At 61.3% G+C, this 55,180-nt stretch carries 58 protein-coding genes, 1 tRNA gene and 3 pseudogenes (2 of these 62 cut by a window edge); 39 read left to right on the forward strand and 23 right to left on the reverse strand.

From position 1 onward, the window contains the following. From ACFJIU_RS30150 to phoB, 7 genes and pseudogenes are all read left to right on the forward strand, one after another. Positions 1-3,507 (forward strand): annotated as a pseudogene (locus ACFJIU_RS30150) (response regulator); it begins 208 nt to the left of the window's first position. A 275-nt stretch (positions 3,508-3,782) separates the two neighbouring features. Next, the gene (locus ACFJIU_RS30155; protein ID WP_379066252.1) at positions 3,783-4,820 is read left to right on the forward strand and encodes a substrate-binding domain-containing protein; all 1,038 of its coding nucleotides are present in this window, start codon (positions 3,783-3,785) and stop codon (positions 4,818-4,820) included. Positions 4,821-4,916: 96 nt separating this feature from the next. Continuing rightward, on the forward strand, positions 4,917-6,374 hold the full coding sequence (gene pstC / locus ACFJIU_RS30160) for a phosphate ABC transporter permease subunit PstC (protein ID WP_379066254.1): 1,458 nt from the start codon (positions 4,917-4,919) through the stop codon (positions 6,372-6,374). Continuing rightward, positions 6,371-7,687 carry a phosphate ABC transporter permease PstA gene (pstA, locus tag ACFJIU_RS30165; protein WP_379066256.1) on the forward strand — a complete coding sequence of 439 codons (1,317 nt, stop codon included), beginning with the start codon at positions 6,371-6,373 and terminating at the stop codon, positions 7,685-7,687. The genes pstC and pstA overlap by 4 nt, the downstream gene beginning before the upstream one ends. A gap of 14 nt (positions 7,688-7,701) precedes the next feature. Beyond that, on the forward strand, positions 7,702-8,526 hold the full coding sequence (gene pstB / locus ACFJIU_RS30170) for a phosphate ABC transporter ATP-binding protein PstB (RefSeq protein WP_379066258.1): 825 nt from the start codon (positions 7,702-7,704) through the stop codon (positions 8,524-8,526). 37 nt (positions 8,527-8,563) lie between these two features. Further along, positions 8,564-9,271, forward strand: a complete 708-nt coding sequence (phoU, locus tag ACFJIU_RS30175; RefSeq protein WP_379066260.1) for a phosphate signaling complex protein PhoU — start codon at positions 8,564-8,566, stop codon at positions 9,269-9,271. Between the two features lie 19 nt (positions 9,272-9,290). After that, positions 9,291-9,980: a phosphate regulon transcriptional regulator PhoB gene (phoB, locus tag ACFJIU_RS30180; RefSeq protein ID WP_054313665.1), complete on the forward strand. Its 690-nt coding sequence runs from the start codon at positions 9,291-9,293 to the stop codon at positions 9,978-9,980. 45 nt (positions 9,981-10,025) lie between these two features. Here the strand turns inward: phoB and ACFJIU_RS30185 are convergent, their stop codons facing one another. Continuing rightward, positions 10,026-11,267, reverse strand: a complete 1,242-nt coding sequence (locus ACFJIU_RS30185; protein ID WP_379066262.1) for an ROK family protein — start codon at positions 11,265-11,267, stop codon at positions 10,026-10,028. A 340-nt stretch (positions 11,268-11,607) separates the two neighbouring features. Here ACFJIU_RS30185 and xylF point away from each other — a divergent pair, with 340 nt between their 5' ends. The 4 genes from xylF to ACFJIU_RS30205 all read left to right on the forward strand — a co-directional run bounded on the left by xylF (position 11,608) and on the right by ACFJIU_RS30205 (position 16,768). Then, the gene (xylF, locus tag ACFJIU_RS30190; RefSeq protein ID WP_379066264.1) at positions 11,608-12,648 is read left to right on the forward strand and encodes a D-xylose ABC transporter substrate-binding protein; all 1,041 of its coding nucleotides are present in this window, start codon (positions 11,608-11,610) and stop codon (positions 12,646-12,648) included. Positions 12,649-12,786: 138 nt separating this feature from the next. Continuing rightward, positions 12,787-14,103, forward strand: coding sequence for a sugar ABC transporter permease (locus ACFJIU_RS30195; RefSeq protein ID WP_379066266.1), 1,317 nt, complete (start codon positions 12,787-12,789; stop codon positions 14,101-14,103). A 101-nt stretch (positions 14,104-14,204) separates the two neighbouring features. Beyond that, positions 14,205-14,993 carry an ATP-binding cassette domain-containing protein gene (locus ACFJIU_RS30200; RefSeq protein ID WP_379066268.1) on the forward strand — a complete coding sequence of 263 codons (789 nt, stop codon included), beginning with the start codon at positions 14,205-14,207 and terminating at the stop codon, positions 14,991-14,993. A 149-nt stretch (positions 14,994-15,142) separates the two neighbouring features. Next, positions 15,143-16,768 (forward strand): CHASE domain-containing protein, encoded by a 1,626-nt coding sequence (locus ACFJIU_RS30205; RefSeq protein WP_379066270.1) that lies wholly within the window; start codon positions 15,143-15,145, stop codon positions 16,766-16,768. A gap of 78 nt (positions 16,769-16,846) precedes the next feature. Here the strand turns inward: ACFJIU_RS30205 and ACFJIU_RS30210 are convergent, their stop codons facing one another. From ACFJIU_RS30210 to ACFJIU_RS30230, 5 genes are all read right to left on the reverse strand, one after another. Further along, the gene (locus ACFJIU_RS30210; protein ID WP_101935546.1) at positions 16,847-17,095 is read right to left on the reverse strand and encodes a YMGG-like glycine zipper-containing protein; all 249 of its coding nucleotides are present in this window, start codon (positions 17,093-17,095) and stop codon (positions 16,847-16,849) included. Between the two features lie 153 nt (positions 17,096-17,248). Beyond that, on the reverse strand, positions 17,249-17,419 hold the full coding sequence (locus ACFJIU_RS30215) for a hypothetical protein (RefSeq protein ID WP_379066272.1): 171 nt from the start codon (positions 17,417-17,419) through the stop codon (positions 17,249-17,251). A gap of 100 nt (positions 17,420-17,519) precedes the next feature. Beyond that, a complete protein-coding gene (locus ACFJIU_RS30220) occupies positions 17,520-18,581 on the reverse strand; it encodes a sensor histidine kinase (RefSeq protein ID WP_379066274.1) in 1,062 nt (353 codons plus the stop codon). A gap of 40 nt (positions 18,582-18,621) precedes the next feature. After that, a complete protein-coding gene (locus ACFJIU_RS30225) occupies positions 18,622-18,786 on the reverse strand; it encodes a DUF1328 domain-containing protein (protein WP_024922700.1) in 165 nt (54 codons plus the stop codon). Positions 18,787-18,876: 90 nt separating this feature from the next. Continuing rightward, positions 18,877-19,671 (reverse strand): response regulator, encoded by a 795-nt coding sequence (locus ACFJIU_RS30230; protein WP_379066276.1) that lies wholly within the window; start codon positions 19,669-19,671, stop codon positions 18,877-18,879. Positions 19,672-19,880: 209 nt separating this feature from the next. On the opposite strand from ACFJIU_RS30230, the gene ACFJIU_RS30235 reads away from it, so the two are divergent. The 11 genes and pseudogenes from ACFJIU_RS30235 (at position 19,881) to ACFJIU_RS30285 (ending at position 27,342) form a co-directional block, all read left to right on the forward strand. Next, positions 19,881-20,072, forward strand: coding sequence for a NepR family anti-sigma factor (locus tag ACFJIU_RS30235; RefSeq protein WP_379066278.1), 192 nt, complete (start codon positions 19,881-19,883; stop codon positions 20,070-20,072). A 3-nt stretch (positions 20,073-20,075) separates the two neighbouring features. Then, entirely contained in the window at positions 20,076-20,624 is a 549-nt protein-coding gene (locus ACFJIU_RS30240; RefSeq protein WP_129412939.1) for an RNA polymerase sigma factor, read from the forward strand. A 132-nt stretch (positions 20,625-20,756) separates the two neighbouring features. Then, positions 20,757-21,083: a YqjD family protein gene (locus ACFJIU_RS30245; RefSeq protein WP_379066281.1), complete on the forward strand. Its 327-nt coding sequence runs from the start codon at positions 20,757-20,759 to the stop codon at positions 21,081-21,083. 13 nt (positions 21,084-21,096) lie between these two features. After that, complete coding sequence (locus ACFJIU_RS30250; RefSeq protein ID WP_379066283.1) at positions 21,097-21,585, forward strand: hypothetical protein; 489 nt, start codon at positions 21,097-21,099, stop codon at positions 21,583-21,585. Between the two features lie 149 nt (positions 21,586-21,734). Further along, positions 21,735-22,667 carry a VOC family protein gene (locus tag ACFJIU_RS30255; protein ID WP_379066285.1) on the forward strand — a complete coding sequence of 311 codons (933 nt, stop codon included), beginning with the start codon at positions 21,735-21,737 and terminating at the stop codon, positions 22,665-22,667. Between the two features lie 61 nt (positions 22,668-22,728). Further along, the gene (locus tag ACFJIU_RS30260; protein ID WP_379066287.1) at positions 22,729-23,352 is read left to right on the forward strand and encodes an alpha/beta hydrolase; all 624 of its coding nucleotides are present in this window, start codon (positions 22,729-22,731) and stop codon (positions 23,350-23,352) included. 2 nt (positions 23,353-23,354) lie between these two features. Next, complete coding sequence (locus ACFJIU_RS30265) at positions 23,355-23,654, forward strand: GNAT family N-acetyltransferase (RefSeq protein WP_379066290.1); 300 nt, start codon at positions 23,355-23,357, stop codon at positions 23,652-23,654. 100 nt (positions 23,655-23,754) lie between these two features. Continuing rightward, positions 23,755-24,291, forward strand: a complete 537-nt coding sequence (locus ACFJIU_RS30270; RefSeq protein WP_379066292.1) for a sigma-70 family RNA polymerase sigma factor — start codon at positions 23,755-23,757, stop codon at positions 24,289-24,291. Position 24,292: 1 nt separating this feature from the next. Beyond that, on the forward strand, positions 24,293-24,931 hold the full coding sequence (locus tag ACFJIU_RS30275; RefSeq protein ID WP_379066293.1) for an NrsF family protein: 639 nt from the start codon (positions 24,293-24,295) through the stop codon (positions 24,929-24,931). A 952-nt stretch (positions 24,932-25,883) separates the two neighbouring features. Then, positions 25,884-26,249, forward strand: a pseudogene (locus ACFJIU_RS30280) (PAS domain-containing protein); the annotation flags it as partial. A 175-nt stretch (positions 26,250-26,424) separates the two neighbouring features. Continuing rightward, complete coding sequence (locus ACFJIU_RS30285) at positions 26,425-27,342, forward strand: diguanylate cyclase domain-containing protein (RefSeq protein ID WP_379066295.1); 918 nt, start codon at positions 26,425-26,427, stop codon at positions 27,340-27,342. Between the two features lie 121 nt (positions 27,343-27,463). Here ACFJIU_RS30285 and ACFJIU_RS30290 read toward each other — a convergent pair whose 3' ends face one another. The 7 genes and pseudogenes from ACFJIU_RS30290 to ACFJIU_RS30320 all read right to left on the reverse strand — a co-directional run bounded on the left by ACFJIU_RS30290 (position 27,464) and on the right by ACFJIU_RS30320 (position 32,914). After that, positions 27,464-28,345 carry a 3-hydroxybutyryl-CoA dehydrogenase gene (locus tag ACFJIU_RS30290; RefSeq protein WP_054313649.1) on the reverse strand — a complete coding sequence of 294 codons (882 nt, stop codon included), beginning with the start codon at positions 28,343-28,345 and terminating at the stop codon, positions 27,464-27,466. A gap of 111 nt (positions 28,346-28,456) precedes the next feature. Then, positions 28,457-29,387 (reverse strand): annotated as a pseudogene (locus tag ACFJIU_RS30295) (electron transfer flavoprotein subunit alpha/FixB family protein). A gap of 24 nt (positions 29,388-29,411) precedes the next feature. Next, positions 29,412-30,161, reverse strand: a complete 750-nt coding sequence (locus ACFJIU_RS30300; protein ID WP_379066297.1) for an electron transfer flavoprotein subunit beta/FixA family protein — start codon at positions 30,159-30,161, stop codon at positions 29,412-29,414. Positions 30,162-30,406: 245 nt separating this feature from the next. Next, on the reverse strand, positions 30,407-31,186 hold the full coding sequence (locus ACFJIU_RS30305; RefSeq protein WP_379066299.1) for a rhomboid family intramembrane serine protease: 780 nt from the start codon (positions 31,184-31,186) through the stop codon (positions 30,407-30,409). Between the two features lie 36 nt (positions 31,187-31,222). Further along, positions 31,223-31,804 carry a cob(I)yrinic acid a,c-diamide adenosyltransferase gene (locus ACFJIU_RS30310; RefSeq protein WP_379066301.1) on the reverse strand — a complete coding sequence of 194 codons (582 nt, stop codon included), beginning with the start codon at positions 31,802-31,804 and terminating at the stop codon, positions 31,223-31,225. Between the two features lie 34 nt (positions 31,805-31,838). Beyond that, positions 31,839-32,030, reverse strand: a complete 192-nt coding sequence (locus ACFJIU_RS30315) for a twin transmembrane helix small protein (protein WP_129412950.1) — start codon at positions 32,028-32,030, stop codon at positions 31,839-31,841. A 17-nt stretch (positions 32,031-32,047) separates the two neighbouring features. After that, on the reverse strand, positions 32,048-32,914 hold the full coding sequence (locus tag ACFJIU_RS30320; RefSeq protein WP_379066303.1) for an SDR family oxidoreductase: 867 nt from the start codon (positions 32,912-32,914) through the stop codon (positions 32,048-32,050). Positions 32,915-32,970: 56 nt separating this feature from the next. On the opposite strand from ACFJIU_RS30320, the gene ACFJIU_RS30325 reads away from it, so the two are divergent. Beyond that, positions 32,971-33,822, forward strand: coding sequence for a YihY/virulence factor BrkB family protein (locus tag ACFJIU_RS30325; protein ID WP_379066305.1), 852 nt, complete (start codon positions 32,971-32,973; stop codon positions 33,820-33,822). Here the strand turns inward: ACFJIU_RS30325 and ACFJIU_RS30330 are convergent. Next, complete coding sequence (locus ACFJIU_RS30330; RefSeq protein ID WP_379066307.1) at positions 33,792-34,679, reverse strand: DMT family transporter; 888 nt, start codon at positions 34,677-34,679, stop codon at positions 33,792-33,794. The two genes, ACFJIU_RS30325 and ACFJIU_RS30330, sit on opposite strands and share 31 nt — an antisense overlap. A 119-nt stretch (positions 34,680-34,798) precedes the next feature. Then, positions 34,799-35,674 (reverse strand): tRNA glutamyl-Q(34) synthetase GluQRS, encoded by an 876-nt coding sequence (gluQRS, locus tag ACFJIU_RS30335; RefSeq protein ID WP_379066309.1) that lies wholly within the window; start codon positions 35,672-35,674, stop codon positions 34,799-34,801. A 72-nt stretch (positions 35,675-35,746) separates the two neighbouring features. Here gluQRS and ACFJIU_RS30340 point away from each other — a divergent pair, with 72 nt between their 5' ends. Then, on the forward strand, positions 35,747-36,388 hold the full coding sequence (locus ACFJIU_RS30340; protein ID WP_379066311.1) for a DNA-3-methyladenine glycosylase family protein: 642 nt from the start codon (positions 35,747-35,749) through the stop codon (positions 36,386-36,388). Between the two features lie 128 nt (positions 36,389-36,516). Continuing rightward, positions 36,517-37,074 carry an HNH endonuclease gene (locus ACFJIU_RS30345; RefSeq protein ID WP_129412956.1) on the forward strand — a complete coding sequence of 186 codons (558 nt, stop codon included), beginning with the start codon at positions 36,517-36,519 and terminating at the stop codon, positions 37,072-37,074. Positions 37,075-37,088: 14 nt separating this feature from the next. Here ACFJIU_RS30345 and ACFJIU_RS30350 read toward each other — a convergent pair whose 3' ends face one another. Together ACFJIU_RS30350 and ACFJIU_RS30355 are read right to left on the reverse strand one after the other, a co-directional pair. Beyond that, positions 37,089-37,604 carry a disulfide bond formation protein B gene (locus tag ACFJIU_RS30350; protein ID WP_379066313.1) on the reverse strand — a complete coding sequence of 172 codons (516 nt, stop codon included), beginning with the start codon at positions 37,602-37,604 and terminating at the stop codon, positions 37,089-37,091. Positions 37,605-37,635: 31 nt separating this feature from the next. Continuing rightward, entirely contained in the window at positions 37,636-38,223 is a 588-nt protein-coding gene (locus tag ACFJIU_RS30355; RefSeq protein WP_129412958.1) for a YqaA family protein, read from the reverse strand. 199 nt (positions 38,224-38,422) lie between these two features. Here ACFJIU_RS30355 and ACFJIU_RS30360 point away from each other — a divergent pair. Then, positions 38,423-38,507 (forward strand) — tRNA-Leu (locus ACFJIU_RS30360). A 428-nt stretch (positions 38,508-38,935) separates the two neighbouring features. On the opposite strand, the gene ACFJIU_RS30365 is transcribed toward ACFJIU_RS30360, so the two are convergent. Then, a complete protein-coding gene (locus ACFJIU_RS30365; protein WP_379066315.1) occupies positions 38,936-40,219 on the reverse strand; it encodes a GNAT family N-acetyltransferase in 1,284 nt (427 codons plus the stop codon). Next, on the reverse strand, positions 40,219-41,619 hold the full coding sequence (locus tag ACFJIU_RS30370; RefSeq protein ID WP_379073275.1) for a lipopolysaccharide biosynthesis protein: 1,401 nt from the start codon (positions 41,617-41,619) through the stop codon (positions 40,219-40,221). Before ACFJIU_RS30370 ends, ACFJIU_RS30365 begins: the two co-directional genes overlap by 1 nt. A 91-nt stretch (positions 41,620-41,710) precedes the next feature. On the opposite strand from ACFJIU_RS30370, the gene ACFJIU_RS30375 reads away from it, so the two are divergent. The 4 genes from ACFJIU_RS30375 to ACFJIU_RS30390 all read left to right on the forward strand — a co-directional run bounded on the left by ACFJIU_RS30375 (position 41,711) and on the right by ACFJIU_RS30390 (position 43,844). Then, positions 41,711-41,944, forward strand: a complete 234-nt coding sequence (locus tag ACFJIU_RS30375; protein WP_379066317.1) for a hypothetical protein — start codon at positions 41,711-41,713, stop codon at positions 41,942-41,944. A gap of 148 nt (positions 41,945-42,092) precedes the next feature. Continuing rightward, a complete protein-coding gene (locus ACFJIU_RS30380; protein ID WP_379066318.1) occupies positions 42,093-42,608 on the forward strand; it encodes a hypothetical protein in 516 nt (171 codons plus the stop codon). Between the two features lie 63 nt (positions 42,609-42,671). Continuing rightward, positions 42,672-43,250 carry a hypothetical protein gene (locus tag ACFJIU_RS30385; protein WP_379066320.1) on the forward strand — a complete coding sequence of 193 codons (579 nt, stop codon included), beginning with the start codon at positions 42,672-42,674 and terminating at the stop codon, positions 43,248-43,250. Positions 43,251-43,259: 9 nt separating this feature from the next. Further along, positions 43,260-43,844, forward strand: coding sequence for a hypothetical protein (locus tag ACFJIU_RS30390; RefSeq protein WP_379066322.1), 585 nt, complete (start codon positions 43,260-43,262; stop codon positions 43,842-43,844). A 20-nt stretch (positions 43,845-43,864) separates the two neighbouring features. On the opposite strand, the gene ACFJIU_RS30395 is transcribed toward ACFJIU_RS30390, so the two are convergent. After that, positions 43,865-45,157, reverse strand: a complete 1,293-nt coding sequence (locus tag ACFJIU_RS30395; protein ID WP_379066324.1) for a hypothetical protein — start codon at positions 45,155-45,157, stop codon at positions 43,865-43,867. A gap of 231 nt (positions 45,158-45,388) precedes the next feature. On the opposite strand from ACFJIU_RS30395, the gene ACFJIU_RS30400 reads away from it, so the two are divergent. Continuing rightward, entirely contained in the window at positions 45,389-45,760 is a 372-nt protein-coding gene (locus tag ACFJIU_RS30400; protein WP_379066326.1) for a hypothetical protein, read from the forward strand. Positions 45,761-45,795: 35 nt separating this feature from the next. Here the strand turns inward: ACFJIU_RS30400 and secA are convergent, their stop codons facing one another. Next, positions 45,796-48,522 (reverse strand): preprotein translocase subunit SecA, encoded by a 2,727-nt coding sequence (gene secA / locus ACFJIU_RS30405; RefSeq protein ID WP_379066328.1) that lies wholly within the window; start codon positions 48,520-48,522, stop codon positions 45,796-45,798. Between the two features lie 240 nt (positions 48,523-48,762). Between secA and ACFJIU_RS30410 the strand changes: the two genes are divergently transcribed. After that, positions 48,763-49,689 (forward strand): peptidylprolyl isomerase, encoded by a 927-nt coding sequence (locus tag ACFJIU_RS30410; protein ID WP_379066330.1) that lies wholly within the window; start codon positions 48,763-48,765, stop codon positions 49,687-49,689. Positions 49,690-49,787: 98 nt separating this feature from the next. Here the strand turns inward: ACFJIU_RS30410 and ACFJIU_RS30415 are convergent, their stop codons facing one another. Continuing rightward, on the reverse strand, positions 49,788-50,390 hold the full coding sequence (locus tag ACFJIU_RS30415; protein ID WP_379066332.1) for a TetR/AcrR family transcriptional regulator: 603 nt from the start codon (positions 50,388-50,390) through the stop codon (positions 49,788-49,790). A 110-nt stretch (positions 50,391-50,500) separates the two neighbouring features. Between ACFJIU_RS30415 and ACFJIU_RS30420 the strand changes: the two genes are divergently transcribed. The 6 genes from ACFJIU_RS30420 (at position 50,501) to ACFJIU_RS30445 (ending at position 53,969) form a co-directional block, all read left to right on the forward strand. Then, complete coding sequence (locus ACFJIU_RS30420) at positions 50,501-50,755, forward strand: hypothetical protein (protein ID WP_379066335.1); 255 nt, start codon at positions 50,501-50,503, stop codon at positions 50,753-50,755. Positions 50,756-50,856: 101 nt separating this feature from the next. Further along, positions 50,857-52,098 carry a bifunctional glutamate N-acetyltransferase/amino-acid acetyltransferase ArgJ gene (gene argJ, locus ACFJIU_RS30425; RefSeq protein ID WP_379066337.1) on the forward strand — a complete coding sequence of 414 codons (1,242 nt, stop codon included), beginning with the start codon at positions 50,857-50,859 and terminating at the stop codon, positions 52,096-52,098. Further along, the gene (locus ACFJIU_RS30430) at positions 52,067-52,876 is read left to right on the forward strand and encodes a GNAT family N-acetyltransferase (protein ID WP_379066339.1); all 810 of its coding nucleotides are present in this window, start codon (positions 52,067-52,069) and stop codon (positions 52,874-52,876) included. The genes argJ and ACFJIU_RS30430 overlap by 32 nt, the downstream gene beginning before the upstream one ends. Then, a complete protein-coding gene (locus ACFJIU_RS30435; protein WP_379066341.1) occupies positions 52,873-53,295 on the forward strand; it encodes a (deoxy)nucleoside triphosphate pyrophosphohydrolase in 423 nt (140 codons plus the stop codon). The genes ACFJIU_RS30430 and ACFJIU_RS30435 overlap by 4 nt, the downstream gene beginning before the upstream one ends. A gap of 91 nt (positions 53,296-53,386) precedes the next feature. After that, on the forward strand, positions 53,387-53,698 hold the full coding sequence (locus ACFJIU_RS30440) for a hypothetical protein (RefSeq protein ID WP_379066342.1): 312 nt from the start codon (positions 53,387-53,389) through the stop codon (positions 53,696-53,698). A gap of 94 nt (positions 53,699-53,792) precedes the next feature. Continuing rightward, the gene (locus tag ACFJIU_RS30445) at positions 53,793-53,969 is read left to right on the forward strand and encodes a Flp family type IVb pilin (protein WP_379066344.1); all 177 of its coding nucleotides are present in this window, start codon (positions 53,793-53,795) and stop codon (positions 53,967-53,969) included. A 9-nt stretch (positions 53,970-53,978) separates the two neighbouring features. On the opposite strand, the gene ACFJIU_RS30450 is transcribed toward ACFJIU_RS30445, so the two are convergent. Beyond that, complete coding sequence (locus ACFJIU_RS30450; protein ID WP_379066346.1) at positions 53,979-54,854, reverse strand: methyltransferase domain-containing protein; 876 nt, start codon at positions 54,852-54,854, stop codon at positions 53,979-53,981. 50 nt (positions 54,855-54,904) lie between these two features. Between ACFJIU_RS30450 and ACFJIU_RS30455 the strand changes: the two genes are divergently transcribed. Then, positions 54,905-55,180: the beginning of a ComF family protein gene (locus ACFJIU_RS30455; RefSeq protein ID WP_379073276.1), read on the forward strand. Its footprint extends 510 nt past the window's final position; 276 of the gene's 786 nt are visible here — the first part of the coding sequence; it begins with the start codon at positions 54,905-54,907; its stop codon lies beyond the right edge, outside the window.

A 55,180-nucleotide genomic window follows, 5' to 3' on the forward strand; every position in this document is an offset into this window, starting at 1 on the left:
GCGAGAATGCAGCCGCTCACCTGGAGAATCTGCAGGCGCGCCGCCCGTTCAAGGATTTTCTCTATCAACCCAAGGACAGTGGTCCCGGGTTCCGCTGGATCTCGACATCAGGATTTCCAAAATTCGATGCCGATGGCCGTTTCACCGGCTATCGCGGTATTGCCCGCAACGTCACCGCCATGGTCGAGGCAGTGGAGGATGTCAAAGGGCTGTCGAACCGGGGCGCCCAGCCGCGCGAGGAGCACATTGACCACATGATGGCAGCGCTCAACGCGATGAGCGATGCGATATGCTATTACGACGCCGAAGACCGGCTTGTGCTCTACAATCATGCCCTGCCGGCAATGTATCGCGGCATTGCCGACATCATCCACAAGGGCACCACCTTTCGCGATATCGTAGACGTCGGGCTGGAGCGCGGTTTCTGGGATACAGAAGGTCGGAGCAGCGACGAATGGCGCGCTGCAGTGCTGGACAAGCGGCGCAACGCGCAATCGTCGTCCTCGATCCTGCGCTTTGCCGACGGTCGCATCATCATGCATCGCGAAATGCATGGGGCCGAAGGCGGCACCATCTCTATCTGCACCGATATCACCGAATTCGAGGCGAATCGCTCCGAGGCGGCAGCGGCTGGCGAACGTGGCCGCGAGTTGGAGTCGGATCTGCAACGCACCATCGATTCCATGACCATGGGTGTGATCATTCTCGATGCCACGATGAATGCGGAGATCATCAATCGCGCATTCTATGACATCTGGAAGGTTACGCCCGAGCAGGTTGCCGTTGGTTGCCCGTTCCGCGCGCTGATGGACGTCAATCGCTACAACGGGGTTTACGATATCGCCGACGAGCATTGGGAGGACTATGTCGCTTCTCGTGTCGCGGAAATCAAAATCGGCGACGTCGCCCCACGCGAATTCCGCCGGGCTGACGGCCGCACCATGATTTATTCGGTGACGAAGCTGTCCGGCGGCAAGCGGCTGATCTCCTATGTCGACGTTTCAGAGGGGAAGAAGCGTGAAGCCGAAGCGGAAGAAGCGCGTCGCTACCTGGCAAATGTGCTGGAGTCGCTTCCGGCCAGCGTGTTGATCTACGATCGCGACGATCGTTTCGTCTTCGCCAACAGGAAGCTTCTGGATTCGATCCCGGCACTGCGACCTGCCTGGCAGGAGGGCAAGACGTTCCGCGACTCGTTGGAACTCGGCCATGCCAATGGCTGCTTCCGTCTCAGTGGTGACCCCGCCATTGACCAGCTCTACGATGTCGATCCCGATGCCTGGCTGAACGCCATGCTGCTTCGTTGCCGGCAGCGCTATTCGAGCTTCGAACGACAGAATCCCGACGGGCGCTGGTATCAGGCCTTCGACATGCGTGCGGAGGACGGCACGTTCATCGGTGTGCGCGTCGATATCTCCGACCTGAAGGATCGTGAGCGGGCATTGCAGGAATCGATGAGCGAGAACGAGGTGTTCCGCTCGCTGATCGACAATGTTCCGGTGTCGATCTACGCCAAGCGTTCGGACCTCAAGCTGTTCTATGTGAACGAAGGCTGGTGCGAGCTTACGGGCGTGGCTCGCGAGGACGCGATCGGCAGGACGGATGTCGAAATCTTCGGCGAGGAAGGCCAGGCCTTCGTCGAAGGAGATCTGGCGGTTCTGCGCACAGGCAAGACCTACGAGGTCGAGGAAGAAGTCACCGCGGCCGATGGCTCGACGCGGCATCAGTTCGCGCGCAAGGGCGCGATGATTGCTTCGGACGGGTCGCTTTATCTGATCGGCTCGACCACCGACATCACAGACCTGAAGGAACGTGAGGTCGAGTTGAAGGAAGCTCGTCAGCGCGCTGTACTCGCCGACCGCGCCAAGTCCGAATTTCTCGCCAATATGAGCCATGAGATCCGTACGCCGATGAATGGCGTGCTCGGCATGGCTGAGTTGCTCGCCAAGTCCGATCTCGACGCCAAGCAGAAGACTTTCACCGATATCATCGTGAAGTCGGGCAATGCGCTGCTCACCATCATCAACGACATCCTCGATTTCTCGAAAATCGATGCTGGCCAGCTCGTGCTCGATCCGGCGCCATTCAATCTGGCGGAAGCCATCGAGGATGTGGCCACGTTGGTCTCGACGAGAGCCAAGGAAAAAGATCTCGAGCTCATCGTACGTGTCCAACCTGGGCTGGACGGGCTGTTTGTCGGTGATGTCGGGCGCATCCGCCAGATCGTGACCAATCTGCTTGGCAACGCGGTGAAGTTCACCGACAATGGCCATGTCCTGGTCGATGTCACCGGTCAAAAGATGCCATCCGGCACGAAACTGACGATCTCCGTCACCGACACGGGGATAGGCATTCCCCAGGAAAAGCTCAGCCAGGTCTTTGAGAAATTCAGCCAGGTCGACACGTCTTCGACGCGGCGACACGAGGGAACTGGTCTTGGATTGGCGATCACGTCCCGGCTCGTGGAGCTGATGGACGGCGAAATCGGGGTTGAAAGCGCCGAAGGCAAGGGTTCGACCTTCTGGTTCACGGTGACATTGGCCAGCGCAGAGCAAGCCGAGAAACAGCGCGTGTTGCCGATCGACGTCACTGGCGCGCGCGTGCTCGTTGTCGACGACAATGCGGTGAACCGCTCGATCCTTAGCGAGCAGATGGCATCGTGGTCGTTCGATTCGTGCGCGGCGGCGAGCGGACCCGAGGGGCTGAAGGTTCTGGCTGCCGCGGCAGCGTATGGCGTGCCAGTCGATTGCGTGGTGCTCGATTACCAGATGCCTGAAATGACCGGCGCGGAAGTCGCGCGTGCGATCCGCAACACCGAGGGCCTTTCCAGTACACCCATCATCATGCTGACGTCGGTCGACCAGACACTGTCCAACGCCAGCTATCGCGATCTTGGCATCGCCGCGCATCTCATCAAGCCGGCTCGCTCTTCGATATTGCTGGAGGCATTGGTTTCGACCATCCAGAAGCACAGGGGCGGGTTGGCTACCCGCCCGCCGACGAGCGATGTTCTGAAAACACCGGCCTCGGTCCCGGATCGCGGCAATGTCGAAAACCTGGGCGCCGGTCGTGCCGGTTCCATCTCAGCCACCGGCCGCGGACGGCAATGGAGCGCTCGATATTCTCGTTGCCGAGGACAATGAGGTGAACCAGCTCGTCTTCACCCAGATACTGGCCGATACCGGCTACAGTTTTGAAATCGTCGGCAATGGCAAGCTGGCGCTGGAGACGTCAGGCCGACTGAAGCCACGGATGATCCTGATGGATGTCTCAATGCCACAGATGAACGGCCTGGAGGCGACCGGCGAAATCCGCAAACGCGAAGCATTGGATGGAACACACATACCCATCGTCGGCGTGACCGCCCACGCGCTGAAGGGAGACCGGGAGCGTTGCCTCGAAGCCGGTATGGATGACTACCTGCCCAAACCGATCAGCCCGAAAGCCTTACTTGAGAAGCTCGATCGCTGGCTCGGCGGTAAAGACACAGCCTATCGCAGCGCCGGATAGAAAGCCGGCGTCGAGATCAGGTAGAGTTTTCGTAAATCTGGCAGAAAAGTTGTTTGCCGGCTCCGATTAAGGTCTGGCCCTGGCAACCTGCTGATTCACAGCCAGAATCCAAGCTTTCACCAAAGTGGACTCGGCGGCGCTTTGCCGACCTGCCGAAAGCGCGTTACCGGGGTGACACGAAACTGTCATGTGACTGTAATAAACGAGCGCTATGGCCTCAGCCGGCGCCGCAGGAAAGGCGTCTAGAGACCACCTTCCTAACAGGAGCAGGCCCAATGAAAAAAGCCCTTCTTACCGCGTCGGCTGCTGCCTTCGCGCTCGCTGCATCGGCTGGCTACGCCGCCGCGCGCGACCAGATTCAGGTTGCCGGTTCGTCGACCGTGCTTCCCTACGCCAAGATTGTTGCCGAGCAGTTCGGCGAGACGTTCTCGAAGTTCAAGACCCCGGTGGTCGAGTCCGGCGGTTCGGGCGCCGGCATCAAGGAATTCTGCAAGGGCGTCGGTGAAAACACCATCGACATCGCCAACTCCTCGCGTCCGATCAAGAAAGACGAAGTGAAGTCCTGCCAGGATGCCGGCGTGAAGGACATCCAGGAAGTGAAGATCGGCTATGACGGCATCGTCTTCGCCACCGACATCAAGGGTCCGGATTGGGCGCTCGTTCCGGAAGACGTCTACAAGGCGCTCGCCGCCAAGATCGTGGTCGACGGCAAGCTGGTCGACAACCCGAACACCAAGTGGAGCCAGGTCAATCCGAAGCTCCCGGATTGGGACATTGCCGCTTACATCCCGGGCGAAAAGCACGGCACCCGTGAAGTCTTCGAAGAGAAGCTGCTGATCGCCGGCTGCAAGAAGCTCGGCGGCGTGGAAGCCGGTAAGGCCGGTGGCCTCGACGACAAGGCCGCGGAAGCTGCCTGCAAGGCGGTTCGCAAGGACGGCAAGGCTGTCGACATCGACGGCGACTACACCGAGACGCTCGCCCGTATCGACAGCAACAAGACCGGCGTCGGCGTGTTCGGCCTGGCTTTCTATGAAAACAACGCCGACAAGCTGAAGGTTGCCACTGTTTCGGGCATCACCCCGTCGACCGAGACCATCGCCAAGGGTGAGTATCCGGTATCGCGTCCGCTGTTCTTCTATGTGAAGAAGGCGCATCTCGGCGTCGTTCCGGGCCTGAAGGAATATGTCGACTTCTTCCTCGCCGACCAGATGGTCGGTCCGGAAGGCCCGCTCGCCGAATACGGCCTGGTTGCTGCTCCTGAGGCAGAACGCAAGGCTCAGCGCGAAGCTTTCGACGCCGGCAAGTCGCTGTAATCCTCCCAGGTGTCCGGGGTGCAGGTCCGACCTGTGCCCCGGTCGCCGCTGCCGGTCGTTGACCGGTAGCCCTTGTGACCTTTCAGAGGCCGCTCCATGTCATCCATGCTTGTGCTGGCAATCGTTCTCGTCATCGGCATCGTCGCCTTCGTCGTCGCAAGACAGCGGGCTCTTTCGCAGGATGACGGCAAGGTCAAACCGCATTCCAGACCTCACTACCATGGCTGGTGGGCGTTGCTGCTGGGTGTTCTTCCGGCGGTGCTTTTCCTTGCTGTCTGGAGCATCGGCTCCTCCGTCTATCTCAACAGCCGCCTGCATGCGCAGATGCCGGCTGAAACTGGCGTGGCCAGCGAGCCGCTGGCGGTCAGCCTGACCAAGAGCCTTGCAAATGGCCTGCGCAAGCTCGATGCCCAGCAGGTGGCGGCTCTGCCCGCGACCTTCGCCGAATTGCAGCCGCTTCTCAACGCCAAAGGCGTCGCGCTCGCCACCGATACGCAGGATTACATGATCCCGATCGCGGCGGAGGCCAACCGGACCACCGACTGGCTTGGTCTGATCGGCGCCATTATCACGATCGGACTGACGCTGGCTGGCGCCTTCTACGGAATTTCGCAGGTGCAGCTCCGCGCCCGCGCCCGCAACAATGTCGAAAGGCTGATGCTGTGGGGACTGCTTGGTGCCTCGACCATAGCCATCCTGACGACGATCGGCATCGTGTTGTCGATGCTGTTCCAGACACTGAACTTCTTCAACCGCGTGCCGCCCATGCATTTCTTCTTCGGCACGGTTTGGGATCCGCGTTTTGCCGCGGCCGGTGCCGGGGCGTCCGAAGGCCAGTTCGGTCTGATCCCGCTGCTGGCCGGTACGCTGTATATCGCCTTTGTCGCCCTGCTTGTCGCGGTGCCGGTTGGCCTGATGTCGGCGGTCTACATGTCCGAATATGCCGCGCCGAAGGTGCGAGCCGCGGTCAAGCCCGCACTCGAACTGCTCGCGGGTATTCCAACCATCGTCTACGGCATCTTCGCTCTCGTCACACTTGGACCCTTCCTGCGCGATCTCAGCGCGGCTCTTGCCGGCGGCACGTCGTTCATTCAGGCGCAGTCGATCCTGACCGCCGGCCTGGTGATGGGCGTGATGCTGATCCCGGTGGTGTCTTCGCTGTCGGACGACATCATCACCGCGGTGCCCCGGGCGATGCGTGACGGTTCGCTTGGCCTTGGCGCCACGCGCTCCGAGACGATCAAGCGTGTGATCCTGCCGGCAGCCTTGCCCGGCATCGTCGGCGCCATCCTGCTCACCGCCTCACGCGCCATCGGCGAAACAATGATCGTGGTGCTGGCCGCGGGCGTGGCCGCCAACCTCACCCTCAACCCGTTCGAGGCGATGACAACCATCACCGTCAAGATCGTCAACCAGCTGACGGGCGACCTTGAATTCAACTCGCCGCAGACGCTGGTCGCGTTTGCACTCGGCATCACGCTGTTTGCGCTGACGCTGGTGATGAACATCGTTGCCCTTTATATCGTGCGCAAATACCGGGAGCAGTACGAATGACCGACGTCACCCTGGATACGGTCGCCACCGCAACCCCTCCCGCGCGTCGCGACATCGGCCTCAAGCGCCGCTATGCCGCCGAACGCCGTTTCCGCCTCTATGGCGTGCTGGCCATCTGCATTGGCCTCGCCTTCCTGGTTGTCATGCTCCTGTCGATCCTGACCAAGGGCTATACGTCCTTCTGGCAGACGACGGTGTCGCTGCCGGTCACCTTCGATGAGAAGGTGATCGATCCGGACAACAAGCGGGCAACGGACCCGGAAGTCCTGTTGACCGCCAACTATCCGGCACTGGCACAGAAGGCGCTTGCCGAAAAACTCGGCATCGACGCGAAAAACAAGCCGATGATGACGAAGCTGAAGGGCTTCCTCTCCGAAGGTTCTCGCGTGCAACTGCGGGACGTGGTCGTTTCCGATCCGAAGGTGATCGGCACCACACGCACCGTCAATATCCTGGCGGGCGCCAACCTCGATTCCGCCTTCAAGGGCCAGATCGATCTCACTGTGCCCGAAGATCGCCGCAAGGTGTCGGACCAGCAGGTCGAATGGATGAACAAGCTCAAGGCCGAAGGCGCGATGGCCGAGCATTTCAACACCGGCCTGTTCACATTCGGGGCTTCGAGCCGCCCCGAGACGTCGGGCCTCGGTGTTGCCATCATCGGTTCATTCTACATGATGGTAATCGTGCTTCTGCTTGCATTGCCGATCGGCGTCGCCGCCTCGATCTATCTCGAGGAGTTCGCCAAGAAGAGCCGGTTCACCGACCTGATCGAGGTGAACATCAACAATCTGGCAGCCGTGCCCTCGATCGTGTTCGGTCTGCTCGGCCTCGCCGTATTCGTCAACTTCCTCGGCATGCCGCGCTCGGCCGCTTTCGTCGGCGGCCTGGTGCTGACGCTGATGACGCTGCCGACGATCATCATCGCAACGCGTGCCGCACTCGCGGCCGTGCCGCCTTCGATCCGCTCGGCCGCGCTCGGTCTCGGCGCTTCGAAGATGCAGATGGTGTTCCAGCACATCCTGCCCTTGGCTGCCCCCGGCATCCTGACCGGCACGATCATCGGCCTGGCGCGCGCACTCGGTGAAACGGCGCCGCTGCTGCTGATTGGCATGGTGGCATTTGTCGCAAACTATCCCGCAACCCCATTTGATCCCGCGACGGCGCTGCCGGTGCAGATCTATATGTGGGCCAACGAAGCTGAACGCGCGTTCGTGGAACGCATGTCCGGCGCAATCATCATCCTTCTGGTCTTCCTGATGGCCATGAACATCACAGCGATCGTGCTCAGGCGCCGCTTCGAACGGCGCTGGTAGAAAGGGAGCCTGATATGAATATCATGACGGAAAAGACCCTCGAACAGGCAGTGAGCAGCCAGATGAGCGCCCAGACGAACGAAATCATCAAGATGCGCGGCGACAAGGTGACCGTGCACTACGGTGAGAAACAGGCACTCTTCGACGTTAATCTCGACATCCGCCAGAATCAGGTGACGGCGCTGATCGGCCCTTCGGGCTGCGGCAAGTCGACCTTCCTGCGCTGCCTCAACCGCATGAACGACACGATCGATGCGGCCAAGGTCGGTGGCAAGATCACCCTCGATAGCGAAGACATCTACGATCCGAAGATCGACGTCGTGGAACTGCGTGCCCGCGTCGGCATGGTGTTCCAGAAACCCAATCCGTTCCCCAAATCGATCTACGAGAACGTCGCCTACGGACCGCGCATCCATGGCCTTGCCAAGAACAAGGCGGAGATGGACCGTATCGTCGAATCCAGCCTGCAGAAGGCTGCAATCTGGAATGAAGTGAAGGATCGCCTCAACGAGCCCGGCACCGGCCTTTCCGGCGGCCAGCAGCAGCGTTTGTGCATCGCGCGCGCCATCGCGGTGTCGCCTGAAGTCATCCTGATGGACGAACCGTGCTCGGCGCTTGATCCGATTGCGACCGCCAAGGTCGAGGAACTGATCGACGAACTGCGCCAGAACTATACGATCGTCATCGTCACCCATTCGATGCAGCAGGCCGCCCGCGTCTCGCAGCGCACGGCGATGTTCCATCTCGGCTACCTGGTCGAGGAAGGTGCTACCGACAAGATGTTCACCAACCCCGACGACAAGCGCACGCAGGACTACATCACCGGCCGTTTCGGCTGAGTGAGCGATTGCTGCCGAGGAAAAAGAGGACATAAATATGGGCGAACATACCGTCGCATCGTTCGACGAAGAGCTCGGACAAATCAGCAGGCTCATCAGCGACATGGGTGAATTGGCGAGCTCGATGGTCGAAAGCTCCACCAAGGCGCTGCTGAAGTCAGATAATGGACTTGCCCAACGGGTCGTGTCGGACGATGCGATCATGGATGCGCGCCAGCGCGAGCTGGACACCAAGGCAATCACGCTGATTGCCAAGCGCCAGCCGATGGCGCAGGACCTGCGCGCCGTGGTCGGCGCCATCCGCATGGCCGGAGATCTGGAACGCATCGGTGACCTGGCCAAGAACATCGCCAAGCGTGTCGGCGCGGTCGGGCAGGGCGCCACGCCGCGCGACCTTTCGCATTCGATCGACGCCATGGCCCATCTGGTGCTCGACCAGGTCGACGGTGTCGTCGAGAAATATGCGGCGAGGGACGCAGAGGGGCTCGCCCAACTGAGGGCTGACGACGAGCGGATCGATGTGAAATACACCTCCGTCTTCCGCGAGCTTCTCACCTACATGATGGAAGATCCACGCAACATCACGGCCTGCACGCACCTGTTGTTCTGCGCCAAGAATCTCGAGCGCATCGGTGACCATGTCACCAACATCGCCGAGAACGCCTTCTACGTGCTGACGGGCGAGCAGTTGCCGCCCAACCGGCCAAAGCTCGACGAGACGGCTGCTGCCGTTCCGGCGGCCTGACCACGGGACGGACGGCAAGATGATCGCGCCGCGTGTCATGGTGGTGGAAGACGAGGAGCCGTTGGGCGTCCTCCTCCGCTACAATCTGGAATCCGAGGGCTACCAGGTCGAGGTCGTAGCCAGGGGCGACGAAGCCGAAATCCGGCTTCAGGAAAATGTGCCGGATCTCCTGGTGCTCGACTGGATGGTGCCGGCAGTATCCGGCATCGAATTGTGCCGGCGGCTTCGGATGCGACCGGAGACCGAGCGCCTGCCGGTGATCATGCTGACGGCACGCGGCGAGGAAAGCGACCGTGTGCGCGGTCTGTCCACCGGTGCCGATGATTATCTAGTCAAGCCATTCTCGATGCCTGAGTTCATGGCACGCGTGAAGGCGCTGTTGCGCCGCGCGAAACCCGAGGTGCTGTCTTCCGTGCTCAAGGTCGGCGACATCGTACTCGACCGCGAGTCGCACCGGGTCTACCGCAAGAAGAGCGAGATCCGGCTCGGGCCGACGGAGTTCCGGCTGCTGGAATTCATGATGCGGCATCCCGGGCGGGTCTTCTCGCGCAGCCAGCTGCTCGACAATGTCTGGGGCGAGACGATCTATATCGATGAGCGTACAGTCGATGTGCATGTCGGGCGCCTGCGCAAGGCGGTCAACAATGGCCGCATGCCGGACGTCATCCGCACGATACGCGGCTCGGGCTACGCCATCCGCGAGGATTGATCAGGGACAACGCCGGTTCATCGGTATTGCGCCCTGATCGCCGGCTCAGACCTCCAGAAGCTGAGGGGTGGGAGCCATCGGACCGCCAAGCGCGAAGATCTCCTGATCGATGAAGGTCAGCGCGCGCATGGCGCAGCCTTCGCGGATCAGCATCTGCTCCTTGGGTTCCGTATCAAAGACAATTGAATTCGAATGTTGTCCGCCGGCGGTCTGGGCAATTGCCCGCCGCAATGCCGGCTCGATCAGATCGAAGGCCGTTGCACCGATGCCGACAAAGGTTACCGGGGCAGGGTCGATGACGGCGAAAAGTGAACCGAGGCTGTAGCCGAGGGCTGTGCCTGCGCGTTCATAGGCCTCGCGTTCGGGGCCGATGCCTGCGCGTGCTTTTTCAGCCAGCCTCTGCATTTCGTCGTCGGGAATGTCAGCGGCCGGTTCGGTGTTTTCATCGAGCCCGTGGGCACTGCGCCAGATCGCATAGTTGCCGGCATAAGCCTCGACGCAGCCATGGCGGCCACAGCGGCATCGCGCGCCATTCGGCCGGTGGATCATGTGTCCGAATTCGCCGCCGGACGACTGGGTGCCGATGAACAATTCGCCATTGAGCACGATGCCCATGCCGATGCCGTGCGAAAGCAGAACGGCAATGAAGTCGTCACGGTAGCGGTCCGTGCCGCGCCAACGCAGCGCGACCGCCATCATGTTGCAGTCGTTCTCGACGATGACGGGAATGCCAAAAGCGTTTTCCAGGATATCGGCAAAGGGGATATCGCCATGCGGGGTGATTGGCGTCCACAGCATGGTGCGCGCATGCGAATCTGCCGTGCCCTGAACGGCGAAAGCTATGCGCAGGACCCGATGTCTTGCCAGGCTCCGGTCGTGGAGCTGTCGCCGGACCATCTCGACACATTCATCGACCAGCGCTTCCCGGGGCAGAGACAGTGTGTCCAGACGGCGTGTTTCTTCGGTCAGGACCTTGCCCGAATAGTCGATGGCTGCGGCCGTCAAAAGGTTGAGCGACAGAACGACCGTCAGTACAGCCGCTGCGCCGGGGTCGAGCTGCAGCCCCACTTGCGGACGCCCCCGCTTCGATGCCGTCGGTTCACTGCGGCCCTCGCGCAGAATGCCCTCCGCGATGAGATCAGACGAAATCGCTGAAATGGTCGAATGGCTGAGGCCGGTGATGGCGGTGATTTCCGTGCGGGACGGCTCACCGGAGCGACGCACGGCAGCAATCACCATCGCGCGGTTCCTGCGGCGCAAATCGTCGTGACGGATCCCGACAGTCATGTCCTTGCCGTTCCTCCCCCCGCCGGCCCCGTGGACACCGAAGCCGTTGCGCTTGGGCCGCCAATGGCGTTCCAGATGCGCTGTTCGTGCATAGGTCGATGCATGAGCGAATGCAAAACCCGTTTCGCTCCTGCCGTCGCGACAGCGCGCTCCTCCACAGATAGTGGCAGAACATGCCCTCGTCGTCACTATTATTTCGTGATCCGAAAAAAATATCGCGAAGGACTCGAATCCCGTTGACAGAAGGCTGTACCTGCGCGATTATTTTTTCGAAGCTCGAAAAAAAGCTTCTCCAACGGCCAACGCACACAAGCGCGCCCTTGGGCGCGGGGAGGAAAAAATGAGGAAATTTACGGCCGCCATTCTGGCGGGTGCCGCCATGACGCTTGCGCTTTCCGCTGTCGCCGAAGCGAAGGACAAGGTGATCGGCGTGTCCTGGTCCAACTTCCAGGAAGAGCGCTGGAAGACCGACGAAGCCGCCATGAAGAAGGCGATCGAAGCGGCGGGCGACAAATATATTTCCGCTGACGCGCAGTCGAATCCCGGCAAACAGCTCACCGACGTCGAAAGCCTGATCTCGCAGGGCGCGAACGCCCTTGTCATCCTGGCGCAGGATACCTCCGCCATCGGCCCGGCTGTACAGAAGGCCGTCGACGAAGGCATTCCGGTCATCGCTTACGACCGTCTGATCGAAAACAAGGACGTCTTCTATCTGACCTTCGACAACAAGGAAGTCGGGCGGTTGCAGGCGAAAGGCGTCTTCGACGTCAAGCCGGAAGGCAACTATGTCTTCATCAAGGGCTCCAGCACCGACCCGAATGCCGATTTCCTGTTCTCAGGTTCGATGGAAGTGCTGAAGGCAGCAATCGACGCAGGCAAGATCAAGAATGTCGGCGAGGCCTACACGGACGGCTGGCTGCCGGCCAATGCCCAGAAGAACATGGAGCAATTCCTGACCGCCAATGACAACAAGGTCGATGCCGTCGTGGCCGCCAATGACGGCACCGCCGGCGGAGCGATTGCCGCCTTGGCGGCACAGGGCCTGGCGGGTTCCGTTCCGGTCTCGGGCCAGGACGGCGACCATGCCGCGCTGAACCGCATCGCGCTGGGCACGCAGACCGTTTCGGTGTTCAAGGACGCCCGTGATCTCGGCAAGAATGCCGCGGAAATCGCGGCGCAACTCGCCGACGGCAAGAAGACGAGCGACATCGCCAACGTCACCGACTTCACCACTCCGGGCGGCAACAGCGTCAAGTCGGTGTTCCTGACCCCGGTCGCGATCACCAAGGACAATCTCAACGTCGTCATCGACGCCGGCTGGGTTTCCAAGGATGTCGTCTGCCAGGGCGTGAAGGCCGGTTCCGTCAAGGCTTGCAACTAAGCGCGCCCGCGACAACAAACGAGACCACGGCCTGAGAGCCGTGGTCTTTTTGCAATGGCTCCCACCCCCGGAGCTCAAGAGTCCCTGTAAAGTGGCACGCCATGCCGCCAAGGCGGTGTGTGGTCTGGGAGGAATATCATGACTGATACGGCCTCGAATGCGCCGGTCGATCGCGCCCGCGCAGCGGAACTGTCCGCGGTCGGGCGCTTTCTCAAGGCGACCGAACTGGACACCCGCATGCTTGGGATGGTCGCTGCCCTGCTGATCATCTGGGTGGGATTGCATCTGCTTTCCGGCGGCCTCTTCCTGACGCCGCGCAATCTCTGGAACCTGTCGGTGCAGACCTCGTCCGTCGCCATCATGGCGACCGGCATGGTGCTGGTCATCGTCATGCGAAACATCGATCTGTCGGTCGGTTCGGTCGAGGGGGTGATCGGCATGGTCATGGGCGTGGCCCAGGCCGAATTCCTGATCCGGGTGATGGGCATGCAGCTCGGCAATCCGTGGCTTTGGATCATAGCGCTGGCAACTGGCATCGTGGTCGGCCTCGCAATCGGTGCACTGCAAGGCTTCATCATCGCCTATCTGGAGGTGCCGGCTTTCATCGTCACGCTCGGTGGCCTGTTGATCTGGCGCGGGGTCGCCTGGTGGATCACCAGCGGCCGCACGGTGGCGCCGATGGATGCAACTTTCCAGCTCATGGGTGGTGGTCCGGCCGGATCGATCGGATCGACCTGGAGCTGGGTGCTCGGCCTTGTGGCGTGCGCCGGGGTGGTCGCCATGCTGTTCAACGGCCGCGTGCAGCGCAAGCGCTTCAAGTTTCCCTTGCGCCCGGTCTGGGCGGAAGCTTTCCTCGGGGTCATTTCCTGCGCGGTCATCCTCGGGGCGGTGAAGATCGCCAATTCCTATCCGTGGCCGGTCGGTGTCGTGAACAAATATGCTGCCGCCAACAACATCACGGTCCCCGAGGGCGGTCTCTTCATCGCCCACGGCATCGCCATCCCCGTGCTGATGGCGGTCGCGGTCGGGCTCGTCATGACCTTCGTCACCAACCGCACGCGTTTCGGCCGCTACGTCTTCGCCATCGGCGGCAATCCGGAAGCAGCCAATCTCGCCGGCATCAACACGCGCTGGGTGACCATGAAGGTGTTCATGATCATGGGCGTGCTGGCTGCAATCGCCGCCGCCATCTCATCGGCTCGTCTCAATGCATCGACCAATTCGCTTGGCACGCTGGACGAACTGCTGGTGATTGCGGCTGCCGTCATCGGCGGCACCTCGCTTGCCGGCGGTTCCGGCACGATCATTGGCGCGATGCTGGGCGCCTTGCTGATGCAATCGCTGCAGTCGGGCATGGTTCTGCTCGGCCTCGATACGCCGTTGCAGAACATCGTCGTGGGACTGGTGCTGGTCGTCGCCGTCTGGCTCGACACCATGTACCGCAAGCGCGTCTAGAGCAATTGCGCAGCGGTTTTGCGTCCGCAATTGCGTAAAACAAAGAGCCAGAGTGTTTCCGCGTTTCCGGAAATCGGAAACGCTCCAGAAAGGGCAGGACCATGGAACAGACCCAAACTCCGCTCGTCGAAATGAAGGACATCTCCATTGCATTCGGCGGCATTCGTGCCGTGGATGGTGCCAGTTGCGATCTCTATCCCGGTGAGGTCGTTGCGCTGCTCGGCCACAACGGCGCCGGCAAGTCGACCTTCATCAAGATTCTCTCGGGCGCCTACAAGCGCGATTCCGGTCAGATATTCATCAATGGCGAAGAGGCGGCGATCGCCAATCCGCGCGATGCCAAGAAGTATGGCATCGAGACGATCTACCAGACGCTCGCCCTGGCCGATAATGTCGACGCCGCCGCCAATCTTTTCCTCGGCCGGGAAGTGATGACCAGATACGGCACGCTCGACGACGCGGCCATGGAAGCGGAGGCGCGCAAGGTGATGGGGCGCCTCAATCCGCGTTTCCAGCGTTTCAAGGAGCCCGTCGTCAAACTGTCCGGCGGCCAGCGCCAGTCGGTGGCGATTGCCCGCGCCATCCTGTTCAACGCCCGGATCCTGATCATGGATGAGCCGACAGCCGCGCTTGGCCCGCAGGAAACGGCGCAGGTCGGTGAACTGGTCAAGCAGCTCAAGGCGGACGGTCTCGGTATCTTCCTGATCAGCCACGATATCCACGACGTGTTTGACCTGGCGGACCGCGTCTGTGTGATGAAGAACGGTCAGGTTGTCGGTACGGCCCGAACCCAGGACGTCACAAAGGATGAAGTGCTGGGCATGATCATTCTCGGCAAATGCCCGCCAGGCGCGATACCGGGGCCGGGTGCACTCAAGGAAGCTGCCTAGAACGTTTTCGGTGGATTGTTCCGGCATCATTTGTCAGCAATGCCGGAACAGGGGCTTGTCGCTACCAGGCTAACAAAGCATACCGCTTTCGGTTTGTTTTTCCGTAGTCTAAAAGGACCACGGGGGCTCTTTCGGGCTGGCGGCTGATTTTGAAGAAGTTTTTCCCGACGATTGCTTTTGTTGCCGTCGCCTTGGCCAGCCTTGTCCTGGCCGGCTTCGCCTATTTTGCGTCGCGCGATGCAGCCCGAATCAAGTTCGAGGCCGCCGCCGACGACGCTGTCAGTCGCATGGAAAGCAGGCTCGACCTGCATATGTCGCTGCTGCGGGCAACAGAAGCGTTCTTCAGCGCCCGGTCGGGTGATGTCTCGCGTGCCGAATTCGAAAATTTCTACAAGACGCTCGATGTCGACGGGAATCTCGCTGGCCTGCTTGGCCTGGGCTACCTCAAACTGGTCAAGCCGGGTGAAGAAGCTGCCGCCGAGCAGGAGATAAAAGAAAACTACGGCCTCAGCCGGACGATTGCACCGGCGGCGGGTGTTCCCTGGCATGCGCCGGTGATGTTGCTCGAGCCGGCGGAAGAAGAAAGCAAGCGCTATCTCGGTTTCGACGTCGCTGCCGATCCTGCTTCGCGAACGGCCATGGAGCAGACCATGGCCGACAACAAGCTGCACACAAGCGGCCGGCGTATGCTCGATCCTCTTTCCAGCTGGAAAGATCAGGCGCCGGCTATGGTCACGGGGTTCGTGATCTTCGCCAGGCTTGGCTCACCGGAGGCGGCGCGGAGTGCGGACCCTGTGGCCGCCACGAAGGGGTTCCTGTACGCGATTTTCCGCGCGCGCGACCTGTTTGACGTCATCCTCGGCAAGACTCCACGGCTCCCCGTCAACATCGAGGCCTATGATCAGTCGATCGGACCGGACAATCTGCTGTTCCGGTCGGAAGAGCCACCGGTGCATGGTTTTGGCCTGAAAACCGTGCGCATGATCGAGGTTGCAGGCCGGCCATGGGCTATCGTCTTGCGGCCGACGGCCGAGTTCACCGAGCCGTCATCCCCTTTCGTTCCCGTGGTGCTCGGTCTGTTCGGTCTGCTGCTCGCTGGCACGATCGCCATGATCGCGCGCTATCAGGAGCGAGCGTTCGATGCGGCCTCGCAACTTCACGAGGCCACGGAAAAGAGTCTCTTGGAGAAGGATCTTATGCTGCAGGAGATGCGGCACAGGATCAAGAATTCCATTGCCCGCGTCCTGGCGATTTCGCGCCAGACAGCGGCACACTCCGCCGATCTCAAGGATTTCTCCAATTCGTTTTCGGCAAGACTGCAGTCGATGGCCGCTTCGCAGGACATGCTGACGCGCTCGCGTCGCCAGCAGGCTGATCTGGGTGATCTCCTGCGCGTCGAACTCAGTCAGGTCTTCGGCAAGGACCTGCCAGAAGACCTGCTGTCGGGTCCGCAAGTCATGCTGGACGAGACCATGACGCAGGCTCTCGGGCTCACCTTTCACGAGCTCGCCACCAATGCCTTGAAATATGGCGAGGCCGGCAATTCGGTCGGCGCGCTGAAAGTTGCCTGGAGCATCGAAGGCAAGGGGCGCGAACGGACTTTGGCATTCAACTGGATCGAAACCGGCAAGACCAAGCTGGAGGCGCCCTCCAAGACCGGTTTTGGCACCCGCCTGATCGATATGAACATCACGCGTGAATTGCGTGGCACGATCGAGCGGGAGTTCCGCGATGACGGTTTGCGGGTGAAGATCCGGCTTCCCTACTCAAGCTAGAACGGTTGCAGGGCGGGACGATAGCCAAACAAAAAAAGAGGCCGGCAAGCCGGCCTCTTTCGTTTGATACCGCGCTGATCAGTTGCAGCGGCGGGTATAGATACGGCCGGTGTCCGGATCGCGATACTGGCAGTAGCCATTGCGCAGGTTGCGGACCAGCAGGCCCGAACCGGCACCGATCGCTGCGCCGATCGCTGCACCCTTCCAGCCGCCGACAGCGCCGCCGATCAGCGCGCCGGCACCGGTGCCCACGGAAACGTCCTGTTCGGTGGTTGTGCAAGCGCTGAGGGCAAGCACACCCGCCAGAGCCAAAATAGTCTTACGCATCAATTCACTCCTCTCGCTCGAAGTCCCTCGCATTGCAGCGCGGCGTCCACTTCCAAGCGGTTCTTTAGCATGGGTGGATGGATTTTGTCTGCCCCCTCAATCGCTTCGCTTGCGAGCTAGTCTTTTTCGAGGCAGATGTGCTTCGGCGAGGGTTTATCCCATCAGCAGGATCAAGGCGACGATCAGCGCCATTGCGCCGGCAATGACAAGCAATACGGGAACGGGCGTCAGGTTTCGGGATTTTGTTTCCGTGGTCGCTGGCTCTTCGAAATTTCCCAGCGAAAGGCGCGCTGCGCGTTCCAAGCCCTGCATGTCGCTGGTCACCGCAATATCTCCCCGCTCCGAACTCCCTGCGCCGGCCTTGTCCGGACGCCGGCAAAGTATCGGAAATCATGGTGAATATCGGGTTAAGGCACGGCCTGGATCAGTCCGCGGCGAAGTTGCCGGCCGGCACCACCAGGTGGTACTCGACCCGGTCGTCCGAGATTTCGAATGTGGCCATGCCGTCAAGCGCGGCGGGAACCACCCGCTCAAGCGCCACCGAACCGAAACGCTTCTGCTCGGGGCTGCCGCAGGACGGGAAACGTTCATTCCAGCGCAGCCACAGCGCCGGTGGGTTTGCATCAAGATCCGCCAGTCCGGCCGTGACGTCGACAACGGCATCCGATTGCGACAGCGCGCCGTAGCTCATCGAATTGACGACGAGTTCATGCACGGCAAGGCCAATGTGCAGTGCCGCGTTTGGATTGAGGAATGGATCTACGCCTTCGAAACGCAGGCTGCGCGAGGGATCAGCGCCGTAGCGCTCCATCTGGCCTTCGATCAATTCGCGGAGCCGGGCACCACGCCAGTTGGAAGAGGTGACCAGATCCTGCGACGAGGAAAGCGACTGCAACCGGCCTCTGAAGCGGGTCAGGAAATCACCGATATCGCTCGAATAGCGGCCGGTCTGGCTGGCGATGCCCTGGATGATGGCCAGCAGGTTCTTGGAGCGATGACTGACCTCGCGCAACAACGTCTTCAGCGTCTGCTCGCGACGTTTCTGCTCGGTCACCTCGATCCAGGTCGACACGATGCCCTGCACGGTACCGTCTTCGTCCAGGTCGGCATCGAGCCAGATGTCGAACCAGCGCACGCCGTCCTCGTGCGGCATGCTGACCTCGATGCGTCCGGATTCGCCGGTCTCCAGCACATGGCGCTGGGCAGCTTCTATCCTCTCCAGCTGCGCTGGAGGCAAGCCGCCGCCCTTCTTCTTTGGCACCAGCGGGGCAAGGATGTTCCGCGTCCAGACCTTGGTCAGCGACCGATCATGGTAGGCGACATAGATACCGGTATGCCGCAATGCGATGTTGAACGCTCGCCTAATCTGGGCGTCGCAACCCGGAGGCAGGTCATCCTGGTCAAGTCCCTTGACCTGATCGATATGAGCCGCCGCGGCGGCTTCAGCAACGACCGTCTGGATGTTCTCGTTGGCCGGCAGGCTCATAGCACGCTCTGCTTTTCCGCAATATCGGTTGCGGAGCCATTCATGCTCTTTTGAAGATGCCGGCGAGCAGGGAGATCACCAGGAAAGCCAGGAAAATGAAGAACAGAATCTTGGCCAGACCCGCTGATGCTCCGGCGATGCCGCCGAATCCAAGCGCGCCGGCCACGATCGCCACGACCAGAAAAACCAGCGCCCAGTAAAGCATGAAACGACTCCTTCGCTAGATGCGGCAGAACGTGCTGCTGCCCTTGTTTGTTCCGCTCAGATGCGAAAAACACGATCGGAACCGCCTTCGTCAAGCCGCCGCCCTGGCGTGGCGGTCAAAGAAGAGCGCCTGGCTGATCAGCGCCTTGACCATGTCGGGGTTGAAGGGCTTGGTGACGAGGAAAGTCGGCTCCGGCCTCTCACCCGTCAGCAAGCGCTCGGGGAAAGCCGTGATGAAGATGACCGGTACGGAAGCCGACCTCAGGATGTCGTTGACAGCATCGATGCCGGAGCTGCCGTCGGCGAGCTGGATGTCGGCCAGCACCATCTTCGGCCGCGCCTTGGCAAAAAGTGCCACCGCTTCGGTCTGGGTGCGGGCGATGCCGACAACACGATGGCCAAGGCTCTCGACCATCTCCTCGATATCCATGGCAATCAGCGGCTCGTCTTCGATGATGAGGATATCGGTAGCGACCTGGCGGGAAATCTCATTGCTCGCCTCGACGAGAAGTTCAGTGAAGCGGTCTTCTCCGATGCCAAGAACCTCGGCAGCTTCTGTCTCGCTGAAGCCTTCGACTGCAACCAGCAGGAAGGCCTGGCGCGGCAGCGGCGCAAGTGCATCTAGGTTGGCGGCAGCACGTTCCTCCCAACCTGTCGGCTCATCGCCCTTCGGAACGCGGATCGCGACGGATGTGAAGAGCTTGGCGAAAATCTTGTAGAGTGCGATGCGATCCGAGGAACTTTCGGGGAAGATCGACGTATCTGCTATGATTGCCTCAAGCATCGTCGCCACCATGGCATCGCCGCTGTGCTGGGAACCGGAAACGGCGCGGGCAAATCTGCGCAGATAAGGAAGATGCGGCGCGATAGTGGCGGACAAACCCATGACAAACGGCTCCCTCGGATGGCGTCTCTAGAATGTAACAGATAGAAGTATACACATATCCGGGACAACGAACGTTTCCGCCATGAAAAAGTTCCACCATGGCGGAACCATTGTCCAGGGGCATACGTTACGAGCCAACCAAGCCAATGGATGAACGACAGCTTGTTGGATCAAGCCGAAAACAGCTCGGGGGACTGGATAAAAGGCGAATGAAGGACACCACCAAGACTGGCGCCGCCGCGCGCCAGGCCGGTTCTGCCGACGCGCTCGGCACCAATTCTGAAATCGGCCGCAAACTCAAACAATATTACGATGAACTCGTCTCGGACGAAGTTCCGGATCGCTTTGCCCAGTTGCTGGCGCAACTGGAGCAGGTCGAGCCAGGGCGCAAGAAGGACTGACGCATGTCCGCATCCGAGGGCTTTCGGACCGACCTGCTCGGCGCCATTCCAAGTCTGCGTGCCTTTGCCGTCTCGCTGACCCAGAATGCCGACCGTGCCGACGACCTTGTCCAGGAAACCCTGGTCAAGGCTTGGGACAAGCAGGACAGCTTTCAACTGGGCACCAACCTCAAGGCCTGGCTTTTCACCATCCTGCGCAACGAGTTCTATTCGCAGATGCGCAAGCGTGGGCGTGAGGTCCAGGACAGTGACGGCATCATGACGGCTCGGCTCGCCATCCATCCATCGCAGCACGGGCAACTGGATCTCAAGGATTTCCGGGCCGCGCTGGAACAGTTGCCGGAGGATCAGCGCGAAGCGATCATCCTGATCGGCGCATCCGGCTTTTCCTATGAGGAAGCAGCGGAAATCTGCGGCTGCGCCGTCGGCACCATCAAAAGCCGCGTCAGCAGGGCCCGTACCCGGTTGCAGGAAATCCTTCAGATCTCCGGCGATGAAGATTTCGGCCCCGATGCGATTTCTGCCCAGGTGACGGGATCATCCGTCCTTTGAAGGCCGCGGTCTTGCGGCTGGACTGGGCGGCTGGACTGGAGTGTCAAAACCATCTTTTATGGAACCGGCCGTTTGTGAACGGGTTAAGATGATGTCGGGCGTGTGGGCTCGGCAAGATGCAAGGAGTTCAGCATGGCCAAAACCACGGATAAGATCAGCGCAACCGCTAAGTCCACCGAGGATCTGGAGGCCGATATCCGCCAATTGCAGGCCGATATCGCAAAGCTGACCCAACAACTGGCCCAGACCGGCGAGCATGGGCTTGGCGCTGCGCGTCGTGCCGCCGCGCAGGGTGCGGAGCATCTGCGTGAACGCGGCGAGGCGGCGATGGAAAAGCTGCGCGGCAACGCGCATGACATCGAGGATCAAATCGCTACCACCGTCCGTGAGAAACCGATGACGTCGCTCGCGGTGGCTGCGGGCGTCGGCTTCCTTTTCGCTCTTCTGTCGCGGCGTTGAGTTCCGGCGGCACGTGGGACCGCTGGCTTCCCTTCTGATAAGTCTCGTCACCGGCGAGGCAGGCACCGTCGCCCGGAATATCCGTGGCGCTGCCATCGCGTACGGGATTGCTCTCCTCACCGCCTTGGTCGGTGTGAGTTTCCTGCTTCTGGCAGCCTATCTCTGGGCTGCGGCGCGATTTGGCGCGATCCATGCGGCGCTCGCTTTTGGGGCGGTGTTCCTCGTGTTTGCCGGGATCGTCGTCCTGGTCTACCGCTTGACCGCGAAAAAGCGCGCGCGTCGCCGCGCGGAGCGTCGCAAGAGTGATCTCACCGCACTTGCAATCGCCGCAGGCATTGCTGCGTTGCCTGAGTTGCTGCGCAGCAAGGAGGGGCTCGGAGCACTTCTCGGCCCGCTTGCGGCGTTTCTTACCTATGCTGTCTATCGGGAAAACTCGACCAAACCGGATCCAGGGGAAGCGGGAGACGAAACGTCCAGTCCCGACGTTTCAACCAAACCCTGATCTGTTCTGATTGTGAACGATGGCCACGCCATCGTTCACAATCAGAACACAGTCCATTCTGTCTTCGCTGTCTTTGCCTGTGCCGGCCGTACGCTCATATTGGCGTCGAGAGCGGCCAAGGGGCCGCGGCGGACAGAAAGGGCAAAATCATGCTCACCCAGATCAAAGGCCTGCATCATGTCACCTCGATGGCTGCGGATGCGCGTCAGAATAATGATTTCTTCACGCACAAGCTTGGCCTGCGCAGGGTCAAGAAGACGGTCAATTTCGACGCACCGGACGTCTATCATCTCTATTACGCGGACGAGTTCGGCACGCCCGGCTCAGTGATGACCTATTTCCCGTTCCCGAATATCGGCAAGGGTCGCCAGGGGGTTGGTGAGGTTGGAACCACGGTGTTCTCCGTACCCGAAGATACGCTGCCTTATTGGCAACGGCATTTTGCGGATCAAGGCGTTGCTGGCGTCGCAGCCGACGAGATTTTCGGCCAGAAACGGTTGAAGTTCCAGGGACCGGACGGCGATGGCTTTGCGCTTGTCGAAGACAAGGCGGACGGCCGGGCTCCCTGGCTCAAGGGTGGGGTGCCGGGAGGCGAGGCGATCCGCGGATTTCATTCCGTATCGATGCGGCTCAAGGATGGCGGCGCCACCGAAGAACTGCTCAGGTTCATGGGCTATGAAGAAGTCGACCGTGCCGGCAATGTAGCCAGGATGGCACTGAAGAACGGCAATGGCGCCGATGTCATCGATATCGAAACGCTGCCGGCAGCATCTTTCGCCGGGCTGGGCGCTGGGTCAGTGCATCACGTTGCCTTTGCCGTCGAGGATCGCGCCGCGCAACTCGAAGTTCGCAAGGCGCTGATGGATACCGGCTATCAGGTGACACCGGTGATCGACCGTGACTATTTCTGGGCGATCTATTTCCGTACCCCCGGTGGCGTGCTGTTCGAAGTGGCGACCAACGAACCCGGTTTCGACAGGGATGAAGATACCGCGCATCTCGGCGAGGCGTTGAAGCTGCCTGCGCAGCACCAGCACCTGCGGCCTTATCTCGAGAAACATCTGCAGTCTCTGGAGAGCTGAAGGAAATGATACCCGCTGCTGTCGCGGCGGGTATCGCCGAAATGTGGACAAGGAGGTCAGAATGTCGCGTAGTTCTTATATCCATGAAATCCTGCCGGGCGCTCCACGCAGCCCGATCCTGTTCGTTTTCCATGGAACAGGCGGAGATGAGCGCCAGTTTCTGGCCTTCGGGCGCGAACTGCTGCCAACCGCGACGATCGTATCGCCCCGTGGCGATGTGTCGGAGCTCGGCGCCGCGCGGTTTTTTCGCCGCACCGGCGAAGGTGTCTACGATATGGACGATCTGGTCCGGGCGACCGCCAAGATGGCCGATTTCGTCCAGTCGCATATCTCGGCAGTGCAGCCATCGACTGTGTTCGGGCTGGGTTATTCCAATGGTGCAAACATCCTGGCGTCGCTGGTCTTCGAGCAGCCGAAGCTGTTCGATGCCGCGGTGTTGATGCACCCGCTGATCCCGTTCGAGCCGCAGGTGAACGGTAGTCTCGCAGAGAGCCACATCCTCATCACCGCCGGCCGACGCGATCCCATCTGTCCACCAAACCTCACCAGCCGGCTCGACGCCTATTTGCGCGCGGCAGGTGCCGATGTCACAGTGGAATGGCACGACGGCGGCCACGAGGTGCGGCCGAACGAGATCGAAGCGGCGAGACGGCTCTTGGCCGCCGAACCAGTGAAAGGAGCATAGCCATGGTCGATGCGTTGCCCGAGGTCGAACTCGAAGATCATGGCTCCAAGGGTCGCTATGTCCTGCGTGGCCCTGATGGCGCCGAAGCCGAGATGACTTTCACCAAGGTCGGTGAACACAAGATCATCATCGACCACACCGAGGTTCCGGATGCATTTCGTGGGCAGGGTGCAGGTCTCAGGCTTGTGACACGAGCCGTTGAAGATGCGCGCGCTTCGCAAAAGAAGATCATTCCGCTTTGCCCATTCGCGGCAGCGCAGTTTCGTCGACATGCTGAATGGGCTGATGTTCTTGCCACATAAGCCCCCATATCGTTCGCCTCAACGAATTTTGACGTGGATTTGAGATCTCTGTCGCGTAACAAATCGCCATGTCGATGCGAACACTCCAGGAGTGGTGCCTGTGGCGGGCCTGAATGAAGCCGAGCTTGCCCGATTGATGCGGGCGGCAACCGCAGGTGATGAGAAAGCCTATGCCGAGTTCCTGCGCGGAACCGCAGCGATCGTTCGCGGCTTTGCGCGGCGTAAGATCGTGCAAGGCGGTGTCGATCCCGAGGATGTCGTGCAGGAGACTTTGCTGGCCATTCATCTCAAGCGGCACACCTGGCGTCAGGATGCGCCGATCCTGCCGTGGATCTACGCCATCGCCCGCTTCAAACTGATCGACGCTTTTCGTCGCCGCGGTCGGCGCATCGAGGTGGCTGTGGATGATTTTGCCGAGACGCTGGCCGAACCGGAACAGGAAACGGTCAGTGAGCGCGACATAGGTCGAGCGCTCGACAGTCTGCCTCCAGGGCAGCGTTCGGTGGTGTCATCGATTTCCGTCGATGGCCATTCGATTGGTGAGACGGCGAAAAAGCTCGGCATGAACGAGACGGCGGTGCGGGTGGCGCTGCATCGTGGGCTGGCGGCCATCGCAAAGCGGTTCGCTCGAGGCTGAGATGAAGACGGACGAATTGATCAAGACACTGGGCGCTGATGTCAAAACGACGGCCATGCCGCTTGGCAGGATGTGGCTTGCGGTTCTGGCATTTGCGGCGGTTGCCGCCGCTGCCGTATTCTTCATGACCATCGGCATGCGGCCTGATTTCATGCAGGCGGGGCAGACGATCCGCTTCCTGTTCAAGTTCGTCTTCACGATCACCCTGGCAATAACGGCTTTCCTGGCGCTGCGGATGCTGGCAATGCCTGGGGCGCCGGCAGGCAGATATGGTCGCTGGCTGCTGGTCGCGCCGCTCCTTATGGCAGCCGCCGTCGTGCTTGAATTGCTTGCGATGCCGTCGAGCGACTGGGGCAGACGTCTGGTGGGCAACAATATGATGATTTGCCTGTCGTTCATCCCATTGATCGGTCTTGTTCCTCTTGCAGCTCTCCTGGTTGCCCTGAAACAGGCTGCGCCCACGAGGCCGGCGCTGTCAGGCGCGGTCGCGGGAGTGCTGGCCGGCGCATTGGCGGCTACGTTTTATGCCGCGCACTGCACGGACGACTCCCCGCTTTTCGTGGCAACGTGGTACAGTCTGGCCATTGCTGCCCTGGGCGGCATCGGAGCGATTGCGGGGCGCTTTTTCCTGCGTTGGTAAAGCGGGAGATAAAACAGCAAAATCTTATAGATACAGACTGTTGCCCGGTTGCTTCACTACACCTTTAAATGGTGGACGCGCCCTCTATGCAATCATTGCTTAAATGAGATACTCCATAGTGGAGGTGAAGGGATGCGCCTAGGTAGATAACGTTGTGACGTTTCACCAGTACGAGGGACGTGCTCCGGGCAAGTATCTGTCAGCGATTGTGCTGGGCTTGGGGTTCTGGTTAGCAGCGGCGGTTTCGATCCTGCTGTCGCGGGTTGGCGACGGCGTTGCGACGATCTGGCTGGCTTCGGCGTTCGCTTTCGTGATGCTGGCCAGACGCCGGTACGCAGCCAGCTGGATCGACTATGCGGCCATCGCGGTCGCCACTCTGGCTTCGAATGTCGCCTTCGGCTCATCCTGGATGATGGGCGTACTGTTTGCCGTCATCAATGGTGGCCACACCGCACTATCGCTCTGGTTGGTCGATCGTTTCGCTGGTGGTTTGCCGGTGAAAACCGACGTATCGGCCCGCGCGTTTTCGCTCATTCTTTTTCTGACTGCAGTGCTGACTGATGCGATTACCGGCCTGGCTTTTGCGGGGGTCACGTATTTTCTGCATGGCTGGCCAGTTGTGCCCACCGCCTGGACGTTTCTCTCCGGCAATGCGCTGGGCTTCGCGTTTCTCTTGCCACTGCTGATGTATGCGTCGCGGTCGGAGGTCGCGGCGGTACTCAAACCGCAAGCCGTGCTGCGCGTGGTGGTCATGGCGGCAATCTGTGCTGGCCTCGCTTATCTGGCACTCAGCCAGAGCCGCTTCCCGTTCGCGCTGGCAATGCTGCCCTTGATGGTTATCGCGCCAAGACTGGCTCATCTCGAATTGGCGCTCGTTTGTGGTGTGACAGGAGTTACATGTGTTGCCGTGGCGATGAGCGGCTTCATGCCGGGCATCAATGGCGGCGTTGAGATGTTGAGCGACGGCTTCCAGGTCTCGGTCGCCATCATCGTTTCCACTCCGTTTCTGGTCGGCCTGTTCATCAAGCAGATCAGCGAAGACCATGCGCGTCTTGCCGAAGCGGAAACACGTTGGAATTTCGCTCTTGCCAGCGCCGGGCAAGGCGTCTGGGACGCCGACATGCGCAACAACACCGTTCACTACTCGGCGACGTGGAAGCACATGCTCGGCTATGAAGAACATGAACTGGGCAATGACCCAGACCTTTGGCTCGAGCTCGCGCATCCCGACGACGTTGCGCGCATGGCTGCTGCCGATCGAGACCACATGGAAGGACGTACGCTCGAATACAAACTTGAGTACCGCATGCGACACAAGAGCGGGCGCTGGATCTGGGTGGAGGATCACGGCAAGGCGATCGAACGAGAGCCCGACGGGGGCGGTAGCGCGGGCGATCGGATCGATGACCGATATCACCGAGCGCAAGGAGGCCGAAGAGCGATTGATGGTTTCGGCAGCCCTTCTTGCCGACGAGAAGGAGCGGCTGCGCGTCATGCTGCAGTCTATCGGCGATGCCGTCATCGGTACCGATGCCGAAAACCGCATCACGTTCATGAACCCCGTTGCGGAAAAGCTGACGGGAACCACCAGCATTGCTTCGCTCGGCAAGCCACTTGGCTTCGTCTATCGCGCCGTGGATGAGGAAACGGGACGTCGGCTCGACGAACCGCATCTGGCCGATAACAGGCTGGAACGAACCGAACAGAACAGCCGCGCACTTCTTACCCGCAACGACGGCACACGATTCAGCATCCGTCAGATGGTATCGCCGATCCTGAACGAACTGAATGAGTTCAGCGGGTCCGTCATCGTCTTCCAGGATTTCACCGATGCACGCACATTGCAGCGGCAACTCGCTTATGCCGCAACCCACGATGCCCTGACCGGCCTGGCCAATCGCCCCAGCTTCATACGGACGGTGGAAGATCTGCTCGACAAGGCCAGAAAGGACGCATCCTACTACCAGTTGATGTTCATCGATCTCGATCACTTCAAGCCGGTCAACGATACCAGCGGCCACGCAGCCGGTGATGCATTGTTGCAGAAAGTGGCCTCGACGATCAAATCGGCCCTGGCCCCGGCGGATATCGTGGCCAGGTTTGGTGGCGACGAATTTTCGGCCGTGCTGATGTCGCCTTCCCCTGTCGAGGGCGAGAGGGCAGCTTTGGCGGTTCTCGATGCTGTGAGCGCGCTGGAATTCACCTGGGAAGGCCAGACGCATCGTGTGTCCTCCAGCATCGGCCTCACGTCGATTGCAGCCGATTCCGGCGAGGCCAACGAGATCATCGCGAGGGCTGATGCTGCCTGCTATGCGGCCAAAGCGGCCGGCCGCAATTGCGCTTTCGTGGCGCTACCTGGTTCGGAAGCAGGTGTTGCGATCCCGATGACGAGGGTGGCGACTGGGACTTGAAGCTGCGGAAGCACTGGCGTACCGGCGCGACCGAACAGACGCGAAACACCAGCAAGTCGGAAACACTCTAACTCTTTGTTTTTACGCAATTCCGGACGGAAAACCGTTGCCTGGAATTGCGCTAGCGCGTCGGCACCGGATGTTCGCCTCGATAGTCGTAAAAGCCGCGGCCGGATTTGCGTCCGAGCCAGCCAGCCTCGACATATTTCACCAGCAGCGGACAGGGGCGATATTTGGAGTCCGACAGGCCTTCGTGCAGCACCTGCATGATCGACAGACAGGTGTCGAGGCCGATGAAATCGGCGAGCTGCAGCGGTCCCATCGGGTGGTTGGCGCCGAGCTTCATGGCGGTGTCGATGGCCTCGACCGTGCCTACGCCTTCATAGAGCGTGTAGATGGCCTCGTTGATCATCGGCAACAGGATGCGATTGACGATGAAGGCCGGGAAATCCTCGGAGACGGTGATCGTCTTGTCGAGCTGCTTCACATAGGCCTTGGCCAACTCGAAGGTCTGGTCCTCGGTCGCGATGCCGCGCACCAGTTCGACCAGTTTCATGACCGGCACGGGGTTCATGAAGTGGATGCCGATGAACCGCTCCGGCCGATCGGTCTGGGCGGCGAGGCGGGTAATGGAGATCGAAGAGGTGTTGGTGGCAAGTACGGCTGTCGGGTTGAGCTGCGGGCAAAGCTGCGCGTAGATCTTGCGCTTCACCGTCTCGTCTTCGGTGGCTGCCTCGATCACCAGGTCCGCGGCGGCGAGATCGGCCATGGCCGCGGCGGAACCGATGCGTGAGACGGCGTCCTTGCGTTCCTTTTCGTCGAGCTTGCCGGACGCGACCTGACGGGCCAGGTTGCCGCTGATCGTGGCGATCCCCTTCTCGATACGGTCGACGGAGACATCGTACAGCAGGACGTTGTAGCCGGCCAATGCCGAGACGTGGGCAATACCGCCTCCCATCTGGCCTGCGCCGATAATGCCGATCGTTTCGATCTTGCCGGTCATTCTTTTTATCCCGCCAATGCTTCTTCTTGGTTTTGTGCAATGCAAACTAAATGGCCGGGGTAGGTTTCGTCTACCCCGGCCATCACATTTAATACCGATCCAGAAAGAGCGTCAAAGCGCCTTCTGGAGTTCAGGCAGCACCTGGAAGAGGTCGCCGACGATACCGTAGTCGGCAACCTGGAAGATCGGCGCTTCCTCGTCCTTGTTGATGGCGACGATGACCTTGGAGTCCTTCATGCCGGCGAGATGCTGGATGGCGCCCGAGATGCCGCAGGCGATGTAGAGGTCTGGCGCCACCACCTTGCCGGTCTGGCCGACCTGCCAGTCGTTGGGAGCGTAGCCGGCGTCGACCGCTGCGCGGCTGGCGCCGACGGCGGCACCCAGCTTGTCGGCCACGGGAAGGATGACTTCCTGGAACTTCTCGGCCGAACCAAGTGCGCGGCCGCCCGAGATGATGATCTTGGCCGAAGTCAGCTCCGGACGGTCGCTTTCCGACAGCTTGTTCTCGACGAAGGTCGAGAGGCCGGGGTTGGCGGCGGCCGAGACAGTCTCAACCGAAGCCGAGCCACCTTCCGGTGCGGCCTGGAACGAGGCGGTGCGCACGGTGACCACCTTCTTGCCGTCGGTTGCCTGCACCGTCTGGATGGCGTTGCCGGCATAGATCGGGCGCTTGAAGGTGTCGGCCGAAATCACCTCGATGATTTCCGAAAACCTGGGCAACGTCGAGCAGCGCAGCGACGCGCGGGGAGACGTTCTTGCCGGTCGAGGTGGCAGCTGCAACGATGGTGTCGTAGTTGCCGGCCAGCGAGACGACCAGAGCGGCGGTCGGCTCGGCGAGGCGTTCGGCCAGTTCATCGGCTTCAGCCAGAAGCACCTTGCGGACGCCCTTCAGCTTGGCGGCGGCGTCGGCTGCTGCCTTCGCACCCTTGCCGGCGACCAGGACGTCGACGTCCGCGCCGATCTTGAGGGCAGCCGACAGTGCCTTGGCGGTCTGGTCGGAGAGCGAGGCATTGTCATGCTCGGCGATGAGGAGGATTGCCATGTTGTTGATCCCTTTCCGCTTCGCTTAAAGCACGCCGGCTTCGTTCTTGAGCTTGTCGACAAGCTCGGCAACCGTCTTGACCTTGACGCCCGCCTTGCGGCCGCCCGGTTCCTCGGTCTTGATGACCTTGAGGCGCGGCTTGATGTCGGCACCGAAGTCGGCCGCGGTCTTTTCGTCGAGCGGCTTCTTCTTGGCCTTCATGATGTTGGGCAGCGAAGCGTAACGCGGCTGGTTGAGGCGCAGGTCAACCGTCACGATGGTCGGCATCTTGAGTTCGACCGTCTGCAGGCCGCCGTCGACTTCGCGGGTGATCCTGGCCTTGTCGCCGGCCAGTTCCACCTTCGAGGCGAAGGTGCCCTGCGACCAGCCGAGAAGAGCTGCCAGCATCTGTCCGGTCTGGTTGGAATCGTCGTCGATCGCCTGCTTGCCGAGAATGACCAGGCCAGGCTGTTCGGCATCGACGACGCCCTTCAGCACCTTGGCGACGCCAAGCGGCTCGACGGCTTCATCGGCCTTGACCAGGATTGCGCGATCGGCGCCCATGGCGAGAGCGGTACGCAGCGTTTCCTGCGCCTGCGCCGGACCGATCGAGACCACGATGATCTCCTCGACCTTGCCCGCTTCCTTCAGGCGGATCGCTTCTTCGACCGCGATCTCGTCAAACGGGTTCATCGCCATTTTCACATTGGCGAGTTCCACGCCCGAGCCGTCCGCTTTCACACGAACCTTCACATTCGCATCGACGACCCGCTTCACGGGCACCAGGACTTTCATCTGTCTCTCACCTCTCAAAGATGCATTCGGGGCGCTATAACAGTACCGGCCCGCTCAGGGTTGTCGAATGCCGACATTTCGGGCGCAATTTCTGTAGTTTGCCCGCCAGCTTCGGCCGCCTGGACGGTGGCTGACAGGGCTGCCGCAGGCGCGCGGACCGTAGTTGCGGGCGCTATCCGCGTCAATATCGGCAAAAGGTCCAAATCGGTTGAAACCATACTGGCGCAACGGGAAAAGGCAGCGATCTACTGCCTGCCCCAACGTGATGCCGGCTTCGTTTCCGTCGCGGCAGGGAGGGGAGGCGAGGCCGTTTCGGCGGGGGTGACAGCCGGAGCGGTTTCCTCTTCATTTTCCAACAGAGGAACGCCGCGGCTGCGCAGTACCAACACCAGGATGGCACCCGTCACGATGCCGCCAATATGGCAGGCCCACGATATCTGCTGGTCGCCACCCATCGCAAACATGACGAACTGCAGCAGCACCCACAGGATCAGGACGATATAGGCCGGCAATCTGAGCGGAATGCGGGCAAAGGCCAGCACCCATACCTTCACGCGCGGATAGAGGATCAGATAAGCAGCCACCACGCCGGCGATGGCCCCTGACGCGCCGATCAGCGGTTGCTCGGACCCTGGAGCCACAAAGCCGTGGAAGAAGGCACCTCCGGCTGCGCAGGCAAGATAGAAGATCAGATAACGGACATGCCCGAGCGCATCTTCGACATTGTCGCCGAACACCCAAAGGAACAGCATGTTGCCGCCAAGGTGCCAGATATCGGCATGGAGGAAAGAGTAGGTGAGATAGCTGAGCTGTTCCGGGATGACGATGAATTGCGGCGACAGTTCCGCGATGTCGTGGACCACTGAAGGGATGAAGCCGTAGCTGAGCGTGGCGCCCGCGGCATAGTCATCGCCGCCGACGCGCGTGACCAGATAGATCGCGACGTTGAACAGGATCAGCGCGATATTGACGTAGGCATAGCGAATGCGGCGCAGGTGATTGGAATCGTAAAGCGGAATGAACATGCGGCCGGTTTCCGCCCCTTGTCCGCTGACGCCAGATCAGCGGTTCTTGCCCGGCACCCATAACACGTCGGACTTTCCATTGTCATTGACCGTGCGCGCGGCCACGAACAGGAAGTCGGACAGGCGGTTGATGTATTTGAGCGCCTCGGCGCCAACCTGCTCGTCCGGGTTCTGGGCCAGCGCCACCATGACACGTTCGGCGCGGCGGGTGACCGTTCGGGCGAGATGCAGGGCGGCAGCAGCGGGCGTGCCACCGTTGAGGATAAAGGATTTCAGCGGCTGCAGGTCCTTGTTGAGCAGATCGATGTCCGTCTCGACACGTTCGACCTGCGAGGCAATGATGCGCAGCGGCTCGTATTCCAGCGGCTTGCCATCGTCCGGCACGGAAAGATCGGCCCCCAGATCAAACAGATCGTTCTGGGCTCGGCCAAGCATCACATCGATCGCAGGGTGGGCGACAGCCGTGTGCAGGCGTGCCAGGCCGATGCAGGCATTGGCCTCGTCCACCGTCCCGCACGCCTCGATGCGCAGGTCGGATTTCAGCCGCCTCGCGCCGGTCCCGAGCCCCGTGGTGCCGGCATCGCCGGTGCGGGTGTAGATCTTGTTGAGCTTGACCATGCGTGTCCTTTCGCCCGGCCTGAGCCTGTTTGGGCTATTTGCGCGTGAAGTAGACCGCGAGCATGATCAGGACCAGCGCCAGGAACTGCAGCAGCACGCGCGCCTGCATCAGTTTGTTCGAGGTGACGCCCGAACCGCCCCGCATCATGTTGACGAGGCCGCGGATCAGCACCGCGACCACGGCCACCATCACGACGATGGCGAGGATGTTGAAAACAGTGCCCATGGCGTATTCCGTTCCGTTCAAGCGCGCTTGGCGAGGATGCGGTAGAGCATTGAAGCCGGCAACAGGCGTTTCAGCACTACCCCGATTCTGGCCGGCATCGTTACCACATAGTGGGGCCGGGGGCGTTGCGACAGAAGCGCATGGGTCAGCACTTTGTAGACGGCTTCCGGTCCGAGCTTGTAGGGCGAGCGGATTCCGCCCTGTCTGAGCCGCTGCAATTGCGCCTGATAGGCCGCGCGGTGCATCGAATTCTCATGATCGATATGCTTCAGGAACCAGGGCAGGCCGTTGCTTGCAAACTTCGAGGCAATTGGGCCGGGTTCAATCAGCGAGACGTGGACGCCACTGCCTTCCAGCTCCTGACGCAGGCACAGCATCAATCCCTCCAACGCGTGTTTGGACGACGCATAGGCTCCGCGAAACGGCACCGGCGTAAGGCCGAGGATAGAAGAGCAGTGAACGATGCGGCCATGCCCCTGGGCGCGCATGAGAGGCACGATCCGGCGGGTGAGATCATGCCAGCCGAACAGATTGGCTTCGAACTGTTCACGCAGCGCTTCGACGGGCAGGTCCTCGACCGCGCCGGGCTGGGCGTAGGCGCCGTTGTTGTAGAGTGCGTCAAGCCGGCCGCCGCTGCGTTCGAGCACGGCCTCGACCAGGATCCTGATCGACTCCGGTTCGCGATAGTCGAGATAGAAGGCCTCGATGCCGTCGGCTTCCAGTGCTGCGATGTCTTGCGATTTGCGGGCCGTGGCGAACACGCGCCAGCCGTCTGCCTTCAAGGCGCGCACGCAATGGGCGCCAATGCCCGACGATGCGCCGGTGACGATGATCGTGCGCGGCGCTTGCGATGACGTGCTGGAAGATGCGGCGAGGCTTGCCATTTGCCGCAATCACTTCCCATATTCGCCGCCTGGAAACAACTGGAGGAACACTATCGTTGCTGCGCACCATCGTCGCCCTCCGCCGCGTGCTCTACGATGCGGCCGGCCATTTCAACAATGATGACGGCTGGGCGATGGCCAGTCACCTGGCGATTACCTCGCTGATGGCGCTGTTTCCATTCCTGATCTTTGCCACCTCGCTGGCGAGTTTCCTTGGCGCGCAGGCTTTCGTCGAGACGATCGTGCCACTGTTGTTCGACACCTGGCCGGAGCAGATTGCCAAGCCGATCGCGCGGGAGGTCATCAACGTACTGACGGTCCGGCGAACGGACCTTCTCACCTACGGCGTACTGCTCGCCGGTTTCTTCGCCTCCAACGGCATCGAGGCGGTGCGCACTTCCTTGAACCGGGCCTACCGCATGACGGAGACACGTTCGATCTTCTTCCGTCGCACACAGAGCATCGTCTTCGTGCTGATCGCCGCCGTCGGCTTCCTGGCCATCAGTCTTCTGCTGGTTTTCGCACCGTTGATCGCACGTCTGGCGGAGGCGCATTTCCACTGGATCGGCCCCTATATGGGCACGATCACGCTCTGGCGGTTCGTCATCGCTTCGGCGGTCATCGTGTTCGCGCTCTTTGCCGTACACATCTGGCTGCCGATGGGGCGGCGCAGCATCGTGTCGATCCTTCCAGGCATCGGCTTCACACTGATCGGCTGGCTGATCGGATCGACGATCTTCGCCTCATACCTCGACCATTTCTCGTCCTATGTGACGACCTATGCCGGCCTAGCCTCGATCATGATCGCCGTGGTTTTCCTCTATATAGTCTCGGTGGTCTTCATTCTGGGCGGAGAACTCAATGCCGCCATCAGTCGCTACGCCGAAGCGCGCGCCCGCGTCGGCTGAGCCGTGGCCAGCCCGACACCGAAGGTGGTGATGGCCATGCCGACGATCTGGACCAGGTTCAGATGTTCACCGAAAAGGACCCAGGCCATCACCGCGGTCACCGCGGGAACCAGGTAGAACAGCGACGCGACCTTCGACATCGCCCCCTCGCGGATCATCACCATCAGCAGGAAGATGGCGCCGACCGACAGCACCAGAACGAGCCAGGCCATGGCGAAGATGAAGTCGCCATTGACGGTGAAGACGCGGGTTTCGAAGACGAAGCTCGCAATCACCATCACGGCCGTGCCGCCGACATACTGCCAGAAGGTCGACGCGACGAGGTTGCCGGATGATCCGAAACGTTTCTGCCAGACGGTGCCGGCGCTCATGGCAATGACCGAGATGACGGAGGCCGTGAGCGTGGCCGCGGTGACGCCGCCGCCCAAGGCACCGAGCTTGGGCCACAAAACGGTGACGACGCCGACGAAACCGATTGCCAGGCCAGCCCAGTGTCGGGGCTGGATTTCCTCACCAAGAAGCTTGCCGGCCATGACCGCGGTGATCAGCGGCTGCAGGCCGACGATCAGCGCCGAGATGCCGGCAGGAAGACCACGGTGGATCGCCCAGAAGACCGCTCCGAGGTAGATGCCGTGCATGAGAATGCCGGCGATGACAGCGTGCTGGGCCTGCGTACGGTTCGGCCACGGCGCCTTGAGGAACACGATCAGTACGGCGAACAGCGCCGCGGCGATGGCAAAACGGATGGCCAGGAAGGTGAATGGCTCGGCCCACGGCATCGCGTAGCGTGCGCCGATGAAACCGGTTGCCCACAGCACGACGAAAGTGGCGGGAATGAACCGCTTGAGCTCGTGCATGGAAGGACCGATCGCTTTCTGATGAGGAATGTGCCGCTCTAGCCTGCTAACCGGGCCGGGCAAAGCCAAAATCGCTTACTTTTAAAGTAACGCGAATTGAAGCTGCTGGCGGAGCGGTCCTATAGGCCAATCATATTGCGAATGGCCTCAACCGTCGCACCGTCGGTACGCAGTGCGGCGAGTCCCGTGTCCTTGATGCTCTTCGAGAGTTTGCGTCCGTCCGGACCCAGGATCAGCCGGTGGTGGAAATAGGCGGGTCGCGGCAGGCCGAGCAGTTCCTGCAACAGTCTCTGCACGGCCGTTGCGTGGAACAGATCCATGCCGCGCACGACATGGGTGACGCCTTGCAGGGCATCATCGAGCACGACGGACAGATGGTAGCTGGTCGGAATGTCCCGACGCGCCAGCACGACGTCTCCCCAGTCCTGCGGCTTTGCCGGGATATGACGGGCCGTCGACAGGCTCGTGTTTTCGAATTCCGTCCAGGAGAGATCACCACCGACCCGAGACAGCGCGGCCGCAACGTCGAGGCGCCAGGCGAAAGGTATCCCTTCGGCAATGCGCGCCTTGCGCTCCTTCCGGGACAAAGCCTTGTCGAGTGCCGGATAGAGTGGTGCGCCATCCGGATCGCGTGGCCAGTCGCGCCCGCGCCGTTCGCGGTCGCTGATGAACGCGCGGATATCGCCGCGGCTCATGAAGGCAGGGTAGACGAGGTCTTCGGCGATCAGCCTTTCAAGGGCTGCCTGGTATTCGTCGAAATGCTGCGACTGCCGTCGCACCGGTTCCTCCCAGCGTACGCCAAGCCATTCGAGATCACGGAAGATGCCGGTCTCGAATTCCGGTGTGCAGCGCGTGGTATCGATGTCTTCGATGCGCAGCAAAAGGCGTGCTCGATTGTCGTTCGCCAGTTGCTGGTTGAGCAGCGCCGAGTAGGCGTGGCCAAGATGAAGGTCGCCATTCGGACTGGGGGCGAAACGAAATGTCAGGAGTGTCATCGATCGGCGGCAATCGGGTTTTGCAAGCGTTAGCCGGATTGCTACCTTGCCGGCCTTTCCCGGACAAGGAACATGCAGCGTATCACCTCTCTCAATGACATCGCCGCGGGCCTGGATGCCTTGTGCGGCATCGATCCACGCCTGGAAACGGTGCGTGCCTTTGCCGGCGACGTGCCACTGCGGCTTTCGGAACCCGGTTTTGCCAGCCTCGCCTCGATCATCGTTTCGCAACAGGTATCGCGCGCCAGCGCCGACGCCATTTTCGGCCGACTGACCAGGTTGCTGGATCCGCTGACGGCCGACGCGATCCTGGGTGCAGGCGAAGACGTCTTCCGCGAGGCCGGATTGTCACGGCCCAAGCAGCGTGGGCTGCTCGCTGTCGCCGGCGCAGTCGCGGACGGCCTCGACCTGCATCATCTCTGTTCCCTGGAAGCCGGCGAGGCAATCACCACACTGACGGCTGTTCCGGGCATCGGTCCATGGACGGCGGAATGCTACCTGCTGTTCGCTGCAGGGCACCCGGATGTGTTTCCTGCGCGGGACGTCGCGCTGCAGAGCGCGGTCGGCCACGCATTGTCGATCGACCCGCGTCCGGCCGAGAAAAGGCTCATCCTCCTGGCCGAATCATGGGCGCCCTGGAGAGGTGTCGCGGCGCGACTTTTCTGGTCCTATTACAGGGAATTGAAGGGCAGGGACGCCGCTCCACCGGTCTGAGCCGCAAAAAAGCTTAAAAATCATGCTCTTTTGAGGGGTGTTCGGCACGGCTTCCCGCTTCACATCCCTGTCATGTCGGGCTTACAGTATCCGCGTCGTTCGGTTCGGGAACGAAGGAGGCAAACAACGTGACGGTTGCCGTATCTCCGGATGGGCTTCCAGCACTGGTGCTGAATGCGGATTATCGTCCGCTCAGCTATTACCCGCTTTCGCTCTGGTCCTGGCAGGATGCGATCAAGGCGGTGTTCCTCGATCGCGTCAATATCGTCGCCGAATACGAGCACGCGGTCTCCTCGCCGAATTTTTCGATGAAGCTGCCGTCCGTCGTCAGTCTCAAGGCTTATGTGAAGCCTTCGCGCTACCCGGCCTTCACGCGTTTCAACGTCTTCCTGCGCGACCGCTTCCAGTGCCAGTATTGCGGGACGCCGGAGGATCTCACCTTCGACCACGTGGTCCCGCGTCATCGCGGCGGTGCGACGACGTGGGAAAATGTGGTCGCCGCCTGTTCTCCCTGCAATCTGCGCAAAGGCGGCATGATGCCTTCCCAGGCCAAGATGTGGCCGCTGCAGAAGCCATACCAGCCGACTGTGCACGACCTGCACAACAATGGCCGTCTCTTCCCACCCAACCATCTGCACGAAAGCTGGATGGACTATCTTTACTGGGATGTGGAACTGGAGCCGTAAGGCCCGCTATCTTTTCAAACGCGCTTGAAAGCCCCGCGGAAGGCAACTGCCGCCAGGATCACGCTGGCAATGGCATTCCAGCCGGCCAGGGACAGCCCGAGGATGCGCAAAGCGGCCTTGTCGCAGGAAGGCGGCACGAACTTGTCAAGCGCATCGAGCACGCCGTTGCCGCCGGTGTCGACCGGGCCGGCGACGTTGGTGCAATCGGTCGGGCCTGGCCACCAGCCCCATTCGACGCCGGAATGGAATACGCCGAGATAGAGGCCGTAGACCATGAGCAGGCCGCCGACGATCAGCAGGGCACGAGTGATCCAGGCCGGCAGCTTGAAGACCGCCGCCAGAACCGCAAGCAGCATAAGTGGTGCACCGACGTAGTAGGGGATGCGCTGCTCGTAGCAGAGCTTGCAGGGGATGTAGCCGCCTATGTACTGGAAGGCGAGCGCTGAACCGACCGTGGCGGCCATGGCCACTGTCAGGAACGCGGCGGTAAGCATCGGAGCGCATTGAGCGGGCGTCGTCGCTTCGGACATCTGGTTTGCTCCTGGTATCTGCGGCTGTCGCCTAGAGGGCGTATTTGGCCGCGAAATAAAGCAGAATGAGGATGACGGCGGCGGCCCCGGCCAGCAGGCCGAGCCGCTTCTCGATGAAGTCACGGATCGGTTCGCCATAGCGGCGCAGCAGCCAGGCAAGCAGCAGGAAGCGGCCGCCGCGCGCCACGATGGCGAGCACGATGAACAGCAGCAGGTTCACGCCGATGACGCCGGAGAGGATCGTTACCACCTTGATCGGCGGCAGATGCGCGGCTCCCGACGTGATCAGCATCAGGATGATGAAGCCGATACCGGACGAGGTGCGCAGCGCTTCGAATTCGTCGTACTTGCCGTAGAATTCCAGCACCGGCTTGGCCACGGCTTCATAGGCATAGTGGCCGATGAACCAGCCGGCAACGCCGCCGAGGACGGAAGCGATGGTGGCGACGAGCGCGTAGCGGTAGGCGCGGTCGGGGCGGGAAAGCGCCATGGGCAGGTAAAGCACGTCTGCCGGCACCAGGAAGACCGAGCTCTCGACGAAGGCGATGAAGGCCAGCCACCACTCGGCCGATTTCCTGGCCGCAAGCGACAGTGTCCAGTCGTAAAGTCCGCGAAGCATGCAGCCCCCTTCTTGGTGAGCGTCATGCTCTAGAAAGAATTTCTTGGCCACACAATGGCCGGAGGCTTCACGAAACCGAAAGGTCGCACCTGGTGGGCTGGAAGTTTGTGGCAATTTCAGTTGCGCGGATGCATTGCGCCAGTTGACGAACCAGTGCGCGACCGTATAGTCCGCGCCCATCTGGACCGCCCGGTCCGGGGCCCCTATGGCGGAATTGGTAGACGCGCTCGACTCAAAATCGAGTTCCGCAAGGAGTGCTGGTTCGATCCCGGCTAGGGGCACCAAACTTTATCTCACGCCAGTTCGCTTCGCTCACGGCTCCGATGGGACGGCCTGACGGCCGACGCACGGTCGTCCTTGCACATCCTTCGAGTTCGAGTGCGCCCAGCCACGATGCGCTGGCTACCGGCGCCCCAAACCGATCCGGGCCATCGTTTCGGGTGACTTCGCAGCCCCAACGAGCCCGCTTGCCGGGGTGGGGTTGGGGGGTGTGGCAAGCGGGCTACGGTAACACGACGTGCCTTCGTCCTACCGTAGTTCCTGTGTACTTCATTCGGACGGCGTTAGGAATGAAAACTTTGAAAAGATGATATATATCAATAGTTTAGATGAAACTAAAGTATGGACAGTAAAAATCTAAGGCGGGCGGTCGAAGCTCGCCATGGTTTGCCGCGCGAGAATCGAGAATGTCGACAGCCGGTCCGTCTTCAATTCAGTTGCGGCTGAACAGGCTCCTCACCCTGTTGCGCAGCAACCGGGCGAAGTTGCGGGTCTCGCGATAGAGGTGCAGATGGGACGCGGCCTGCCTTGTCGCCTTGTCGGCGTCCGGCGTAAGGCCGATCACGAAAGTACCGACTGGCCTGCGTTCCATCCACAAGCGGCTCATGACGGGATGGTCGGGCACCGCGCATGAATCGGTCATGATGATGTTGGGATCGTCGAGGTGCTGCTTGGTCACCTCGATCATCAGCAGCGTGCCTGGTGAGAACGAGGCCAGCGTCTCATCATAGGCAGTCTTCCACGTATAGGCGTGGCCGGCTTCGACAAAGACGATGAGGCTGGCTATGGTGCGGCCATCCAATGTCAGCGCATGGATACGGCACATGTCCTGCTCGGCGAGGCGATGCACCGCTTCGCGGGCGAAGGCGGCGCGAAAGCGATCTATGGCCATGGCCGTGCGCTCGCGCCCTTTCCAGCCGGACGCTTCCAGCGTCAGGAAGTTCTCGATTGCCTGCCGGATCTCTTCCGGCCCGCGCGCCACTTCGTGCTGCAATTTTCCGGTTTCGCCAAGCCGTCGTTTCAGGCGGCGGAACTCGCGGTAGTGGTGTGAGCGCAGGGATTGCTTGAGGTAGGCCTCACCATCAAGCTTGCTTTGCAGGAATGGACGCTGCGTTTCACCCGTGATCACCAATGGCAGGTTGCGTGCCTCGGCGAGCGCCCGCAGCAGGCTGGCCATCGGGCCATCGAGGCGCATGTCGGGCAGGGCAAAGACCTTGGGAAGCTTCAGATGCGGTCGTGACAGCATCGCGAAGAAATCTTCGATCACGCCGATGGGATCGTCCCGGTCGACCAGCGGGGTGCCGACGGGGCCGAATGGACTTGCCCAGGTTCGCATGATGGGGGCCGCCAGCGGAATGCCGGGCCGCTCGACTGAAAAAGGCACCAGGAGCCGCAGCCGGCTGCGATGTTCGTTGCCGTCGCGGATCACTGCGAGCCGCACTTCCCGGTCTTCAAGGCGTGGCATTGCCGGTGCCAGGAAACGCGGGTTGAAGAAGACGTTGGGCTCGACGGTCCGGTTGCACAGATAGTCGAGTTCCTCGACCAGATCGAAACCCGCCGAAGCCGGATAGACGGCGAGCGTCCGTTCCGGCCGGCTGGAAGCCAGCAATTCGATCTCGGCAAGGTGGGCGGCATCGGCAACGACACCAGCCAAACCAGTCATCAGGGTCCCGGCGGGACCACCACTGGTTTCCTCGATCAGTGGGACGGCGGCCATCAGGCGGCTCCTCTGGCGGGAATGAAGATAGCCATTGTGATGCCGAGCTTGCGCCAGACCGTGAACGACAGGGCGACAGCCTCGAACACCATGGCGAGCGCCGTGGCCAGCGCGGCCCCCCAGAGATGGAAGGTCGGGATCAGCACCACATTGAGTGCAATGTTGAGGGCCAGCGTCACTGCGAAAACGGCAGCGCAGATATTCTGATGGCCACTCATGGTGAGCAGGCTCTCGCAGGGGCCGACAGCTGCGCGGGCAACGACGCCGCAGACCAGCAGGAACAGCAGCGGGTAGCCGCTGGTGAATTCCGGCCCGAACAGGATCAGCATCGGCTTGCCGAGAAGAAGAACCACAAGCGCCATCAGCAGCGATGGCCAGAAGGTCCACGAAACCGTTTCTCGGGCAAAGGTGGCGAGTTTTTCCCTGTCGCCATGGGTATAGTGGGCATAGCGTTGCGCGACGCCGGCCTTGACGGCGAAATAGACGAAATGCACCAGTGCCAGCGTCTTCACCGTGGCGAAGTAGACGGCGACATCGTCGGGTTGCAGATAGAAGCCAACCATCAGCACGTCGGCATTGGTGAGCAGAAAAAAGAAACTCTCCACCAGGAAGATCGGCAGGGATACGGCGATCCAGTCGCGCATATGGATGGCTCTGGGGCCGGAGGGTACGCGTGCATCGGTGCGCGCGGTGATCTCGATCAACTGGAAGATGGTGGTGGCATAGGTGGCGACGATCGAGGCGATCAAGGCAGTCCTGGCATCCGCCGGCATGCCGATCAACAGCGCAAGCCCCATGCAGGCAAGGATCGCGATCGGGCGGACGATGTAGACGAGCGAGAGGGCCGAAAGTGTCCAGGAATGGGCCCGGGCGATGCCCTGGAGCAAGTCGGACATCGCGATCATCGGCAGGCAGAAGATGCCAAGGATGAACGGCACCACATAATAGTTTTCGAGCCAGCCGGAAAACAGCCAGACTCCGGCGATACCGATCAGTGCAATGAGGGTCGACGCAACCAGTACGAAAATCCGGCTGGCCAGCAGGATGCCGCGCAGTTCGTCAAGCTTGCCATGCTCGCGAAACTCGGGAATGAAGCGGATGACGGAGGTGTGAAAGCCGAGGCAGGACAGGTTGCCGACGATCACCATCGTCGTCCAGACCAGTACCAGAATGCCGTACTCGAAGGAGCCCATCCAGCGGGCCATCAGCACCTGGCTGACAAAGGCGATGACGGCGCTGATCACGCGGATGGCGAAGGCGATCAGCGAGATGCGTCCTGCTTGCCCACGTTCATCGGACGAAAAGAGGAGCGCATCGAGCTTGCCGAGCAGAGGCCGTGCACGCAGCGCCAGGCGCTGCGGCAGAAGCCGCTCGGCTGTCGTGGCTGCAGAAAAGCGCACGCGATACTCCAGGTCCTTGCCCAGGACCTTAACAGGCCCCGACATGGCAGACTATGTATGACGGACAGCTTAAGAAACGGTTCGGGGTAGGATGATCGACGAAACCGAGCGCAAGGCAATGCTCAAGGCGCATTCGATCGGGCCCAGGATGATTGCCTGGTTGGAAGAGATCGGCATAGAGCAGCTGGCCGATCTGAGAGGTGCGGATGCCGATGAGATCGCCATGCGTATCAACATCGCGCTCGGTCGCAGGCATTTGAACCGGCTTGGCGTCGAGGCATTGCGAAACCTTATCGCGCTGGCAGATGCACAACCGGATCGGTGAACCAGGTTTGTGATGTCAGTGCTGAGTTTGGCAGGCATAGTCAGGAGACTGTCGGCATCTCCACGCGAAATCGCCTCCTGGGTTCCAATGACGAGATTTCCGCACTAGTTTGCCACGCGGTTGGCGGGCGCAAGATTCGGAAGGCTTCATGTTCGGCGGCGCCCGTTCAAAGCTCAAAGCCTGGCTTGTTGGCGGTATCGGCACCTTCGCGGCACTCGCGGTGGGTAGCGCCCTTGGCATGTTCGATGCGATCCAGAAACCGGTCGTCGTGCTGCAGCCGGGGCAGTCGGTCGAGACCGGCCCTTGGGAAGTCAGGCCCTTGCGCGCCTATACGGTCGACAAGGGCGTCTACGGGCTGCCGCTGAAAGCCGGTGAGAAGGCCCTGGTCTTCGAAGCCGAGATGACGAACCGCACGGCGCTATCGAGCAAGGACTATTTCACGACCTTCAAATCGACCGGCGGGACGGACGACAAGCCCTATATCGTGCTTGTTCGGGACTCGTCGATGTCGCCGGCGCTGCAGCCCGGGCTGCCGGAGCGCATGGCCTATGTCTGGGGGATGCCGGCAGACGCAATGCCACCCGAACGTCTCGTGCTCGCCGTGAATGGCGAGATCTACAAAAAAACGCGACAATCTTTACGGTGTGCCCGGCTGGTACAATGAACATGTCATAGGCACAGTGGCGATGCCCGTTGGGGCCGGACCCGATACTCCGGATATCCGGCCATGATGCGGCGGATTGCCAATATTGCGGTTCTCCTTGTCGCTGCCCTGCTTTGCTACGGCATGCAGACAACCAAACCGCACTATGCCGATCTGACCGCTCCGATTCCGGTTTACGGCAAGATCGGCGAGACGATCCAAACACGGACATTCGACATCGCGGTCGACAAGATCGTCTTTGCCCGTACGCTGAAATTCGACCGGTTCGGCCAGAAGAAACTGCTCACGACCGGCGGCATATGGGCCATCGTGACGGCCAGGCTCGACGCAAGGGACCGTTCGGCCATGGTCGCGGCCGCGACCTGGCAAGGGCCGGATGGTCTCAACTATCGGGCCAGCGAGCGCGCGTCGCTTGCAGCCGGTGCGTTGCCTGTCGCGCTGGATCCCGGCGTGGCCGGCAGGGCGAGGCTGGTGTTCGAAATCCTGCCCTCGCAGGCTGCCGGTGCCGTGCTGCTTGCATCCGGCAAACTGGCGGGGCCGCTCGATTCGGAAGCCCGGGTTGCGCTCGGGGCAGTCGCGGCACAGGCCGACGGGCTGCCGGAAGGTACAATCGAAACCTATGAACTCGGCGACGCATTCTGAGGATTTGTCTTGAGCATCGCTGCACAGCCAATCGATGAAACCGGGAACGAGCGCACGCCGGCCGAAAGGCGCTGGTGGCTGCGCAGCCTGCTGGCGTTGATCGTGCTGATCCCCGCCGCGCTGGCAGTGATGTCGTATGAGGACGTCAAGGAACTGCTGCGCAACCGGGACTTTTTTGCCAGGGACGTTGCCTGGGGCAGCAAGGCACGTTTCGGTGGCAGCGACTGGCAACTGACCGACCTGCGCGCCGCACTCGGGCGCGCCGACATCCCGCCGGAGGTGGTTCCGGTGCTGGTCGACCTCACGGTGACTGTCGGCGAGACCGATCTGCAGGCCTTGTGGCTGGGCTGCAGGATCATGCTCATCGACGGCGCAGGCCGCCGTTGGCTGCCGACGGCAGCAGTGTCGTTCAGGCAGACCGAAGATGCCATGACTTGCAACTCGGCGATCTTTTCCGGTGCCAAAACTGGCGATGCGCTGAAGATACGCGAGACCTTCCTTGTGCCGAAAGATGCCACGGCGACCATCCGGCCAGCGGTAGGCGTAGCCAGTGAGCGACCGGGCTTCCTGCTGTTTCAGCGGCCGCAGAACTGACACAGGGCTGCCTGCCTGAGTTAGGTAGCCTCGCTGGCAATTTCCGCAGAGGCTCGTTTCGGCAAGGCGAACGCGCATTCCAGAACGGCGGCCAACAGGCAGATGCGCAGGGGCTCGACCAGGATGCCGGTGGAACTGTCCTGGAACGGGCTGCCGAACAGGAACGTCACGCCATTTGCCAGCACCTGCCAGCTGTCGAGATCGTGGGGGCCGATCAGTCGTGTTGCACCCAGCCAGGCCCAGGCGGCAGCCCAGTCGATCAGCCGGTAGCCGACGATCAACACGATGATCAGCAATACGCCGGAATTCAGGGTCAGGCGCACGCCATTGGCGAGCGGCAGATAGCGCGAGCGATAGCCGCTGATGAAGTGTTCGACGAAATCGCGCAGGAATTTCGGGATCGCCCTGTAGCGCTCGCCAAGGCGCTCGACACGCTGGTGGACGCGCATCAGCTCCTTGTCGTCGCGCACGTCATAACCATAGATCAGCGCGGCAAGCACCAGCCAGATGACCGGTACGAGCATGTAGAAGAACAAGTTCATCAGTGTGGCTGAGGTGCCGGCGGGGGTCATTTCGACGGGCACCATCGGTGCTGCCGCCATGGCGTTGCCGACTGGCGCGGCGATGGTGTCCAGCGTGGCTTGAAAAAACGAGCCGATGTTGCGGCTCATCACCCAGGAGAGGACGTCATCCTTCCAGCGGCTGATGACGTAGATACCGATGAAGATCCAGTTGGTCTCGCAGATGACGACAATGATCTGCCAGGCCGAAGAAGCGCCACCGCGTTTCTGCATTTCCTTGGCGCCACGGCGGATCAACCAGGAAAGGGCGACGGAAAACAGCAGCCAGCGTGAATCCAGAACATCCAGCACGTTTCCCGATTCGCCGAACGGCGCCAGATCGAGCGCCGCGCGCGAATATTGCCGCACGGTGTCGCTGAGAAAGCCCCATGCGGCGTAGTAGGCGAAGAACGGCAGCAGCGCGACCGTGACAATGTTGGCGAGGCGGGCGCTGCCGCTCGTCCCGGGTTCTTCAACAGTTCCACCGCTGGCGGCTGCCTGGGCGGCACGCACGGCAGGCAGGGCCGGCCGCAAGGTCTGGAACATGGCGACGGTGACAACCAGCTGAGATAGAGCAACCAGCGTCAGCAGCGCCAGGCCGGCCATGTGGTTGGCAATCGCGACATGCGTGGCAAGCCGCATGAACAGGCCATTGGCGATCAGCCCGAGCAGCACCAATGCAATGAGTTGTGGCCAGAAACGCCAGAGCAGGCGCAGCGTCAGTCCGATCGGCCTTGCGATCTCAGCAAGCATATCAACCTCGCGACGCCCCCGCAGCCTTTTAGCAAAGTTTCGGGGAATGTCTTCCCTTGCTCCCGCCATTGCAGTCGGCTGCTGACAGCCTTGTGGAGAAGGCGGGTCATCGCAGGCCGAGACAGCAGAAACACGCTCTCGAAAAGCTGATTGGGCCAGTGGAACAAAAGCCTGTCGGTCATCATTGAAAAATCGTCGGACGAGGAGGGAGCCGACGCGGAGGAAACCACAATGAAAATCGCATCCGGTATTGTGCTGGCAGCCCTGACCGTCGGGCTGTCGGCAGGAACGCTGTCGGCCGAGCCTTTGAACACGATGGGAGAGGTTGGGTCTGCGCTGCAGAGCTGCTGGGCCCCACCTTCCGACGCGGCGAAGGGTTCAATCACGCTGCAATTCAGTTTCAAGCGCGACGGAACGTTGATCGGCCAACCCAAGGCGACCAGCATCCGTGTCGACGGTGACGCCGACCAGCGCAAGAAGCTGGTCCAGGCGGCGACCGAAGCCGTTCAGAAATGCGTTCCGCTGACCTTCGCGCCGAAACTGGCGGACGGCATGGCAGGGACCGTCTTCACCCTGCAACTTGCATCACCAAAGCCGCAATAGCGACGCCTGGCTGGTGCCATGGCGCGCCCGGCTGATCAGCCGAAGGCGCCGTGGCAGTGCTTGAACTTCTTGCCCGAACCACAGGGGCAGGGTTCGTTGCGGCCGACCTTGCCCCAGCTTGCGGGGTTTTGCGGGTCGCGCTGCTCGGCAGGAACGATGCGCGCGTCTTCAAGGACAGCTACGTCCGTGCCCTCGCCGAAATCGTTCTCGCCGGTGCTGGCATCGATATGCTGGCCGAACATCTCAGGGGCATCCGGCAACGGTGCGTCGGCTGCCTCGCGCACCAGTTCCACGCGCATCAGCTGTGCGGTCACAGCCTGGCGAAGATTGCCCAGCATGGCCTGGAACAGCTCGAAAGCCTCACCCTTGTATTCGTTGAGCGGGTCGCGCTGGGCGTAGCCGCGGAAGCCGACCACAGAGCGCAGATGGTCAAGATTGACGATGTGCTCGCGCCACAAATGATCGAGGGTCTGCAGGACGACGGAGCGCTCGACATAGTTCATGACGTCCGGGCCGAAGCGGCCGGCGCGTTCGTTGGCGGCTTCGTCGGCGGCCTTGGTGATGCGTTCGCGGATATCGTCTTCGGCAATACCCTCTTCCTTGGCCCATTCCTCGATCGGCAGATCAAGATTGAGGTACTGCTGGGCCTCCGCCTTGAGGCCGGCGATATCCCATTGCTCGGCATAGGCATTTTCCGGAATGGCCTTGGCGACGATCTCGTCGATGACGTCGTTGCGCATTTCGGCAACCGTCTCGGAGAGGCTTTCGCCGTCCATCAGCGCGATGCGCTGCTCGAACACCACCTTGCGCTGGTCGTTGGAGACGTCGTCATACTTGAGCAGATTCTTGCGGATGTCGAAGTTGCGCGCCTCGACCTTCGTCTGCGCCTTCTCGAGAGCCTTGTTGATCCAGGGATGGATGATGGCCTCGTCTTCCTTCAAGCCGAGCTTCTGCAACATGCCGTCCATGCGCTCGGAGCCGAAGATGCGCATGAGGTCATCCTGCAGTGACAGGAAGAACTTCGAGCGGCCGGGGTCGCCCTGACGGCCGGAACGACCGCGCAGCTGGTTATCGATGCGCCGGCTTTCGTGGCGCTCGGTCGCGAGAACGTAGAGACCGCCGGCAGCGAGCGCCTTTTCCTTGAGTTGCTTCACATCCTCGCGAATGGCGTTTTCCCGCGCCTCGCGCTCGGGACCAGCAGGCATGTCGGCGAGTTCCTCGGCAATGCGCATATCGGCATTGCCGCCCAGCTGGATGTCGGTGCCGCGGCCGGCCATGTTGGTGGCGATGGTGATGGCGCCGGGCTTGCCGGCCTGGGCGACGATCGCCGCTTCGCGCTCGTGATGGCGGGCGTTGAGGACTTCGAAATCCTTGAAACCGTCCTGGCGCAGGCGTTCGGCCAACTGTTCGGACTTCTCGATCGATGTCGTGCCGACAAGTGTCGGCTGTCCCTTGGCATTGGCTTCGCGGATCTCCCGGACGATCGCCTTGTATTTCTCCTCGACCGTCCGATAGACCTCGTCGTCTTCATCGATGCGGCTGACCGGCAGGTTGGTCGGAATCTCGGTGACTTCGAGATTGTAGATGTTGCCGAACTCTTCCGCCTCGGTGAGTGCCGTACCGGTCATGCCGGCAAGCTTTTCGTACATGCGGAAGTAATTCTGGAATGTGACGGAGGCCAGTGTCTGGTTTTCCGGCTGGATCTGCACATGCTCCTTGGCTTCGAGCGCCTGGTGCAGACCTTCCGAATAGCGGCGGCCGGGCATCATGCGGCCGGTGAATTCATCGATGATGACGATCTCGCCGTTGCGAACGATGTAATCCTTGTCGCGCTGGAACAGGCGATGCGCCTTCAGGGCGTTGTTGACGTGGTGAACCATGGCGACGTTCTCGACGTCGTACAGCGATTCGCCTTTCAACAGGCCGGCGCCGCGCAACATGTTCTCCACCTTCTCGGTGCCTTCTTCGGTGAAGATCGCGGTCTTCTGCTTCTCGTCGACTTCGTAGTCGACGGGCTGCAATTGCACGATGAAGGCATCGACGGTGTTGTACATATCCGAGCGGTCCTCAAGCGGACCGGAGATGATCAGCGGGGTGCGAGCCTCGTCGACGAGGATCGAATCCACCTCGTCGACGATCGCGTAGTTGTGGCCGCGCTGCACCATCTGCGCGCGCTCATATTTCATGTTGTCCCGCAGGTAGTCGAAGCCGAGTTCGTTGTTGGTCGCGTAGGTCACGTCGCAGGCATAGGCAGCGCGACGCTCCTCATCCGACAAGCCATGCACGATGATGCCAACGCTGAGGCCGAGGAATTTATAGACGCGGCCCATCCATTCGGCGTCGCGCGTGGCGAGATAGTCGTTGACGGTGACGACATGGACGCCGTTGCCGGAAAGAGCGTTGAGGTAGACGGGAAGTGTGGCGACGAGCGTCTTGCCTTCACCCGTGCGCATTTCGGCGATGCCGCCATTGTGCAGGACCATGCCGCCGATCAGCTGCACGTCGAAGGGCCGCATGCCGAGCACGCGTCGGGCCGCCTCGCGGGCCGTAGCAAAGGCCGGGATCAGCAGATCGTCCAGCGACGCGCCATTGGCGATATCCTGCCGGAATTTTTCGGTGCGGCCGGTGAGCTCTGCATCGGAGAGCGCGCGCATCTCGTTTTCCATGGCATTGATCGCTTCGACCCTGGGCCGGGTCGATTTGACTCGGCGGTCATTGGAAGAGCCGAAAATCTTACGGGCGAGACCGCCGAGACTGACCATTCAATGGTCCTTTCGCTTGCAATCCAGGGCACGGGAGCGGACGTGGAGGCATCCTGCAGACCCGCTTGAACGGAAAAACACCAAAAAGCGCCCGGAAAACGGTTCTGGACGCCAAGTGGTTGGACAGATAAGAGGGGGCACAATCGATGTCAACGCTGCGTTACCGACCCGCAGAGCGCCTAATTCTGCCACATTCCGGCTGATCAAAAGACCCAATCATCTTCATCGGAGCTCTTTCGCATGACCTTGTTGTTTCGCCGCGCGTCGCTTGCCAGCCTCGGTCTGGCTATCGGCCTGTCGGCTCTGGCGGTTTCGCCGCTTGCTGCCCAGGAAACCAAACCGGCAGATGCCGCTGCGGCTCCGGCCCCGGCCCCGGCTCCGGTCGATCCCAATGCGGTTATCGCTACCGTGGATGGCAAGCCGATTACCGAAGCGGATCTGACGCTTGCCGAAGGTGAGCTGTCGCGCCAGTTCGCGCAGCTTCCCGCCGAACAGCGCCGCGCCGCGGCACTGTCGGCCGCCATCGAGATCAAGGTTCTGTCGGCCAAGGCGATCGCCGACGGGCTCGACAAGGATCCCGAATTCCAGCGTCGTGTCGCTTTCCTGCAGCAGCGTGCCCTGCATGGCGAACTGGTCGAGAAGGAAGTGGTCGGCAAGATCACCGATGCCGAAATCCGCGCTCGTTACGACAAGGAAATCGCCGCACAGCCGCCCGTCAATGAAGTGCATGCCCGTCACATTCTCGTGAAGACCAAGGAAGAAGCCGACGCCATCGTCAAGAAGCTCGATGCCGGCGAAGATTTCCAGAAGCTCGCCAACGAGAACACCAAGGACCCGAGCGGCAAGACCAATGGCGGCGATCTCGGTTTCTTCGGCCCCGGCCAGATGGTGCCGGAGTTCGAGAAGGCAGCAATGGCGCTGGAGGTCGGCAAATACACCAAGGAGCCGGTGCAGACGCAGTTCGGCTGGCACATCATCAAGCTTGAAGACAAGCGCCAGCAGCAGCCGCCGGCTTTCGACCAGGTCAAGGACCAGGCCAAGTCGGCGGTGATCCGCGACAAGTATTTCGAAGCCGTCAAGGAAGCGCGCAAGGCCGCCAAGGTCGAGATTCCTGATGAGAATCTGCGCAAGGCCGTCGAGGCGGCTGAGGGCAGCGCCACCAAGTAAGCGCGATTTCGCCGATCCGGCGAACAGCTCTAAAAAGGGCGGCGCCCGTAACGGCGCCGCCCTTTTATTTTTGGTGAAAGGGCCTGTGTCGGATGGCTCTACCCTGAACGCGGGGTCTTGATGCCGTGGACGATGATCCGGACGCCGGCCCGGATCCTGGCCTCATCTTCGTCCAGCCGTCCGGTCAGAAGACGGACCCAGGCGTAGGACGACACCATATCCGCCACCTGCAGCGGGTCGACGTCATCGCCCACTTCGCCGCGCGCCTTCGCGCGTTCGGTTATCTTGCCCTGTTCGACGCGGCGACTGGCCGCATAGGCCGTGAGTGCTTTCGCCGCGGCTTCGTCGGACTGGGCTTCGGCGATGATCGAGCGGAAGATCGATCCTGAAGGGGTGTCGCGCCAATGCGCGAGCAGGCCGGCGAGGAATGCCACCAGATCGCCTTCCAGATCTCCGGTGTCCGGATAGTCGAGGTGCTTCTGGCGCTGGTACACGTCGATCAACAGTGCCGCCTTGCTCGGCCACCAACGATAGATGGTGGGTTTGCCAGCGCGGGCGCGTCGCGCCACCGCTTCGATGGAAAAGCCGGAATAGCCGTCTTCCTGGAGCACTGCTTCGGCCGCCTCGAGAATGGCCTCGGCGCTGGCGGGGTTGCGTCGGGCTCCGATCGAACGCCGGGCCTTTCCTTCACTTGCGGTCAACGCGTCCACACTCCTCGAAACTTCGCCGGCAACCATACATCAACTCTTGACGAAACGAAACGGAGCGTTCTATATATGTAACGAAACGTATCGTTCTTATGGAGGCTGTCTTGTCCAGCACGAACGCATCGCCTGTCGTCACTCAATCCCGGTTTTCCCGCCATCGATTTGCACTGCTGGTGCTGGCCGGCGTCTATCCGCTTATCACCACGATCCTCTATGTGCTGGCACCGCTGACGGAAGAGTGGGAAATCTGGCAGCGTACGCTGGTCATCGCGCCAACGATGGTATCGGCGATGATCTGGGGCCTGATACCGACGGTTCATCGCGTCTTTGGCCGGTTCATCAATCCAGCGGTGGGTTAGAGCAGGCGCGGCGACGGGCGTCAGAAAACGCCTTGCGAAGGTTCGCACTATCGGGCAAACGGAGCGTATCCTTCCCGTTTATCGGACCGCCGAGGTTCCTTATGTCCGCTACGATTTCCCCGCTCGCCCCCAAGAAATATCCCAAGATGCCGGCGATCGAGGGGGTACGCATCGCGACAGCCGAGGCAGGCATCAAGTACAAGGATCGCACCGACCTCCTGGCAATGGTCTTCGACCCAGGGACTGCCGTTGCCGGTGTGTTCACCCGCTCGAAGTGCCCCTCGGCTCCGGTCGACCTGTGCCGGGAAAACCTTGGCCAGGGCAAGGCCCGAGTGCTGGTGGTCAATTCCGGCAACGCCAACGCCTTCACCGGGAAAAAAGGCCGTGAGACGACGTCGATGACCGCCGCGGCCGCCGCCAAGGCTGTCGGCTGCGGCGCCGATGAGGTTTTCCTGGCTTCGACCGGCGTGATCGGCGAACCACTCGACCCCGGCAAATACAGCCATCTCCTGGCCGGCATGGCCAGGGAAGCGCGCCCGGAGCAGTGGACCGAGGCAGCCAGGGCGATCATGACCACGGACACCTATCCGAAAGTGGTCACTGCCACGGTCAAGCTGGGTGATGTCGATGTAACGCTCAACGGTATCGCCAAAGGTGCCGGCATGATCGCGCCGGATATGGCGACGATGCTGTCTTTTGTCGCGACCGATGCTCCGATCGCCGCACCGGTGCTACAGGATCTCCTCTCCAAAGGGACAGCCAAGACATTCAATGCTGTAACGGTGGATAGCGACACCTCGACCAGCGACACGCTGCTTCTGTTTGCGACCGGAGCGGCCGCCAAACGTGGCGCACCCAAGATCACGGATGCCAAGGATGCACGTCTCGGCGGCTTCCGCCGCGCCCTCAACAAGATGTTGAAGGCACTCGCGATCCAGGTGGTGCGCGACGGTGAAGGTGCCCGCAAGCAGATCGAAGTCACTGTAACAGGCGCGAAGTCGGCGCGTTCGGCCAAGCGCATAGCGCTGTCGATCGCCAATTCGCCGCTTGTGAAGACTGCGGTTGCCGGTGAAGATGCCAATTGGGGCCGGGTCGTCATGGCGGTCGGCAAGGCTGGCGAGCCCGCCGATCGCGACAGGCTGGCGATCTGGTTCGGCGACAATCGTCTTGCCGTCGATGGCGAGCGCGACTCGGCATATTCGGAAGCTGCGACCTCGGCCTACATGAAACGCGACAGTATCGTCATTCGCGCGGACATCGGCATAGGCCGCGGCAAGGCGACGGTGTGGACCTGCGATCTCACCAAGGAATATGTTGCCATCAACGGCGACTACCGGAGCTGATTTGTTGAATCCGCAGCATCCTGCCACCGTCCTGGCAAAGGTCCGCCGCTACGAAGCGGCAGGCTTTCGCGCGTGGCCTGCGGCAGCGGCGCACTATGACGGTACCTGGGTGGTGCGGTTGACGGCCGGCCATCCAGCCAAGCGGTTGAATTCGATCAATCCGCTCGACCCGAATGATGTTCATCACCTGCCCGAACGCATTGCGCGTGCCGGCCGGCGCTTCGAAGCTTACGGGCGGCCGCTCACCTTCCGCATTTCGCCGCTCGCGGGAGCTGCACTTTCGCGACATCTCGACGCCGAGGACTGGTCGCGTTTCGGCGAGTCGCTGGTCATGCGCATGCCGCTCGCAAAGGCGCCGGTCGACGATGTCCTCGATCAGATACCGCTCAAGGACATCAGCCGATTCGTTTCGGCGACGCTGAAAGTGCATGGTGCCGACGCTTCGTTACGGCCCGGTCTGTCGGAAATCATTGGCGCGATCCAGCCCGAGGCTGGATTGTTCGCGCTGGAACGCGGTGATGAGGCGATGGCAACGCTGATCTGTGTGCATGACGGCGATCTGGCCGGCCTGTTCGAGATTGCCACGGACAAGGCCGTGCGGCGGCAGGGATACGGCCGACAGCTGGTGTTGTCAGCGCTGAAATGGGCGCGGCTGCGCGGCGCTCGCGAAGCATGGCTGCAGGTCGAGGCCGACAATGCTCCGGCCCTTGCCCTGTATCATGGGCTCGGCTTCGAGGAAGTTTATCGTTATCACTACAGGCAGCCGGCAGCCGCATGAGCTTCGAACCGTCCAAACCGAAGCGGCTGCTTCTGGTCGTTGCCTGTGCGCTGGTCGATGCCGATGGCCGCGTGCTGATCGCGCAGCGGCCCGAAGGCAAACAGCTTGCCGGCTTGTGGGAATTCCCGGGTGGCAAGGTTGAACAGGGCGAAACACCTGAAGATTGCCTCGTGCGCGAACTTCGCGAAGAACTCGGCATCGAAACCAAGACGGCCTGCTTGGCACCGCTGACCTTTGCCAGCCACAGCTACGACGACTTTCATCTCTTGATGCCCCTTTACGTCTGCCGCCGCTTCTGGGGCACGCCGGAGCCGAAGGAAGCGCAGGCATTGAAATGGGTTCGCCCGAAGCAGATGCGCGATTATCCGATGCCACCGGCGGATGCGCCGCTTATCCCTTTCCTGATCGACCTGCTCTGATCGCCACAATTAGCGTTAACAGAGGTTTAATCCACTCATGAAAGAGTAATCCCGGGGCTGCTGCGGCAAGGTGCCGTCTTGGGGTTGGCGCATGAGCATTGATCGGGACTGGGCGGATATCCGCCCGCAGCGTTCGCTGGGCATGATCGGCATGGGCATGCTGAGGGTCACGCTGCTTTTTGGGTCGGCGGCGGTGGCGCTATCCATCCTTGGTGCTTCCTATCTCAACAGCCAACTCGGACAACGGTTTGCCAGCGCGGACCCTCAGGCCAGGCTCGACATGATGAGCACCGGATCGATCAGCCGGATGAACACCTATACGATGCGGCGCAGCGTGTTGCAGCCTAGCCCCGAAGCGGTCTGCATCATCCGCGACAACGGCACCCGTTCAGGCGCGTGCTGAGTGCTGTCTGGCAGATTCACCGAGCCTTAAGCCTGCTCCGTTAACCTTTGTAAATCAGTTGTCGCTAAGAGAGATCGAACGGGAAGGGGCGACCATGTCATTGCTGTGGCGATTCTTGGCGGATAACAAAGGAACGACCGCCATTGAGTATGGCTTGATCGGAAGTTTGATAACCCTTGTCATCATCGCCGGCGTTGGCGCCTTCGCCGACCGGCTGGCATGGTTATGGAACAACAACAGCAGCGAACTCGTCCAGGCTCTCAGCAAGTAATAGGGTTACCTACTTGTCTGCCCCGTTGTCGCCCAGGATCTTAGCCAGCGATACCGTAGCCGATCCAGGTTTCAGTGGCTTCTGCTGGGAAACATCCGGTGCCCAGCCGGACAGCCAGATGATCGAAAAGCTTGCCCTGATACGTCCATCGGCGTCGGAGAATCTCTCGAAATAGATTTCAGCTGCGCGGGCAAGCAGTGCGCGGCCGGCCGGTCGGCGGCTGCGATCGATCAAGACATTGGTTTCACCCATCGCCTTGAGATCGTTCATGAGGCTGAATGGCGTGCCATAGCGCACGGTCACCGTCTCGATGTCGGCAACGGGCAGCGCAAACCCGGCCCTTTGCAGCAAAGCGCCGGCATCTCGCACATCGGCAAAGGGAATGACCCGGGGGCTTGCGCCGCCATGGAGCTCGGTTTCGGCTGCAAGCAGGCTTTCGCGCAGTTCGCTCAGCGTGCCGGCGCCAGTCATCGCACCGAGAAAGAGGCCGTCCGGCTTCAGGGCCCTTCGGATCTGGGCGAACATGCCGGGAATGTCGTTCATCGATTGAAAGGCCAGCAGCGATACGATGAGGTCGACGCTGCCGGGTTCGAAGGGAACTGTCTCGCCGGTTGTGATCACTCCCGGACCATCGGCAAGAAAGGCGGGATCGGCTTCGACGCGGATGACTTCGTCGACCTTGCCGCTCGCAGCAAGAACATCGGCCGCATGCCCGGTCTGGCAGAACAGGGTTGCGCCACGGTTGAAGCGGCGCTCGACCGCAGCCAAGCGGTCGGCCAGATCATCGGCGGCGCGTTGCATCAGGAAATCCGCGCCATTGCTGGGCCGAGCCAGTGCCCGGCGCTTTCGCGTCAGAAAGAGGGCGGTGTCGAACAAAGGCTGCAAAGAAGGGGCCTGCTTCTGCTATGCTTGCTGATCTGGTGACGGACAATCACGTGGCCGATCCGATGGCGGATATCAAGGGGCTAGCCCAGACAGCACTGCAATGGCCGGCGCGGATGCTGTTTCCGCCGGTCTGCGCTGGTTGCCGCCGCCACGTCTCTCAGCCCGGTGTTTTATGTGGCGATTGCTGGCCGAAGCTGCGGCTTCTCGAGCGGCCCTGGTGCCCGGTCATGGGTACCCCGTTCACACATGACATGGGCGACGGTTTCCTGTCCGCCGAAGCGATTGCCGATCCTCCTCCCTTCGAACGTGCGCGTGCAGCGGCCGCA

This window comes from Mesorhizobium sp. UC74_2 (assembly GCF_042701485.1).
In the GTDB taxonomy this organism is placed as follows: Bacteria; Pseudomonadota; Alphaproteobacteria; order Rhizobiales; family Rhizobiaceae; genus Mesorhizobium.

Bases quoted from the DNA above. Each gene is read 5' to 3' on its own strand.
- ACFJIU_RS30155 (WP_379066252.1), top strand. From the start codon at position 3,783: ATGAAAAAAGCCCTTCTTACCGCGTCGGCTGCTGCCTTCGCGCTCGCT.
- pstC (WP_379066254.1), top strand. From the start codon at position 4,917: ATGTCATCCATGCTTGTGCTGGCAATCGTTCTCGTCATCGGCATCGTC.
- pstA (WP_379066256.1), top strand. From the start codon at position 6,371: ATGACCGACGTCACCCTGGATACGGTCGCCACCGCAACCCCTCCCGCG.
- pstB (WP_379066258.1), top strand. From the start codon at position 7,702: ATGAATATCATGACGGAAAAGACCCTCGAACAGGCAGTGAGCAGCCAG.
- phoU (WP_379066260.1), top strand. From the start codon at position 8,564: ATGGGCGAACATACCGTCGCATCGTTCGACGAAGAGCTCGGACAAATC.
- phoB (WP_054313665.1), top strand. From the start codon at position 9,291: ATGATCGCGCCGCGTGTCATGGTGGTGGAAGACGAGGAGCCGTTGGGC.
- ACFJIU_RS30185 (WP_379066262.1), bottom strand. From the start codon at position 11,267: ATGACTGTCGGGATCCGTCACGACGATTTGCGCCGCAGGAACCGCGCG.
- xylF (WP_379066264.1), top strand. From the start codon at position 11,608: ATGAGGAAATTTACGGCCGCCATTCTGGCGGGTGCCGCCATGACGCTT.
- ACFJIU_RS30195 (WP_379066266.1), top strand. From the start codon at position 12,787: ATGACTGATACGGCCTCGAATGCGCCGGTCGATCGCGCCCGCGCAGCG.
- ACFJIU_RS30200 (WP_379066268.1), top strand. From the start codon at position 14,205: ATGGAACAGACCCAAACTCCGCTCGTCGAAATGAAGGACATCTCCATT.
- ACFJIU_RS30210 (WP_101935546.1), bottom strand. From the start codon at position 17,095: ATGCGTAAGACTATTTTGGCTCTGGCGGGTGTGCTTGCCCTCAGCGCT.
- ACFJIU_RS30220 (WP_379066274.1), bottom strand. From the start codon at position 18,581: ATGAGCCTGCCGGCCAACGAGAACATCCAGACGGTCGTTGCTGAAGCC.
- ACFJIU_RS30225 (WP_024922700.1), bottom strand. From the start codon at position 18,786: ATGCTTTACTGGGCGCTGGTTTTTCTGGTCGTGGCGATCGTGGCCGGC.
- ACFJIU_RS30230 (WP_379066276.1), bottom strand. From the start codon at position 19,671: ATGGGTTTGTCCGCCACTATCGCGCCGCATCTTCCTTATCTGCGCAGA.
- ACFJIU_RS30235 (WP_379066278.1), top strand. From the start codon at position 19,881: ATGAAGGACACCACCAAGACTGGCGCCGCCGCGCGCCAGGCCGGTTCT.
- ACFJIU_RS30240 (WP_129412939.1), top strand. From the start codon at position 20,076: ATGTCCGCATCCGAGGGCTTTCGGACCGACCTGCTCGGCGCCATTCCA.
- ACFJIU_RS30245 (WP_379066281.1), top strand. From the start codon at position 20,757: ATGGCCAAAACCACGGATAAGATCAGCGCAACCGCTAAGTCCACCGAG.
- ACFJIU_RS30255 (WP_379066285.1), top strand. From the start codon at position 21,735: ATGCTCACCCAGATCAAAGGCCTGCATCATGTCACCTCGATGGCTGCG.
- ACFJIU_RS30260 (WP_379066287.1), top strand. From the start codon at position 22,729: ATGTCGCGTAGTTCTTATATCCATGAAATCCTGCCGGGCGCTCCACGC.
- ACFJIU_RS30265 (WP_379066290.1), top strand. From the start codon at position 23,355: ATGGTCGATGCGTTGCCCGAGGTCGAACTCGAAGATCATGGCTCCAAG.
- ACFJIU_RS30275 (WP_379066293.1), top strand. From the start codon at position 24,293: ATGAAGACGGACGAATTGATCAAGACACTGGGCGCTGATGTCAAAACG.
- ACFJIU_RS30285 (WP_379066295.1), top strand. From the start codon at position 26,425: ATGCTGCAGTCTATCGGCGATGCCGTCATCGGTACCGATGCCGAAAAC.
- ACFJIU_RS30290 (WP_054313649.1), bottom strand. From the start codon at position 28,345: ATGACCGGCAAGATCGAAACGATCGGCATTATCGGCGCAGGCCAGATG.
- ACFJIU_RS30300 (WP_379066297.1), bottom strand. From the start codon at position 30,161: ATGAAAGTCCTGGTGCCCGTGAAGCGGGTCGTCGATGCGAATGTGAAG.
- ACFJIU_RS30305 (WP_379066299.1), bottom strand. From the start codon at position 31,186: ATGTTCATTCCGCTTTACGATTCCAATCACCTGCGCCGCATTCGCTAT.
- ACFJIU_RS30310 (WP_379066301.1), bottom strand. From the start codon at position 31,804: ATGGTCAAGCTCAACAAGATCTACACCCGCACCGGCGATGCCGGCACC.
- ACFJIU_RS30315 (WP_129412950.1), bottom strand. From the start codon at position 32,030: ATGGGCACTGTTTTCAACATCCTCGCCATCGTCGTGATGGTGGCCGTG.
- ACFJIU_RS30320 (WP_379066303.1), bottom strand. From the start codon at position 32,914: ATGGCAAGCCTCGCCGCATCTTCCAGCACGTCATCGCAAGCGCCGCGC.
- ACFJIU_RS30330 (WP_379066307.1), bottom strand. From the start codon at position 34,679: ATGCACGAGCTCAAGCGGTTCATTCCCGCCACTTTCGTCGTGCTGTGG.
- gluQRS (WP_379066309.1), bottom strand. From the start codon at position 35,674: ATGACACTCCTGACATTTCGTTTCGCCCCCAGTCCGAATGGCGACCTT.
- ACFJIU_RS30340 (WP_379066311.1), top strand. From the start codon at position 35,747: ATGCAGCGTATCACCTCTCTCAATGACATCGCCGCGGGCCTGGATGCC.
- ACFJIU_RS30350 (WP_379066313.1), bottom strand. From the start codon at position 37,604: ATGTCCGAAGCGACGACGCCCGCTCAATGCGCTCCGATGCTTACCGCC.
- ACFJIU_RS30355 (WP_129412958.1), bottom strand. From the start codon at position 38,223: ATGCTTCGCGGACTTTACGACTGGACACTGTCGCTTGCGGCCAGGAAA.
- ACFJIU_RS30365 (WP_379066315.1), bottom strand. From the start codon at position 40,219: ATGGCCGCCGTCCCACTGATCGAGGAAACCAGTGGTGGTCCCGCCGGG.
- ACFJIU_RS30375 (WP_379066317.1), top strand. From the start codon at position 41,711: ATGATCGACGAAACCGAGCGCAAGGCAATGCTCAAGGCGCATTCGATC.
- ACFJIU_RS30380 (WP_379066318.1), top strand. From the start codon at position 42,093: ATGTTCGGCGGCGCCCGTTCAAAGCTCAAAGCCTGGCTTGTTGGCGGT.
- ACFJIU_RS30385 (WP_379066320.1), top strand. From the start codon at position 42,672: ATGATGCGGCGGATTGCCAATATTGCGGTTCTCCTTGTCGCTGCCCTG.
- ACFJIU_RS30395 (WP_379066324.1), bottom strand. From the start codon at position 45,157: ATGCTTGCTGAGATCGCAAGGCCGATCGGACTGACGCTGCGCCTGCTC.
- ACFJIU_RS30400 (WP_379066326.1), top strand. From the start codon at position 45,389: ATGAAAATCGCATCCGGTATTGTGCTGGCAGCCCTGACCGTCGGGCTG.
- secA (WP_379066328.1), bottom strand. From the start codon at position 48,522: ATGGTCAGTCTCGGCGGTCTCGCCCGTAAGATTTTCGGCTCTTCCAAT.
- ACFJIU_RS30410 (WP_379066330.1), top strand. From the start codon at position 48,763: ATGACCTTGTTGTTTCGCCGCGCGTCGCTTGCCAGCCTCGGTCTGGCT.
- argJ (WP_379066337.1), top strand. From the start codon at position 50,857: ATGTCCGCTACGATTTCCCCGCTCGCCCCCAAGAAATATCCCAAGATG.
- ACFJIU_RS30430 (WP_379066339.1), top strand. From the start codon at position 52,067: ATGTTGCCATCAACGGCGACTACCGGAGCTGATTTGTTGAATCCGCAG.
- ACFJIU_RS30435 (WP_379066341.1), top strand. From the start codon at position 52,873: ATGAGCTTCGAACCGTCCAAACCGAAGCGGCTGCTTCTGGTCGTTGCC.
- ACFJIU_RS30440 (WP_379066342.1), top strand. From the start codon at position 53,387: ATGAGCATTGATCGGGACTGGGCGGATATCCGCCCGCAGCGTTCGCTG.
- ACFJIU_RS30445 (WP_379066344.1), top strand. From the start codon at position 53,793: ATGTCATTGCTGTGGCGATTCTTGGCGGATAACAAAGGAACGACCGCC.